Source organism: Terriglobales bacterium, from assembly GCA_035651655.1.
Lineage (GTDB): Bacteria > Acidobacteriota > Terriglobia > Terriglobales > Acidobacteriaceae > DASRFG01.
Genome location: DASRFG010000028.1, coordinates 57,672 through 115,342 on the forward strand (window position 1 = coordinate 57,672; position 57,671 = coordinate 115,342).

A 57,671-nucleotide genomic window follows, 5' to 3' on the forward strand; every position below is an offset into this window, starting at 1 on the left:
AATATAGCCGTCATAGATGTAGAGCGCGGCTTTGGTCTGGTTGACGCCACTGCCCCTGACTCGAGGAAAAATCCTCATCACCAACACCGCAACTACAAGCCCGGCGATGCCGGGGGCCAGTAACAAGCGAGTATTGTGGGGTTCTAAAGTAGGGCCCAGCAGCACGAAGCGAAGCCACTCAATGCAAACCCGAAAGCACACTACGGCCAGACCAGAGAGGACTCCAATGAAGATGGCGAGAACCAGGAAGAAATGGTCTTCCGACAATCCCAAACGGTAGAGCAAGCGACGCCGCTGTACATCGCCAGCAACATCTAGCACTGGGCTCACTTCGGTAGCACTCATCGTCATCGTTCTCTATTGTAAGGAATCGCTCAACGTTCAGGGTCTTCCCGGCGGCGGGAGAGCAGGAGAAGGGCAAGATCAGTTCCGGTGGGCGTGCCACAAAGTCTGCTGGTCTGGTCTTCAATTTGAAACACTAGATCCATGGCGGCATCAATGAACTCCGGCTGGCGCCGAAGCCTCGCCGAAGTTATGCCGGGACTCATCTGTTTCCATTGCATGTACAGCGCTTCCAAATCGGACGTCGAGTCCAGATTGCTCAAACTCTGACCTTTCGACTCGGCACACTGTTTGAGGCGATCGCCAGCCTGCGTAAAGGCCGACACGCTCCTGGTGGCTCGTTCGCGGAGGGTCAATCCCCGGCGGGAGGGGTTCACAACGCTCATCAGATTTACGGTTGAGAGCAACTGGTCAGAGCGGGAATCCTTCGGATCTTCCACCACTGCGTCACGCAAATAGTGGCCAGCGAGACCGTATTGCGCGAGTTGGAAAGCGGCTTCTCCTGCTCCGGCTGCTCCGTTCTGATTTCCCGGCGCCAGCTGCAGGACGGAACGATACAGCCCCAGCGCGCTGCGGTAGTCCGGAACCCTCGTGAACAAGCCAGCAACACGGAGGCGCAGGGGCACGTCGTTAGGCAGGTCGGCTGCGAGCGCCACCAGTTCGGATTGGGCCTGCGTATTCATTTTATTGCGGAGTAGAAAGTCAATGAGATCGAGCCTCGCCTGGCGGCGATTTATGCCTGGCTCGTCCGGCCAGAATCCGTAAATCGCGGCATGAAAAAATCGAATTGCATCTGGAACGTCGCCGTGCTGAGCAGCGAGGCGAGCCAATTGCAAGTTGACAACCCCGTTGCCGGGCTCTTCCTCAAAAAGACCCTCCAGGTAGGCCCGCGCCTCATTGGGATGGTTGGCGGCGGTTAGGGCCTGAGCCAGGCGCAGGCGGTAGCGCGGGTTCCCTCGTGAATACATGAGCGCAACTCGAAGGGCTGCGATGGCCGGTTCCGGCCGTCCACGCTGTAGTTCCGCGTCGCCTTTGGCAAAGAATTGTCTTCCGTAGGCGTCCTCCCGCGCGTGGTATGCCCGGGTGGCGAAATAATCCACTGTTCCAAGAGCGCCGAGCATGAGCAGGAGACCGAGAACCACCAGAGGTTCCCTCCGTCGGTAAGAGCGTGGCTGTGGTTGCGGGACGGGGGCGGAGGTGTTGTCCGGAGGAGCTGGTTTTCTACGAAAAAATGCCAACGCGCTCCTCCTGATTCAAACCGGGCAAATGGGGAGTGGCTTTCGTTGCAGAGTTTGGTAGCTGGTTGATTACTTCATGTTATCAGCAGCCGGACCTGTAAGCCGAATTCTGTCTGCCGGCCGAAGCCTGCAGGACGATCATTCCTCTGGGCCGCGCATCACTGCGCGGCTCTAGCGACCTACCCGGGAGTCTTGCGCGCCGAGCCAGCACGCTCCCGCCGGCCGAAGCCAGCGGATCTTCTCCCCTATTTGGTCTTGCTCCGTGTGGGGTTTGCCATGCCCGCCGCATTGCTGCGGCAGCGGTGCGCTCTTACCGCACCTTTTCACCCTTACCCCGCCGAAACGGGGCGGTATATTTTCTGTGGCACTGGCCGTCGGCTGGGCTTGAACCCGGCCTCCCGGATGTTATCCGGCACACTGCTCTGCGGAGTTCGGACTTTCCTCCCCCGGTGGCTCGTGAGAGCCCCCAGGAGCGACCGTCCGGTCCGGCTGCCAACTTATTGATTATAACCTGCTAATTAGATGATCTGGCGGGCTGGTTGAGGCCTCTGCTCCTTCTGTAGCCTCTGCTACACTCGTGACGTAAATTCCTGGTGCACTCCACAGAAACAGTCCGCATCGTTGGGCAATGCAAATCCAGCTAGCTCTCCAGATCTTTTGCGCAGTGATGGCGGTCTGTGGAATCGGCTTCTATGCGTTGTCCATCTGGAGTGCGCGGCAATACATACGAGAACGCCGTGCGGCAAGAGGCGCCCGTGGTGACGCATTTACCCCGCCGGTTTCGATACTCAAGCCGCTGCGCGGCACTGATCCGCACATGTACGAGAGCTTCCGTAGCCATTGCTTGCTGGATTATCCAGAATACGAGCTCATTTTCGGCGTCAGCGAGCCCGATGATCCGGTGATTCCACTGGTTGAGCGGCTGAAATTGGAATTTCCCCAACGCTCGATCCAGTTAGTCCACTGTTCTCGCGACCTCGGCCCCAACACCAAGGTCAGCAATCTGATTCAGATGCTGCCGCTGGCCAAGTACGAATATGTGCTGGTGAACGATAGCGATATTCACGTCCCGAGCGATTACCTCCGGCAAATCATGCAGCCATTTCAAAGTCCGGAGGCCGGCCTCGTTACTTGCTTGTACCGGGGCCATGCCGGAACGTCCATCGGCTCACGGCTGGAGGCGATCGGCATCAGCACGGAATTTATGCCGGGAGTGCTGACCGCCAGAAAGATTGAGCATGGCATGCACTTTGCTCTGGGCTCTACTCTGGCGATGCGTCGGGAAGCCCTGCAGGCAATCGGAGGCTTTGATCCGCTGTTGGATTATCTGGCCGACGATTTCGAACTCGGTTATCGGATTTCGCAGACTAGCTTTGAGGTTGCGCTTGCCGACGTAATCGTTGACACGTCAGTTCCGGATTACTCGCTGGGCGAGTTCTTTAATCATCAATTGCGTTGGGGAAGGAGCACTCGGGATTCCCGGCGCTATGGCTATCTGGGGTTGGCATTCACATTCGGACTGCCCTGGGCCATTCTCGCCGTGATTTTTTCACGAGGAGCGCCCTGGGCATGGGCTTTGTTGGGCACGGTGCTAATCACCCGATTGCTGATGGCGACGGTTGTCGGTCACGGGGTGTTGCACGACCGGCAAGTCTGGCGCGATCTTTGGCTAGTTCCGATGCGAGAACTGGTGGCAGCAATTATCTGGCTGGGGAGCTTCGTCGGCCACACCATCACTTGGCGCGGCCGCAAATTCTTACTTCGTGACAAGCGGTTGTATCCCGCCGCCTAGTGCGCCACAGCCTGATTCGTGTAGATGTATTTCCCCCCGCCGTGGGCCAATTCGTAGGAAGTCAGACCGGATAGCTGGGGAGGTTGCTCCTGGTCGCTCCAGAGAAACACGCGCGATGCGCCCTTCCACAGGCGTTCGAATGAATCCTGGGTCTCGAAGACCTGCGGCGCGTCAGGGAAGAATGATCCATACCAAAGATTCGCGCTGCGCGCGTGCAGGATGCGCACCGGGACTCCGGTGTAGAAGTTCAACGTAGAACCCTGTTCGTATTCGCCGGCGATCACAATCACGTCTCCCGGCCGGTATTCTTTCTGAATCGCCACCGCAAGCTGCTTGGAGGAGAGAATCGGCGAGAAGGTAACCAAAGCCGCATGCACGCAGGAGAGCAGGGCCACCATCATGGCTGCCAGCGCCAGATTGCCGTTCGCCGGCGCGCCGCGCCGGCGGAACAGCCAGTTCAATCCCGTGCCGAGCAGCAGCGCCAGGCTGACTCCCAGTAGAGGATCGCGAAACACTCCGAGCGCCTGCGGAGTTAAATCAAAGATGTGTCCGAAGGAGAGAGCGTAATCCTGCGGATTCTTCCTGAGCAGTTCCGCGAGGTCACTGCCGGGCGGAACGGCGCGCGACCATGACAACAGCAGCAATCCGACTGCGCAACCGAGAACGCCGATTGCGAACAAGATTCCGGACGAGATTCTCCCCGCCCGCCGATCCGGTGATTCCGGAGCCGCCACTGATTCTCGTGCCAGCCAGCCTCCAATCAGCAGTGCCAGTGCGGGCACCCCAGGGAGCGTGTAGTACTCCTGGCGAGTAGAGAAACTGAAGAAGAAGACAATCACCAACGCCCAGATGGCAAACAACAAATTGGCGCGTTGCTCGTGGTTCAGCCCTGAACGCAGGCTGCGCAGCCGCAATGGAATGCTACGTATGGCTTGCGGCAGAAATGCACTCCACGGCGCCAGCCACAGCAAGAGTAGTCCCCAGAAGACAAGCAACGGCACGGTATCGTAGTCGCGGGGCACTCGCTTGTTCAGATAACGCAGGAAGTGTTCGTTTACGAAATAAAACCAAAGAAACCCGCGCACGCTGCCCTGGGTGGGATTGCGAAGCGCCGCCAGGATGTGCCAGGGCGCGGCAATCGCCAAAAACACCGCGGCACTGGAGAGCAAGCGCATCCGCAGCAAGTGGCGCAGATTCCCGGTGAGCAGCAGGAAGGTGAATATGATTGCACCCGGGAAGACGAGCCCGATCAACCCTTTGGTGAGCACATTGAGGGCGACAGTCCCAGCTAATCCCCAACACGCCAACCGCGATGGCGGCTGCTCTTTGAGCGTGCGCAGGAAAAAATAAAAACCGAGCGCCAACCAGAGGGCAACCAAGACGTCGGGGATCTGAAAACGGGTGAAGAGGTAAATTCCCAGGCAGGTGGCGAGCACCAATGCAGAGTAGAATCCGCCCACTTCGCCATAGGCGCGTTTTCCCAGACCGTAGGTGGCGAGCAGCAGCGCCAAAACGCCGAGCGCCAGGGGCAGACGTGCGCTCCATTCGCTTACGCCGAACAGCTTGAAACTAGCGGCAATGCCCCAGTACATAAAAGGGGCTTTCTCCAAATAACGAATTCCATTGGCGTAGAGCGTCACCCAGTCATGGCGGACCAGCATTTCACGTGCAGCTTCGGCGTGGACTGAATCCGCGTCGTCGAGCAAGGGGGGCGTGAAAAGCCCCGGAATATAAATGACTGCCCAGAGAAGGACAATCATAAGAATGTGGAAATTCTTGCGCGTATGAGAGCAGCTCGTGGCGCCTTGAGATAAGGTCTGTTGATTTGGGATCGCGATGGATTGAGGCATGCGGTCGCGGAGCTGACTAGCTAAAACCTCGATTATAAGGGAGAGAGATTCTCGACCCGCCGTCGGCTAACAGGTGATTTCGCGAACCTCACAACCGGGTTGGCAGGGTCGGGTCCGGCTCACGGACCGGCGCAGGCGGCTCAGGCTGCGGCCCATCGGGAGGTTCCTCTACCGGCGAACGGGGTTCCTGGTCGGGTGGTATCGGCGGCGCGGGACGGTCTTTCTTCAGCTCGTTGTTTGCTCGCGGCCCGAGCAGGCCACCAGCTAAGCCGGAAAACCCCAAAGCTCGCGACGAACGGTGTAATTCGCTTTGCCCACTCTGGGCAACATCTTCCAATATCTCTTGAGCGGTGCGGCGGGAAGAACTCACGACGGTGCTTTCTTGTGTTGCCATGGTGATGCTTAGATGCATGCTTACCGACTGGTGGGTTTGGGTGTGTTTGAAGGTCAGGCAGGGATTACCAGAGTCGGTGCGCGCGGAAGGCTGCGCGACTCAGTTATTCAGTCACCGGTTCTACCTAACGAAGCGAATGGTGCCGAATCGCGTGGGAGTATGGAAGTTGGCTTTAGAAGCGGGCACAGAACTCCAACAGAGGAATTTGCGTGAAGCGTCATCACCCTGGCCATCAGCGCGGAAGAAGTTAATCCGCCACACCTCGCCCGTTTTCAATCTGGCCTTGAGTGCGCTCAGGGGGATGCGCATCTCACATATCCAAATGTTCCGCTGGGCATCAATGCGAGTCACGTGCTCGAAACCTGAATCCCAGGCAGCCGCGTTGAAGGGATGCTTGTCGAGATTGATTTCCAGGTCCACCCATTGATTATTGGGCGCAACCTCGAACTCATAATAGTGCTTCACTCGCGCGGGCTCCGGGTTTAGGAACACCTCCACCACATCGCGCTCCCACAGTCCCCAACGCTCTTTTCTAGAGTCTTCGCCTTCATAAACATTCAAGGTCGAATACTTACAGCGGAAGGCAAAGTAAACGAACTTTTCCGTCCACAGACTGGCAACTTCCGTAGCCAGTTCTGGAAAATTGCGCTTGCCCGTCCAGTCGGTGTCGAAACGAACATGCTGCGTTCGCCTCCAGACATCTTTTTCCAGGTTGCCATCGAGGACGAAGTCTTGCATGGCAAATGTCGAAGCGATATGGAGCTGGCTGGTGTACGGGCTGTCGGCGTCGGGTGCTAAAGCGGTCTTCACTGGCGACGCCTGCACAAGCGCGGTTGCCAGGATAAAAAATGACACCAGAAATTTGTGCATGCAGGTTCCATCAGCAGTGATACGCGTTCGGTTCTATTTACGAGATGGTCTTGGTCCCGCCGCCCGTATCTCATCAGAGACTTCGAACCTCTCAAAGTTCTTTACAAAGCGATCAGCCAATTCGGCTGCGGCGCGGTCATACGCGGTTTTGTCAGGCCACGCGTTGCGGGGATTTAGCAGCTCGCGAGGCACAGCGGGGACGGCCTTCGGAAGGCTCAATCCAAATGCGGGTTCGGTTTCGAATTCAGCGTTCGTGAGCAGGCCCTCAACTGCAGCTCGCACCATGGCGCGGGTGTAACTTAGGTCCATGCGCTTGCCAACGCCATATTTCCCGCCTTGCCACCCGGTATTCACCAGCCAGCATTGAGCGCTGTGCTCACGCATGCGGCGCCCAAGCATCTCGGCGTAGACCTTCGGCCGAAGGGGAATAAAAGGTGAGGCGAAGCAGGTAGAAAACGTAGCTTGCGGCTCGTTTCCCATGCCCGCTTCAGTACCTGCCACTTTGGCGGTGTATCCGGAAAGGAAGTGATACATAGCCTGTTCAGGGTTGAGCCGCGAGATGGGGGGGAGCACACCAAACGCGTCAGCGGTTAAAAAGACGATATGTTTGGGATGAGTGCCAATGCCAGGAATCTGCGCGTTATCAATGAACTCCACCGGGTAAGCCGCTCGCGTGTTCTCCGTAATGCTTTCGTCGTCGTAATTGGGAACGTGCGTCTCCGGCTGGAGCACAACATTCTCCAAGACAGCGCCAAAACGCAGTGCATTCCAGATCTGTGGCTCCCGCTGCTGTGAGAGCCGAATGCACTTGGCATAGCAGCCGCCTTCGAAATTGAACACCCCATTCTGACTCCAGCCGTGCTCGTCGTCACCGATGAGCCGGCGATCGGGATCGGCTGAGAGGGTGGTTTTACCCGTTCCCGAAAGGCCGAAGAAAAGAGCTGTAGTTCCATCCTTGCCGATGTTGGCAGAGCAATGCATGGGAAAAACGTCACGTGGCGGCAGGATGAAGTTCATCACACTGAAAACAGACTTCTTGATTTCGCCAGCGTAAGCCGTGCCCCCGATCAGCACAATCTTGCGGGCGAAGTTCAAAAGGATGAACGCTCCCGAATTGGTGCCATCCCGTAATGGATCGGCGTTGAAGTCGGGAGCACCAATCACCGTGAACTCGGGTTGATGATTCTGCAGGTCGCCACTACTGGGGCGAATAAACAACTGGCGGGCAAACAAACTGTGCCAGGCGAGCTCAGTCACGACCCGCACCGGGAGGCGGTACTCGGGGTCGGCGCCAGCGTACAGGTCTTGGACGAAGAGCTCGCGCCCGCGGAGATATTCCACCACCCGGTCATAGAGGGCATCGAATCTGGAGGGCTCAAATGGCTGATTGACGGCGCCCCAATGCACGTTTTCCGCAGTAAGCGCGTCTTTGACAATGAATTTGTCTTTGGGGGAACGACCGGTACGGCCGGTATACCCCACCAGAGAGCCGTTGCTCGCCAGACGTGCTTCGTGTCGCGCAATGGAATGTTCCACCAGGATGGCGGCTGAATCGTTGCGGTGCACCTTTTCCTGGCGCAGCAGTTCAGCTAAATCGGGTTGAGCGGCCGTTGACATAAGTGCGGCTCCTTACAATGCAGGAGACGGCATATTGTGCCCTAATCCCCAATAGGTTCCAAGTCTACGCTTCGGGGGTAACCTCAACCAGTAATGCCGATTACGGCAGCCGACAATTGTTAAGGATTCCCATTCCGGAGTGGCATCCGAAGCCGGAACTCTCATTCTCTGAGCTGAAGAATGGCAGTTTGGTTGGCTGCATCAGGCCGAGATGCCGGTGCGCGCTTCTTTTATGACCGCATCAAGGTGAAGAAGGGTTTCCTGGACGGTAAGGGAATAAAGCTCGCGCCCGCCGTCCTCGCCGGACTCGATTGCGCTTTTCAGATAGTGGCCGGCAACCTGCACGGCCAAAGGATCGGTGATTGGCTTGCCGGTGCGCTTCTTGTATTCCACCCACGCCGCCATCGGAAGAGCAATCCATGCCGAACGGCCCCCGGCCAAAAATTTTATGTCCACGGCATCCGCGTGGCGCGTGGAGATCGCCAGGATCAGAGACTGATACATGCAATGCAGTTCTTCCCCGGTCCAACGGTCCACCGCATGAAAGTCCTCGTACATAGAGTTAGAAATATACATGAGATTTCAGTTGGGCCGGCTTCGACCCAGCGAACCAATCAGACATACTCGAGCAGGTTAGAATCGGAATCGTGCCATCAGCAAAGACGCGGCCCTCGAAAAAATCCAGAACCCCAAAGTCGAAACTCCAGGTCCTGCAATCGGACATACTAAAGCTGCCCTGGCTGGTACATGGGTTTAGCACCCGTACCGGCGGATCATCAACCAATTACGGCGGCGGAGCTCTCAACCTGGGCTTCACCGAGCGCGATTCGCCGAAGACAGTGGAGCATGATCGAGAGGCCTTTCTACGCAAGCTTGGGGTGGAAGCGCCGGTGTTCAAGCTCATCACGCTGCGTCAAATCCATTCAGACATTATTCATGTCGTCGAAGATGCGTCGTCGGACGTCCTGACCGGAGATGGACTGGTTACCAATACCACAGGTCTGCTTCTTGGTATTCAGACCGCCGATTGTCTTCCAGTCCTGTTAGTGGACACCAAGCGACGAGTGGTAGGCGCTTTTCATGCCGGCTGGCGTGGCACCCTCGCCCGCATCGTTAAAAAAGGTGTAGGCGACATGCAGCGTCACTTCGGCACTTCCCCGCGTGACCTGAAAGCAGCCATCGGCCCCGGAATTCACGCCTGTTGTTATGAGGTCGGGCAAGAACTGCGGGAGAAATTTCATTCACAGTTTTCATACGCTGACGATCTGTTTCGCGAGTTGCGCGATTCTGATCCGGTGCGCGAAAAATATCCTCTGCTATTCATGAATGCTCGGGCGCCAGGCCACGGCCCGGACATCCCCAAGATATTTCTCGACCTGGTCGCCGCCAATACTCGACAACTACTCGACGCAGGTTTATTAGCGAAGAACATTCAAAGTTCACCGCTGTGCACCTCGTGCCGAACGGACCTTTTGTTCTCCTATCGAGCGGAAAAGGGAAGCACCGGCAGATTAATGGCAGTTATCGGACTGCGGCCGTAAACACCTACTCAGGCGTGTGCCTGTTAGAGGCCGGCTCTCGCCAATTCCACCGCCTTTAGCAGCGCTTGCGCCTTGTTGGAGGATTCCTCGAACTCGCTTTGCGGGTCGGAGTCCGCGACGATACCCGCGCCGGCTTGCAAGTAGGCGCGCTTGCCTTTCAATAACATCGTGCGGATAGCGATGCATGAATCGAGGTTTCCGGCGAAGTCAGCATAAAGCACTGATCCGCCGTATATTCCGCGACGCACGGGCTCCAGCTGCTCAATGATTTGCATGGCCCGCACCTTAGGCGCGCCGGTGAGGGTGCCGGCGGGAAAGCACGCGGCGAAGGCATCCAGAGCGTCCAGTTCTGGCCGGAGCCTGCCCTCAATCGCAGAGACCAGATGCATGACGTGCGAGTAACGCTCCACATACATCAGATCCCGCACCTGCACCGAGCCGTATTCACTGACCCGACCGACGTCGTTCCTGCCCAGGTCTACCAGCATGACGTGTTCGGCACGTTCCTTTTCGTCGGTCCGCATTTGTTGCTCCAGTCGCTGGTCTTCAGCTTCATCCCGGCCACGTGGGTGGGTGCCGGCAATGGGACGATACTCGAGCTTGCGGCCGCCCACTCGCACCAGCATCTCCGGTGAGGAACCGAGCACATGCAAAGGTTCTTTGCTGGCGCCGGATTTGGCGTCGAGATCGGCGAATCGCAGGAAGTACATATACGGCGAGGGATTCACCATGCGCAATGCGCGATAAAGATCAAAGGGAGGCGCTCCCGGATGGAACTCCAGGCGCTGCGATAGCACTGCCTGAAATATGTCGCCGGCAAAAATGTATTCCTTCATACGGCGGACGTTGCCCAGGAAAGTCTCGCGGCTGGTGTTTGATCGTACCTGCAGGTTGCCGGCTGACGGACGACGCTTCTGGGCGGCGCGAAATCCACCGGCCAGCTTTTTTTCAAGCATGGCGATATCACGGAGCGCTCGCTCGTAGGCACGCCGCGGACTTTCAGCGGTGACATCGGCCGCCGCTATGATCTGGATTTGGTGGCGCACGTGGTCGAACGCCAACAAGCGGTCGAAGAACATGAGCACACAATCGGGAATGTGCAGATCGTCCTTGGCATGTTCCCCAATGTTTTCCAGATGACGCACTACGTCGTAAGAAAAGTAACCCACCGCTCCTGCTGTGAAGGGAGGCAGCTCTGGCATAGTCGCCGGCCGATGCTGACGCAAAAGTTGCTGCACCGTCTCGAATATATTTCCGGTGCGCCGCTCGCGCTTACGGCCACGAACTATGGTGATCTCATTACCCCGGGCCTGCACCTGCATGTAGGGACGCGCGCCCAGAAAGGTGTAGCGGCCAATCTTCTCTCCGCCTTCAACCGACTCCAGCAGAAAGACGCCGGGCTCGTCGGCTGCGATGGCCGAGAACGCAGACACAGGCGTCAGTAAATCAGCTGTCACCGATTTGGCCACGGGTACTAGTGTGGAGTCCCGGGCCAGCCGAAGGAATTCCTGATAATTGGGACGCAGCATGAATTGGAAGCAGTATTCTCGCGAGCCGTAAAAGATGCCATAGCGGGCAAGAGGTGGCCATTATATGTGGGTTCCGCTTTGGAACTGTGCCGCGGGTCTCTGTGCTTACGATACCATCGATCAACCCTCGTATATTCAGCAACTTACAGTCATCCATTTCAGCGGCCACCCTTTGGCACGTGCACTCTCGGTAATTGACGAAGCCTTGAACACAGAGGAAGATGAGCAAACCTAACCACCCGTCCGCGCGGAGGCGCATGCTAGTTAGATTCTGGGGAGTACGGGGCTCTACCCCCACGCCCCAAACCGAGAATATGCGTTATGGGGGCAATACCTCCTGTGTCGAGGTGCGCCTGAACGACCATCTGTACGTTTTTGATTGCGGAACAGGTTTCCGTAATCTGGGCAAACACCTGAACGCCAACGGCGCGGGCGTCAACGCTCACATATTCATCTCCCATTTTCATTGGGACCACATCCAGGGTATTCCGTTCTTCCGTCCGCTTTATGAGGGAACTGACAACCGATTTATTTTTTACTCCTCGAAGCGCCGGCGCGGCTTGCAGCGGCTCCTCGAAGATCAGATGGAAGATCCATATTTTCCGGTGGACATGAGTCAAATGGCTGCCAGGCGCGACTTCCGCGATATCCCGGACGGCCCCATGTCAATGCCGCATTGCACCATCCATACCAAGTGGCTCAATCATCCCCAGGGCAGCCTCGGATTTCGTCTTGAGAGCAAGGATGGTGTTCTGGTTTATGCCACTGACAATGAGCCTGGGCATCCTGTCTTCGATAAAGAAGTCCGCAAACTGGCAGAAGGCGCTGACATTCTGATTTACGACGCACAATATCTTCCCGACGAATACGAAACTCAGCGCCGCGGTTGGGGCCATAGTCACTGGCGCGAGGCTGTCAACATCGTGTTGGAAAGCGGAGCCAAGGAGCTGGTGTTATTCCATCACGACCCCGACCATGACGACGCCTGCATCGACCGCATCGTCAACGAAGCCAGCAACTACTATCCGCGAGTGCGAGCAGCGGCCGAAGGCATGGAGATCAGAGTCGGGCGCTTAGGTTGAGAAGCGCTTACAGCTTGAAAGACCGGCCGTGCGCTGTCGTATCCCCATCGCCACGGGTTACTTTGTATATCCACAAACGTTATTCGTTACCGTCTCTAGCTTGCCTCTACCTCCGGCACCTTCGTATACTGCATCGTTTGCCTGAACGGACTACACTGGAGTTCTACCCAGCGTTATAGCTGCACTAATGGGAGATCATGATGAAGACTCTCGCCCTGGAACAGGAAATTAATCCCTGGGAAGCGCAGGCGGCGCGTTTTGATCTCGCCGCCATGAAGCTCAACCTCGACGAAGGTCTCTGGAAGGTCCTGCGCTATCCCAACCGCGAGATCATCGTCCACATTCCGGTAAGTATGGACAATGGGCGGCTGGAAGTTTTTACCGGGTTTCGCGTGCAACACTCCATCGCGCGCGGTCCGGCCAAAGGCGGAGTGCGCTATTCACCTGACGTAACCCTCGATGAGGTCCGAGCTCTGGCTAGCTGGATGACCTGGAAGTGCGCCGTAGTCAATATTCCTTTTGGCGGGGCCAAAGGGGGGATTATTTGCGACCCGCAAAAGATGTCCATGGGAGAATTGGAGCGGATGACCCGCCGTTATACCGCTGAGCTGGTGGAATTCATCGGCCCCGAGAAGGACGTTCCCGCGCCTGACATGAATACCAACGAACAGACAATGGCGTGGATGATGGACACTTACTCCATGCACATGCGGCAGACAGTGACCGCGGTTGTCACCGGCAAGCCGCTGAGCATGGGCGGATCGCAAGGGCGCCTGCAAGCCACCGGACGCGGCCTGATGGTGATCTGCGACGAGGCCCTGAAGAAGCTCAACATGGTGCGCGAGCAAACGCGAGTGGTCATTCAGGGATTCGGTAATGTGGGCTCCAATGCCGCGCGCCTGATGCACGAGCGCGGCTACAAAATCATCGGCATAGCCGAATGGGACGGCGGACTTTATAACCCGAACGGCATAGACATTGAAGCGCTTGTGGAATACAAAAAACGCAACCGCACCATCCACGGATTTCCCGGCGCGGAGCCGTATGATTCAGCCGCCCTGTTGGTCACAGACTGCGACATCCTCATTCCCGCCGCTACGGAGAACCAGATCTCCAGTCGCAATGCCGATAAGGTTAAAGCTCGCATCCTGGTCGAAGGGGCGAATGGACCCACAACCGCCGCGGCCGACGACATCCTCGGCGATAAGAGAGTATTTATCGTCCCGGACATTCTGGCCAACGCCGGCGGTGTGACCGCCTCCTATTTCGAGTGGGTACAAGATCGCCAGGGTTACTTCTGGAAAGAATCGGTGGTTAACGAGCAGCTTGATCACATCATGCGCTCCTCGTTCGATGACGTAGTGCAGTACGCTGAAGCCCATAACGTCAACAATCGTATTGCGGCATATATGCTGGCGATTGATCGCGTCGCTTCCACCATCAAAGTGCGGGGAATCTACGCCTAAGCGTTGGGACTAAAGTACGTTGATCGGGAGTATTGGTTCCAACCCTAAAACCCATTTCGCAGGCCCACTCGCCGACAGGTTTGTTCTTTCCCCGCTTAATTGCTTTCCCTCACTGGGGTGGAGGATAATTTACCAGCAGTTTGTGCTGTGAATCTGCCCAACTACATCACGTTGACCCGGATCTTCAGTGTTCCAGTACTGATCTGGCTTCTCTCCAGCAGCCGCTTCAATGGCAGCAATGGTGAAAGAGAACTGCTGGCCTCGGCGATGTTTATCGCGGCCTCGCTGACCGACATGATGGACGGCTTCCTCGCCCGCCGTCGGGGCCAGATTACAACCATGGGCATGTTGCTCGATCCGCTCGCCGATAAGCTGCTGGTGGCCGCGGCATTTGTCACTTTGGTGCAGTTCAACCCGCGCGTGGTTCCTGCCTGGATGGCGGTGGTGATCATTGGGCGCGAGTTCCTGGTCAGTGGATTGCGCTCGATTGCCGCCTCGGAGGGCTTCACCATTGAAGCCAGCGACCTTGGAAAATTCAAGATGGTGGTGCAAATCGTCGCCGTGGTGGCGGCGATTCTCGACCACCACTGGCCGATTTTGTACCTGCGCAACAACCTTGTGTTTCCGGTTGAGGTGATTGCTCACACCGCCATTTGGTTCATGGTGGTGCTATCGCTGGTTTCCGCCGGCGACTATTTTGCGGCTTTTTGGTCGAAGATTGATCGCCACGTGGTCAAGAGGAAGCGACGGGCTTTCATTTTGAGCCGCCGCCGCAAACGCGATGTCGCTGCCACCTGAAGACCGCTCTTATAAAGCAGGGCGTGTGGGTATAAGCCAGCTTGCCGTCCCAGCCATTGCCGATCCAGACCCGCAGTACTCCCCCGAAGAAAGACTCTCCCTGATACGCCTTGCGCGAGAAGCTATATTGTCTTCCCTGGAACAACGGGACGTGGTCCTTCCTGGGACAGCTGGCCGTCTCCAGGAACCGCGCGGCGCTTTCACGACCTTATATCTGGAAGGAGAGGTGCGCGGCTGCGTGGGATACGTTTATCCGGTTGCGCCGCTAGTGCAAACCATAGTTGAAACGGCGCGGGCAGCAGCCTTCCAGGATATGCGCTTTTTACCGGTGACGCCAGACGAAGCCACCCGGTTGAAGATCGAGATCTCCGTGCTTTCGCGTCTGGTTCAAGTCACGGCGGAGGAGATCGTTCTCGGCAAGCACGGGCTTCTCCTGTCGTTTGGCACCAGCCGAGGCCTGCTGTTGCCACAGGTGCCTATTGAGCATGGCTGGGACCGCGTCACATTTCTGCAGCAGGTCTGCCGTAAAGCCGGTCTGGGAAGCGATGCCTGGCAGCATGGCGCGATCCTGGAGGCCTTTACCGCGGAAGTATTCGGCGAGCACGAATAGCCGAGCTAAAGCGGCTGCCTAAACACAACAGCGGACCAGCGCCGAATAGGCTTCGACTGTCTCTGGTCCGCGTTACAGCAAGTCAGATCAATGTCACTTTTGGACTGGAGTTTCGTCCGAGACTGATGCTGTCGCCGGCGGAGTGTCTTCCAGTTCGACGCCATCGCCTACGTGGATGTCCTCCAGAGCAAAGGTGATCATTCCAGTCGCGCTGGTGGGAGTGGTGCTTAGGATGATCATCTCTCCCATGGCGCGGCGCGGCATATCTTTTACATGAACCACAGGGCCCTTGCTTCTCTTCCACCAGGCCGATTCCACTGAGGGCGGATGCATCTGTGTGTCTTCAGCGTAGGAAGCCTTGAAAGAAAGAGAGTCGACGGGATCCTCGAGGTCCTCGATATAGTCGCGGGTGATGCGGAAATAATCGCCGACTTTAACGCCTTTATCGGCGCCCACCGTCAAGTACGCTTTCCTGCCAGTGCCGAGGAAATTGTCGAAGTCTTTGCCCAGAACGATCTGACCGCTAGTCTTGCCGCTAGGCGGAGAAAAACGGTCAAAGCGAAGCGGGTTGCGGTACGAGACCTGCTGCCTCTCTGCAAGAGCAATCACCTGGTCTCCGACCACGATCGGCTCGCAACTAAAATCGAGTAATGCGATCGCCATATTGTGCCGGGTATCTATGACGCGAGCGTGCCCGAGCTCAGCATACGGTTGGCCGGTAGCGCTCAATAGCTTGAACTGGCCGGGAAACATTTCATACCGGTTGGGATCCACCAGCTCACGTATGATCGCTACCCGGTCGCCCTCTTTAAATTTGCTGCCGCTCAGGTAGATGACTTCATTCTTCACGAACTTGGTGGCGTGTGGAGAGTGCAATCCGCCGGCGACAAATGTGTCGTGCGGAACATCTTGTTTAGTGATGAATCCCGCGCAGTACAGATCTTCATAGGTTGGGGTTTGGACACGTTCCACGGGATGGGTATTCGCTGAGGTTGAGACTCCCGCTAGTTGGTCCTGAGAAGTCGTGACATCCGGAGTTGGGCCGGATTCCTGCCCCAGCGAGACTCCCACCAGCAGAAGTACCCAGAAAACTGTCTTCGTCATGTATCCTCCCCTTCGCACAGCCCCTCGTGAGCCCTGTCCGACAAGAACCATTTAGCTCCAAAACCAAGAAATGGCGTGTCTTACACGGACGTTAGCAAGGCAGTACGGGTGGGTCAAGGTTACGCAGGTGATAGGAAAGGTACATGGGCGCTCGGAAACCCAGCTTGCAATGTTATTGCATCTGTCTTGTGGCACCTGTAATATCGCGCCCGACCTTAGAGCCGACGCCATCAGCCAATGAGTGCCGCCCAATCCAGTTACGTTCCTCGGATGCTACCCAACCACATGCCACGGCTTTGCGTCGCGCTGGCAGACGCGGATGTGGAAGGGCTATTTGACAAAGCGGAACTCTTGGTGCGCGATAACCCTTTTATTGAGTTGAGGTTAGATTACCTACCCCGACCGGCAACCGCGCTCCCCAAACTCAGACGTTTTCTTGATGCACACCCCGGGGCCCTGGTGGTCGCCACCTGTCGGCGGGCCATCAATGGTGGCAAGTTTCGCGGTTCGGTAGCCAGCCAGCTGGATCTGCTTTACAAAGCCGTCGCTAACGGCTGCCAACTGGTGGATGTGGAGTTGCAGAGTGCTGCGGCGGTCAAGCCTCGGGAGCTGCAACGCCTCCGCAGCCGAGGCGCACTCATCCTCTCGTTCCACGACTTTCGTGCTACCCGAAAATTGGCCGAAACCTTCCAGAAGATGACGAGCTTCGGCGCTGATTTCTACAAACTTGTTACTACCGCTACGACGCTTTATGACAACGTCGTGATGATGAAGTTTTTGGAGCAGAACGGTTCCCAGTATTCGGTAGTTGGCTTGTGCATGGGAGAGCAGGGGATCATCAGCCGCGTCCTGGGATTGAGAGCTGGCAGTGTTTTCACCTTTGCGTCGGCCGCTCCCGGTGAGGAGACCGCTCCCGGCCAGGTGTCAGCTCAGACCCTGCGCGATGTTTATCGCATTGAGCAAGTGGATGCGGCTACCAAGGTTTACGGTGTTGCTGGGGATCCCATAGGCCACTCCTTATCACCGCTGGTCATGAATACCGCCTTTCGGCGGGAGAATGTGAATGCCGTTTACCTGGCATTGCACGCCAAGAGCCTTGAGGACCTGCTGGCTTGCACCCGCGACATTCCCATCCAGGGTCTGAGCATAACCATGCCGTACAAAGAAGCCATTCTGAAGCACCTGGACAACTACGACGCGCACACCAAGAAGATCGGCGCGTGCAACACCGTGGTTCGTGGTGCGGATGGGAAGCTCTATGGTTTCAACACCGATGTTGCCGGCGTGCTGCGTCCCTTGGAGCTGCGCCTGCCCTTGCCCGGCGCTAAGGTGTTGGTAATCGGCGCTGGTGGCGCGGCTCGAGCTGCAGTTTTTGGCCTGAAGGAACGAGGCGTGGAAGTTTACATCTTGAACCGTACCCCGGCGGCTGCCCAGAAACTTGCTCGCCAGGCGCATGTTCGCTTCATTCGGCGCGCCGACCTCAAGAAGCTCAGCTTCGACGTCATTATCAATGCGACCCCGGTGGGAATGGGGAATTCCAAGGAGTCGCCACTGGGAGAAAAGGAGATCAACACCAAGTATCTCCTGGACATGGTGTACTCCCCTCCAGAGACCCAGCTTACGAGGCTCGCCCTTTCGAAGGGCGTTCAGGTGATACCCGGGATGGAAATGTTTGTCCATCAAGCGGCCCGTCAATTTGAGATATGGACGGGGAAACCCGCTCCCGCAGATGAAATGCAAAGGGTGGTTGCCCGAGCCGTTCTCGAGCCGAATATTCCAAATGGCATAGGGAAAAAAGGCGTCCGGGCGGTAATTCCTGTCTTTGAGAACACAAGATAGTTGCTATTTAGCTGCAATACGTTCTAAGATGCACCTTGGACGTGGCACTGTCCATCTCGTAGTATCTAGCCGCTTTCCCAGATTCGACCGTCGTCCTAGGATGTTAATTGCCGAAACGGTAGGTTTCGCTTCGGTCCTGAGCGGAGATAGAGTTATGGCGTGGTACGCATACTGCATCACCGAACAGCAGCTTCACAATGGCGCCCGCTCACGGCGCCCTTCTATTTTAGAAAGCATAACCGGAGTGGATGGCGCTCCCGTCCTCAGCTATCCCAGCGGTGAATTCGCGGTAATTGTCAGCGAGTACACGCGCAACGGGGAATTGGACAAAAAAGCCATCTTGGACCACGCCCGCGTGGTGAGCGCATGTTTCCGCACCATGACGGTGCTTCCTTTCCGCTTCGGTACGATTTTTGACTGCGACGACGCCCTTCGTCAGGCTGTACGCTCGAATCGCAAAGTCTTCTTCCAAAGTGTCCAACGGCTCCGCGGAAAGGCGGAAATGCACCTGAAACTTGTGGTGCATGACGGTTCTCTGCGCGAGGCCATGACGGAAGTCCAGCTCCCGGCAACGGTTGGGGGAGAATATCTGGTGAAGCTGCGGGAGAAGGCTGCGCATGAACGCGAGCGCCAAACCAAGGCACGAGCGTTATCGGTGCAGGTTCATCGCATGTTCAATCCCCTCGAAGAAGACGTTACCTGCAAGAAGGTGGATGCCGATGGAATGATGATTGACATCGCCCACCTCATTGATAACAAATCTGTACTTAAGTACCAAAACCGTTTCACTTCTGCCGCGAAGCAATTAAAGAACTGTGAATTAGTGATCAGCGGCCCGTGGCCTCCCTATCGTTTCCTGCCCGGGAAGTTGCGCACCGTTGCAGGCAGCAGCTAAATTAGACGTTAATGGTCGAAGCTGCATCATAGTCATGGGTACAGGTTTCGATCCTGCCAGGTCAGTTAAACCGTGATAGCTTCTTCCAAGGCAAGAATCCTAGTTGTGGATGATGATGCGGCAGTCCTTCTAACCACCAAAGCCATTTTGCAACTCGAAAATTATGAGGTCGAAGGCATCGGCGACGGTGCTGCGGCGCTGGACGTCATTCGGCAGCGCCACTTCGACCTGGTGCTGACCGACCTGAAGATGCCCGAAGTGGATGGGTTGGCGGTGTTGGCCGAAGTGCGCAAGTGCTCCCCAATGACTGTAACCGTAATGATGACCGGCTATGGTTCGGTAGATTCGGCCCTGGAAGCGGTCCGATTGGGCGCTTATGAGTATTTATTGAAGCCCATCGAGGTTGACGAACTGAAGCAGGCAGTGCGCCGCTCCCTGGAACGAAAGCGTCTATCGGAAATCGACACTCTCTATCGCGTCAGCGGGACGGTGACCCAGTCCCATGATGTTCGCGTGATTGCAAGCGAGGTCTCAGCCGCCGCGCGCGGTGTCCTGGGAGTGAGGCAGGTTTCGTTGCTGACCAGAAGCTACGGAAAGTGGCAGGAAGGTTCCGAGTCGCTGTGCCAAGCTCTAGAGGAGCCCGCCCTGCTGCATGTTCTGGAGCGTGGGTCGGTGATCACCGAACGCGATGAAGTAGCTCCACTTGCCCATTGGGCCGAGCATGCGGGTGCGCGTTCGTACGCGTTAGTGCCGGGAGTCGTCAACGAGCGGCTCGTGTGCGTGCTCTGCGCCGACAATGCGGGTGAGGCGTACGACTTTCATGCTTCTGCACAGCGCTTTTTGCAAGCCTTGGCTTGCCAGGCTGCTATGGCAGTGGAGAACGCCACCCTGATTGCTGAACTGCAGCGCAACAACGAAGAGCTGGGTGCAGCCAATGAGAAGTTGCGTCAATTAGATAAATTGAAGTCCAACTTCCTGAGCATAGCCACGCACGAGCTTCGCACTCCGCTTAGCGTGATTCTCGGCTATAACGCGATGCTGGCTGAAAGCCTGGAAGATCGCCTCGACGCCGCCGAAAAAGAGACCATGGTGGAGTCAATCGCCGCCTGCAAACGTCTGATACGACTGGTGAATTCAATGTTAGATATAAGCCAGATCGAATCCGGCAAGATGAAAATGAATTTTGCGGCTACCGATTTGCGCCAGCTGGTGAACGGCGTGGCTGCCCTGTTCCATCAGGCGGCCCGCGCTCAGCAGATCAGGTTAGGGGTGGAACTTCCATCTCGCATCCCCCGGGTTGAGGTGGATTCCGAACGCATCGAGCAAGTGTTAATCAATCTTGTAGGTAATGCCCTTAAATTCACTCCCGCGGGGGGAAATGTAACGATCCGCCTGCGTCATCACGTGGAGTCGCGGACGGTTGAAATCGGCGTACAAGACACGGGCATAGGTATCGCTCCGCAAGATCAAGTTCGGATCTTCGACGAATTTGCCCAGGTTCGTAATGATGAAGTCCACCCCATTTTGAGCAAGTCTGCCGATGCTCCGACCTCGCACAGAAGCGACGGTTCGGGCCTCGGTCTTGCCATTGCCAAACGGATAGTAGAGGCCCACCGGGGACAGCTACACCTGGCAAGTAGTCCCGGCGACGGTAGTACCTTCTCTTTTACCCTCCCCATAAGGTCCCGTGACGTGGGTTTTGGTAGCGCAGCTTCGGCCTGAATAGCTCCCGAGGAGCAGAACCTTAGAAATAGGCAACCTGATTCCAACTTGTGGAATCCAGTTACAATGAAAGCGGCCCTAGCACCCAAGAGTGGGTCGTCCAGCCCTAGCACCCAAAAGTGTGGTCGCCGGACTCCCTTGGATGCATATGGGGTCAAACGCCGGAATGGTTCAACAAAACCGCATTCTCAACGGCTACGGGGTTAAAACCGGCGTCGCGGCTCAGGGGGGTCCCTAATTGACTGATCAAAAAACGCGCGTGCTGATCGTTGACGACGATGGCACCATGTCCCGCTATCTTTCCTCTTATCTGACCCGACGCAACTTTGAGGTAAACACCGCGGCCAGTGGCGAGGAAGCGATCCGAATGTTTCGTTCCTTCGATCCTACGCTCGCGTTGCTGGACGTCAGCATGAGCGGCATGAGCGGCATTGAGACCTTGGAACGTATAAAGCAAATCAAGCCCGACGTGTCGGTGATCATGCTCTCCGGGCAAAACAATCCGGAATTGATCTTTCAGGCCTCAAAAATGGGGGCGGACGATTACATCAGCAAGCCCTTTGAGCCGAAGGAGCTCGATATACGCATCGCCAAGGTCCTCGATAAGCAGCGGCTTGTAACCGAGGTGACCCAGCTGCGCGAGCAGGTGCGAAGGCAGAGCGACTTTTCCATGCTTTACGGCAGCAGCGCAAAGATGGAAGAGGTGAAAATGACCATCGAGCAAGTGGCCGATACGACTGCCACGGTGCTCATCCGGGGTGAAAGCGGAACCGGAAAAGAAGTGGTTGCCCGCATGGTGCATTCGCTGTCGTCCCGGCACGATCGGCAATTTGTGAAAGTGAACTGTGCGGCTATCCCCAACGAATTGCTGGAAAGCGAACTGTTCGGCTATGAGCCAGGAGCCTTCACCGGCGCCAACCGGCAGAAACCTGGGAAGTTTGACCAGGCCAATACCGGGACGTTGTTTTTAGATGAGATCAGTGAAATGCATCCCGCCTTACAAGCCAAGCTGTTGCATGTTCTGCAGGATGGCGAGTTTTCCCGCCTGGGCGGCAAGCGCGACATTTCGGTAGACGTCAGAGTTCTGGCGGCCACTAACAAGGCCTTGGAACGCGCGGTACAGGAAGGTAGCTTCCGCGAAGATCTATTCTACCGGCTGAATGTCGTAAGCATTCACATCCCTCCGCTGCGGGAGCGCCGGGAAGAGATACCGATATTTCTGGAATTCTTTCAGCGCAAATACAGCGAACACTACGGCAAACAACCGCCGCCGTTCAGTGATAACGCAATCGGCCGCATGATGGAGTACACCTGGCCGGGTAACATCCGCGAACTGGAGAACCTGGTCAAGCGCTATGTGATCGTCGGCAATGAAGCCCAAATTTTGCGTGAGCTTTCCACTCATAAGCCGATCGTCTCTTCCTACGCGCAGACCGAACCGGCGATCCACCCGTCGTCAGCAGGCGAAGCCGTCTCTGGCAAGAATGGCTCCAATGGGGCCAGCGCAGAAGGCTTGTCGCTGCTGGAGATTGGCCGAAGAGCGGCCATGAAGGCCGAACAGGAAGCCATCGAAAAGGTGCTGCTGCAGACGCGCTGGAATCGGAGACAAGCGGCTAAAATCCTGAAGATCAGCTACAAGGCCTTGCTCAATAAGCTGAAATTAATGGAAGAGCAGAATCGGCCTTCAAGTGAGCAAACCCCTGCTTAGGTGTGGAACCGCTTTGCAACATGTTGTCATGCAACAGCCTGCTTGAGAGTTGCCCATTTACCCAAAACCCACCTAACTTTAATCTCAGCAATGACTTTGTTGGTCTGCGCTCCCCGTCAATGAGCTCCCGGTTTGGCGTCGTAAGTGCAACATACGGAAGCAATAAAAGAGGCCGTTCAACCGGAAATGACTTCAACTCTCTTCGTACTTTTTCAACAACTCCATGAAGGTTCTGCTTGGCAGAACCATAAGCATTGCCTTCCCTGACTTTCCCTCCCTCCCTTGCCTCTTTAAGGGCGGCCCTAGAAATAGGGCCGCTTTTTTTTCCCCCTGGAAAGAGTGCTAATAATCTCAAAACAGCGTCACCTCTGCCTTTGCCAAAAGAGAGACGCCATTTCACCCAAACCCTCGAAATAAGAAGCGTCACGTGATTTAGAACTGCGCATGGGTGGACATCAATTTGTGCGTGTCGTGGACGGCAGGAACGAACTGGTGGCACGATGCGGACGAAGTTCGTCCTCATCGATCAGCGCGTGATTTGACGCATGTCCCGACCGGCGAATATGATAATTCCTTAATCTCCAGTGGATAACTTCTTCTGAGAGGCGGCCTTTGGGCCGCCATTACAACGTATGGACAAGAAAAAGCTGGAAGCTTTCAAAAAACGGCTGGAAGAGCGACAGCAACAGCTGAAGCGCAATGTATCGCGCACCGAGCAGGACGGTCGAGCTGCCGACGAGGACTCGGCACAGGACATTGCCGACCGTGCGGCCAGCTCCTACAACAAGGAATTTCTGTTCCATCAGAGCAATAATGAGCGCCAGCTCCTGCAGATGGTGGAAGGGGCATTAAGCCGGATCCGGGAAGGCAGCTTCGGCGAGTGCATTTCCTGCGGCAAAGAAATCAATTCCAAGCGCCTGGAAGCTGTACCTTGGACGCGGCATTGTATCGAGTGCCAGGAAAAGCTGGAGCAGGGCCGGTTGGAAGAAGCTTCCCGCTAGTCATCTACTCTCCAAAAACCCAACAGTTCGGCTCGCTCACCGCGCCTTAGAGTTGTGGTCTTGACGGGCATCATCCTTTACGGTATTTTTGCCGCCGCTGATCGGCGGACAACGGCAGTCCCATACCCAATAGTCCTCGCAAAGAATTCACCGGAGGAACTCTATGAACAAGAACGTGTGCCTAGCTCTGATATGCGTGTCTACAGCGGTGCTGGCGGTTGGCCAAGAAGCTAAACAGCCAACACCGGCGGAGGGGTACACCGTGCACGTTACGGCACCCCACGTGGTCAATGGTCAAGTGATGGGTCCCTTTCATCACTATTGCAAGGTGCATTCCCCTGATCCAGTGATCGTGTGCTTGATCTATGACAGCGCTGAACCCAATGCCAGGCTAAGCCAGGTGGAATACATCATTGCCAAAAAAATCACTCGGGCCAATGTTTCGTTAAAAGAATGGAACCGCAATTGGCACGACCACCGGCTGGAGATCGCCACCGGTCGAGTACAGGTCCATGATCTCCCGGAGAACAAGGCGAAAGAAGTTGCGGACCTGGTGGCGACGACAGACGGCCTGATCTTCTCACTGTGGCCTGCTGGAGCAACCGTGCCTCCTGGAAAGGCCGTCAACGCGCAGTCGGTGGGCCATAAGCCGATAACGGCCGCAGAATTTAAATCCGGCGCAAAAGATGTAGCCGAAGGAAGTAAATAAGGATCGATAGACCGGGCGTTAGCAGCGCCCGGTCCTCGCTCAGGAATTCCTGAAGCTCAAGAAGCTTGCAGGCCATAGGGATTCCTCGCGGCCAAAGCCCTCTCGGAACGAGGAATTATTTTTGCGGCGGCGGCGGTTGTTGCTGCTTCTTTTTTCCGCCGAATACCTGGTTCAGCACGTTGTTAACAGCGTCTGCGTTAGGGTCCTGCTGCTGATTTTGTTGCGGCTGATTCTGCTGGGTTTGCGGGGTGGCCTGTTGCCCCCCTTGATTGCCCAGAATGTTGCCCAACACTCCGGAGACCATGCCGCCTGGATTTTTGCTGCTGGGCAGCAGGTGCTTCAGCTTCATCTGCGCCACCTGTTCAATGTCGGGCGCAAATTGTGGGTGCTGAAAGGTTCCGGTAACAATCACCGGAATCACCAGTTCGCCTTGATCGTTCTGTAGCGCAGTGTTCATGAATCCGCCTACAGAATTGCCGCCAACTTTCTGGGTAAACCATTTTGAGAGCACGACACTAAGGTGCAGGTTGATGCTTTGGTCAGCCAGGCCAACGGCACCGACTGCCCCCAGGCTGCCACCATCAATTGTGGCTTGCAGATCGTTGGTCTGTGCCACACCGTTCTTGATGTTGAAATGCCCGGCAAGTTTCATGATGTCGGTATATGGCTTCGCCTGCTGTTGGCCGTTGAGGAATTTCCCAATATTTCCGACCTCGCGCAGCAGGTCCATGCCCATGATCCGGCCTTTGCTAAGGTCGATTGCCGTCGCGCCATTCAGAGTGCGCGCGATTTCGGTGGAGGAAGCGGCGCTGAATCCCAACTGACCTTTGGTACTCAAGATGCCATAGAGTGTCTGCTTCAGCGATGAGACTGAGGACACCAGTTTGTTGGCATCGACATTTGAAAGCGTGGTATTGACGTTTACCGCCGGCGGGGTCTGGCGGGTATCAAGTATGACCGCGCCATTCTCCGTTCCTCCATAGAGCTGCGCGGTCAATGGCGCCATACGGATGAGACCGCGGTCCAGCGCGACATTTGAACGGACATTATTCAATATGAGCTGGTCGTTCATGATGGTGGCGACGTTGATGGTTCCGTTGCCGGTGATTTTCTGGAGAATGCCGGGCTGTGGCGCAGGCGCTGCATAGGCACTAGGCAGGATGCTCCAACCATGGTTCGAAGCGCGTTTGGCTGCCGGCGGATTTGCCGGAGAGGTTATCTGCTGCAGCTCCTGCACATTGATGCGATTTGCAGAAATATTGAATTGCACTTGCGGCGCGCTAAAGTTGCGGACGGTCAGATTGCCACTTGCGTCTGACTGGCCAAGAGCCGCAGTCAGGTTCTGCAGAATTGCCGAGTTTTGTGTGAACTGCAGGTCGGCGTTCCGCAGGTTCAATGGCTGCGTGAGTGACGGCGTTTTCAAGGTGGCGTTCCGCACATTGCCATTTCCGCTGAAGTTCATTGCAGAAGCATTCTTCAGGGGCCCGGTCGCATGGACGTTCAAGGTTAGAACTCCGCTGCCGCTCGCTCCAGCCAGCGCAGAGACCCCATAAGCCTTAGCGATGTTCAGCAGCTCGTTGATTTGAGCGTTGGCAGTACGCAAGGTGGCATCCACCGCCGGAGAAGGGCTGGTGTACTGCGCCAAGGTGACTTGCAGGGCTACATTGGTGCTGCCTGCCACTGCTGAGAATGGATTGGAGCGGACCTGGGTGGGAGTCAAGGTTAGATCCAAAGCATTGACGCTCACTGGTTGCGGCACATCCTTGCCGCTGATCTGCACATTCCGGGCTGAAAGTGTCCCGTTTAGAGCAGGCTGGCTGGTTGGGCCCTGTGCGTGAACGTCGGCAGTAAGTCTTCCGTTTATGGTGGTGCCCGGGTTGAATGCCACTCCGAAAGCTGAAGCCAGCCGGGCAATTTCAGAAATGGAAATATCTCCTGCCTTGAGCTGTAGGTTGACTTGCGCCGGGGTGGGCTTGGTGTCCATGGTGCCAGTGAGAGAAAGCGGAGCAGACCCCAAGCGCAACGAGCCTTTGGCTATGTTCAAGACGTCAGTGTTTAAGTTGTCGGTCACCTCATAATCGGCGCTAATGGGATAACCAACGTCCACGCCGCGGATGCGTGCCTTCTCCAGCTTGATTGAACCGTCAGAGGCCAGTTGGCCGGTCTGATTGTTTACGTGCATCGTGCCGGAAATCACTGCGTCCGTACCGGCGAGCGCGGGGGCATTCAGAAATTTTTGCGCCGCGTCCAAGGGGACCTGCTCCAGCTTCAGCGTGCCTTGGAATGGCGTGTTGATCATGTTGTCGCTATTGAGTGGGCCGCCGTGCCAATCCAGGTTGACGACTTGCTTGCCTGTGCCCGGCAAGTGCGCGGTCGCTGAAATCGAAAACGGCTCGTCCACAGCGAAGTTCTTAAGTTGAAGATCAATGTGGTCGTAGACTGCGCGCGACTGGTGTTTCTGGAAGTCTGTTAAGGCGATCTGGCCATCGGTCAGCCGCAGATTGTCCAGCGCAAACGCCTGTTGCGGCTGCTTCTGCGGTGGGTGAGCTGATGTGGTGGTGGCGGCAGGCTGGGATGGAGGCGCCTGCTTCGCATTACGCTGCGTCGGCGGCCGGGATGCATTGGGCTGGGTTGGGTTTTCGGCAGGAGCGGTGTGCTGGCTTGTACTCTGGTTTGCGGGTGCACTCTTGCCCAGAGTGGCGAAGTTCCACGCACCTTGCGCATTGCGAATCAGCTCCACATGCGGCCGAACCAGTTCCAGCGAGCTTATGGCGACTTCCTTATGAAGCAGCGGCAGCAGCTTGATCGCAACATCTAATTCCTGAGCTTGCGCAAACGGACGCGAAGCGGAGAACCGGGGATCGTCGCCGATGGTCACATCATCCACCCTGAACTTTGGGGGCAACAACCTGAGGTGCATGGTGCCCAAACTGACGGAACGGCCCAGCCTCTGCTGCAACTCCGCCTGGATCTTGTCATGATAAGTATTGACGTTTATGAAAGCAGGTGCGATCAGCAACACCAGGATGATGAGACCGATGAAAACGGCAATTCCGACTCCGAGTTTGCGCATAAAACCTTTCACACGGCTGCAACTTTGCCGTGTCCTTAGGAGTATAGGCTTTGAGGACGACTCCTCATTAGTTCGAGGGCTCAGGAAAAGGGCTGGTTGTCTGAGGAGCAGGCCGGCAGCAAGAGCCAGCTACTTTGTTTCCACTGAAATCAGGTTTTCACCGTTGAGTGAACCTTACGCAATGCCTCAATGATTTCTTCGTTTTCCGGGGTTTCATCCAACGGATAAGCCTTGCTGAAAGCAATCTTCCCCTCTTTGGACACAATGAACACGGCGCGTTCATTGATTCCGGGAATCGGCGGACCTTCGCGAAAAATGCCATATCGTCTTGCGACCTGCCCGTGAGGAAAGAAGTCACTGCACAGAGGAAAGTCAGTGAGGCCGATACTTTTTTTTTGCCACGCGATGTGACAAGGTACAGGGTCACAACTTATGCCCAGAACCTGGGCATCGAGTGCGGCGAACCTGATGAGATCAGCATTGAACGCCGGCACTTGCGCGGATCAAGTCGGGGTCCAGTCCAAAGGATGAAATGCCAGCACCACGTTCTTTCGGCCACGATAGTCGCGGAGCCGCACCGGAGAGATTTGTTCCCCGGTGCAGGCCAGCAATTCAAAGTCAGGCGCCACCTCTCCTACCGCCAGGGCGGGCATAGATCCTCACTCGCAGTGAAACAGGTAGTCAAAGGGACAGTTTAACAAACCATCAATGCGAGCTATGAGGTGCTCTGAGATAAAGAGGGAAAACAAAAGCTGTCCTATTCGGCATCGTATATGGAAAGACCGGAACTCGACGGGAAGCCGGCCACAGTTCTCATTTTCAGCTGACGGAGCCTTTCATGTTTGGATCCAAATACAACTATGATCGCTTCACGCGCAACGTGCTGCTGAAGGACGTTGCTACGCACAGATTTGGCGGCCCACAGGCGGGGGACAAGGCGCCAGATTTCAAAGTAAAGAGTTTGGATGGTGAGACTATCCAACTCAGTGATTTTCGTGGCAGCCAGAATGTGGTGCTCACTTTTGGATCGGCAACCTGCCCAGCGACCGCCGGCTCAATCCGCGGCCTGAACCAGCTTTACGATGAATATTCCGACGATGACGTGCAGTTTCTCTTCGCCTATGTACGCGAGGCGCATCCCGGCGATAAGCTGCCGGCGCACCGGTCAGACGGCGACAAAAAGGAAGCCGCGGAACTGCTGCGGGAAGAAGAAAACATTGAGATGCCGATTTTGGTGGACGATGTTGATGGCAGGCTCCACCGCAAATACGGCAGCATGCCAAACTCGACTTACATAATTGACAAGTCTGGCCGGGTGGCGTTCCGCTCACAGTGGACCCGCCCCAGTCGGATCCAAGCGGCCTTGGATGAACTGCTGGACCGACAGGAGGAAACTGGCGACGAGCATGTGATCGTGCGCGGCGGCGCGGACAATTCTGTTCCCATGCGCTACGGGCTCATGTATTCGCATCGGGCTTTAGGACGCGCCGGCGACTCTGCCGTGCAAGATTTTAAAGAAGCGATGGGGCGAAGCGGACGAGTGGCACTCGCTACCAGCCGAGTTGCGGAGCCGCTGGTCTTGAATCCGGGAAAGGCGTTCGCCGGCGCCGCGATTGCGGGAGGTGTGATTGTTGCGGCATTGCTAGCGGGCATCAGCCTGCGGCAACGACGCATGGCGATGCGCTCGCCCTACGACGTTCCGCGTCCTAAAAGGCGTGAACGCAGCACGGGTGAATACGAGGCAGTCGGAATCTAGCTTTAAAGACTAAAGAAAAAGGGCGACCCTGAAGTCGCCCTTCTTTTTCCTGTTTCAGATTACACAGGCTTTACGTTCTCTGCCTGCCAGCCCTTGGGTCCCTTTACGACGTCGAACTGGACTTGTTGACCCTCCTGCAAGCTGCGGAAGCCGCTTGCCTGGATCGCCGAGAAATGCACGAAAACGTCTTCGCCATTCTGACGGCTGATAAAGCCATAGCCCTTCGCGTCATTGAACCACTTCACTGTTCCTGTTTCCATGGTGTTGCTAGTTCCTTTTCTTGTTGAGTTTGCGAGATCAAGCGCAGGGTGGTGCAGGCAGGTGCTAAAAAAAGCAGTTACTGCTTGACTTACCGCTGTCGATCAAACGCGCCATCATCTTACATCACACGTACGATATTAGCCAATTACAAACACTTGGGGTCTGATTACAGCCCCGGAAGATGTGCGCCAAGCCACACGTAACGAAGGGGTTAGGCTGTGGATTACGGAAGTTCGGGGAAGCTGCCGCACTTGAACTTCGTTCCAAATGGCGATGGCGAGGAAGCTTGCGACTGAACTGCGAGGCCATGTGACCGCCGAGGATAAGTTCCGAGTTGCCGACAATCCGGGAGTTAAACGGAATCCTTCGGGTATATGGGCGCCATTGGAGCAGGCACGCGTCCAAATTGCAAAACCGGAGCGGACAGACATTCGGCCTCGGGAGCTTGTGAGACAATTGCGCCAATTCAGCCGTGCCTAACTTGCGGCACGCAGTGGGGTGAACAATGGCAACCGATCCGAAACTGTGGCAGGAGAATTCTCAACAAAACCAGCACCCGCACCTCGAGGCCGCACGCCCCGCCGCCGCCGATGCGGTCATGCAGGTGGTCCAGCTCGCAACCGGCTACTGGTTTTCGCGATGCTTGCAAGCGGTGGCGGAAATCGGAGTTGCCGACGCGCTGTCCGACGCCCCGCGCTCGGCAGCAGATCTGGCGCAGGCCGTCGGCGCCGCCCCCGATTCACTCAACCGCGTCCTGCGTTTGCTGAGCTCGCAGGGCGTGTTCGCTTTCGGAGACAGCGGATACTCCCACACGCCGCTTTCGCGCGCGCTACGCAGCGATCATCCGCATTCCCTTCGCTCCTACGTGCGCTTCGTCGGGAGTCCGCTCTTCTGGGACAGCTACGCCGAGATGGAACACGTCATCCGCACCGGACAAACTGGTGTAAGCAAAATTGAGCCGCGTGGCGTGTTCGCTTACTTTAATGATCATCCCGCCATCCTTGAACTCTTCAACGACGCGATGCGGGGAAAAGCGGAAAGCGCCATCGGTCCGGTACTCGCGGCCTACGATTTCTCCGGCTTCGGGACCGTCGCCGACATCGGCGGAGGCCTCGGTCACATGTTGAAAGCCATCCTCCAAACCGCGCCGCAGACGCGCGGTATTTTGTTCGACCAGCCGCACGTCGTCGCGCAAGTCGCTCCCGCTGACCGCCTTGAGCTTCAGGGCGGCGATTTCTTCCGCGGCCCCTTGCCGCCATCCGACTGCTACGTCCTGATGGAAGTTCTCCACGACTGGACCGATGAGCAGTGCGTTGCCATCTTGCGACAGATCCGCGCCGTGGCGCCGGCTCATGCCAAGTTGCTGATCGTAGAAACCGTGCTGCCACCGGACAATCGCCCGCATTTCGCCCATCATCTCGACATCAACATGATGGTCCTCACCGGCGGCCGCGAGCGCACGCCCGACGAGTTCGCCCGGCTTTTTGCCGAGAGTGGCTTTCTGCTGCTGCGCCGCATCCCCACCCGCGGCGTGTACGCGATCATCGAGGCCGGCCCAGCTTAAGACATCGCTCTGCTCGCGTTTACATCGTGAAGCCGCATAGCGGCAGTAGTTCATAGCCCGGCGTGAGTGCCGTGACTGTCGCCTGCTCCGCACCGAGTTGACATCGGATCGGGTGAATCGATCGCAGAAACACCTGCATAACGGGCTATCCGGAAGCTATGGGAAAAGGAAGCCCAGTTTCCGAGTTGCCGACCATCCACTCGGAACTAGTAGTCTGGGGCTCCAGAACGTTGTGTCTAGCGCAGGAGGAGCCTATAATCCGCGAACTCGGAAATTTCGGTTCCACCGTCTAAATTGTCTTTGCTTTGGCAGGACCGTCGCAGTGGTTTCGCGGCCGAAGAGGAGGAAAAAGCGTGGCCATCTACTCCGCAAGAACATTGACGAAGTGTGTTTTTGGAGTTGCGTTGGTGGCGAGCCTGTCGGTTCTGAGCGCAGCAGCGCAGTTTCAGAATCCAATTCAGGCGGCGAAGGACGCATACAAGAGAGCGATGAAACAACAGCAAAATCCGAAGTCGCAGCAGCCTGCTCCGCAGGGCCAGGCCACAAAGCCGGCCAATTCTCCGGTTCAGTCAAGCGCGGCGGAGCCCGATTCGTCAACCGCAAACGGCGATTGCTGCAGCCGGGAGGCTCTGAAGAAAATCGCCGCTTCCGTCGGATTTGTGGACATCGTGGGCATCAAGCTGGGCATGACTCCCGCACAGGCCTTGGCCGCCATCAAGGCTTACAAGTCCACGTTCAAAATTGAGGTCCTCCACACAAGATTATTTCATCCTGGGGTTGAAACCTTTACCCGCGTGCCGCGTTACATTTCCGCTCAGGAGCCGAACAATGGCAAGGGCTACGAATACATCAACGTGGAATTCACCCAACCGCCCAGCCCGCCGCTGGTTTCTAAGATTGAGCGCTATATAGCAATGCCAGCCGGTCAGCCGATAATGGCGTCGACCCTGTTGGAATCTTTGCGCAAAAAGTATGGGCAGTACAACTTCTCCCAGAACGGACCCTTGGCCTGGATTTATGACCTCAGTGGGAAGTTGCCGGTCCGCTTGCCTAATAGCGCGGCGTATTGTGCTTACCCTGAGGAACTGCCCCGAGGGAATGGCGAGCCGCAGAGCGACTACGGACAGATTAGCTTGGACACTACGTCGCCGAACTCTATTAAGGGAAATACTATAGATACACCGGGCTGCGTGCCCTATGTAGTTTTTGTCGCTCGCGGCGTCGCCGAAGAAACCCCGCCGAACGCGCAACTCAGTCAGCTAACGACGACCCTTGAAAGCGGCGCTCTCGTTTACAACTCTGGGCGGGCTAGTTACAACTGGCTGAAGGCGGAAGCCGATGCCAAGGCCAAAAAACAAGAGGATGACGCGAAATCGCGTACAGGGCCCCCGTTGTAGGCTGAATCTGGATTTCGGTGTCGAAGGAGGATACTTTCTATGTCTCGCAAGCGGATTCTTTTCTCGGCAGGTGTTCTTCTGTTCGCCTTTGTCGCCGGCGTTTGGGAGACCTCGGCGCAGAATCTTCCTCCAACTCCACGCACTCCAGACCTGATGGGCATCTATCCGGGCATGCCTGCGTCGGCCGCGCGCGCTCAGCTTCAAAAGCGCTCGTCAACGGTGAACGTGAGAAGTGCTTGGCCGGCGGATTCGGGGTTCGGGCTCAACATTAGTGATCCCACGGGTCGAGAAGGTACCAATGTGAACCTGACCCTAGCGCCCAATGATCCGATGGTGTGGTGGATCACGCGATCTCAGGCTTACCAGAATCCAGGGCCCCCTCTGATGCTGAACACCGTGCTTACAGCTTTGCGTGAAAAATATGGAAAAGAGACCATGACCCACGACCAAGGTGGCGGCGGCCTTTACGTGTTCTGGATATTCGATCAGAGCGGCAAGCTGCTGGCAACCGCCGACCCAACGCTGCAAGGCTGCAACAGCGGTCAGTTCAGTCTGTATATGCGAAACGGGTTGCCACCGGCACCGACCCAAGTCGAACAAACCTGTTTCAAATCCTATTTCGCCGTCAAAGCAAGTTTTAATAGCGCCTCTGCAGACGGTATGCTCAACTCCTACACCGTCGAGCTGGTCAACTTGCCCTACGCCTATAGAGCGGCGATGAACACGGCCAACGAGAAAAAAGCAGCCGATCAGAAGGCCCAGCAGGAACTGAAAAAGCGGGGTGAACAGAACAAGCCCAGCTTCTGACGAACATTCCTGGGTCGCAAGCGCTTGCGTCTGGCCGGAAAGCGTTTTGCACTCACTCCAGGCATGGGGATGGATAATCAGCAACCGGAGCTTTGTAGAGCACACAGACGAACTACGTGATGCTGCTGCCCGACTTTACGTCTGCCACCGTCTTCATGCCCGGACTCACCACTTCCGGCTTAGGCTTGCCCGCGAGCAACTGGCGAAGTACGTACTGCAAGATGCCGCCATGTTGGTAATAGAGGGCCTCTTGTGGAGTATCGATGCGTACTTGGGCTTGAAAATTCACGGTCTTTCCGTCAGCTGAGCGTGCGTTTACCTGCACCACTCGCTCCGGTGGGAACTTTTCCACGATCGGCGGTAGACCTTTGATCTCGTACACTTCTTCGCCGGTGAGCCCTAAAGTGTCGGGATCCTGACCGGCCAGGAATTGCAGCGGAAGCACCCCCATGCCGACTAGATTTGAGCGGTGAATGCGTTCGTAACTTTCGGCGATCACCGCTCGGACTCCCAGTAAGAGCGGTCCTTTGGCGGCCCAATCGCGTGAAGAACCTGAGCCGTATTCTTTGCCGGCGAGGATGATCAGCTGCACTCCCTCCTGCTGATATTTTTCTGAAGCCTCGAAAATGGTCATTTCTTTGCCATCCGGCAAATGACGGGTAAAGCCCCCTTCAAGGCTGGGCACCAGCTTATTGCGCAGGCGCACATTGGCAAACGTGCCGCGCACCATCGCCTCATGGTTGCCGCGCCGCGAACCGTAGGAGTTAAAGTCCTTGGCCTGTACCCCATGCGCCATCAGATATTTTCCGGCGGGACTGTCCACCTTGATTGATCCTGCCGGTGAGATGTGGTCGGTGGTAACGCTGTGGCCCAACTTCGCCAGCACGCGCGCGCCGCGAATGTCCTCCACCGGCTGCGGTTGTTTAGGCATTCGATCAAAATAGGGAGCCTGCTTAATGTATGTAGAGGCGGCATCCCAGGCATAAGTCTCGCCCTTGGGCACCGGCAAAGATCGCCAGCGCTCGTCGCCCGCATACACGTCCGAGTAGCTCTTATGAAACATCTTGGCCTCGATCGCGGCCGCAATGGCTTCGTTGACCTCTTTTTGCGACGGCCAGATCTCTGATAGAAAAACCGGCTTGCCTGTGCGGTCGCGCCCCAGTGGCTCGTTACGCAGGTCGATGTCAATTCTGCCGGCGAGAGCGAAAGCCACCACCAAGGGCGGAGACATCAGATAGTTAGCGCGAACCTCGGAGTTGATTCGGCCTTCGAAATTGCGGTTTCCGGAAAGTACCGAGGCGACCACCAGATCCCCTTCTTCAATGGCTTCCGAAATCTCGGCCGGCAGCGGGCCGGAGTTTCCGATGCAAGTCGTGCAGCCGTAACCCACCACGTTGAAGCGAAGCTTGTCGAGATAGGGCTGCAGACCAGCCCGCTCTAGATAATCCCGCACAACTTTTGACCCTGGCGCCAGGGAACTCTTCACCCATCCTGGTACCGAGAGTCCGCGCTCGGTCGCCTTCTTGGCCACCAGCCCGGCCGCAATCATCACTGAAGGGTTGGAAGTATTGGTACAGCTGGTAATCGCGGCGATGACAACGCTGCCGTTGTGCAGGTTACGCTTCAAGTCTGCTGAGATGGGTGTGCCTGCAGCCGGCATTTCCTGGTCTTCGACCCCAACCGCTGTAGGGTTGCCGCCCTCGCCTTCCCATCTTCCGACCTGTCTCGCCACCGGGTGCTTTGCCGCGAGTGCAGCGGTTGCTCCTCCCCCCTTGGCTGGACGGGTCAGGCTGGGAAGCGCCTCGTGGAACGATCTAGCGGCCTGCGAGAGGGGCACTCGGTCCTGGGGCCGCTTGGGGCCAGCCAGGCTGGGTTCCACAGTGCTCAAGTCCAGCGTCAGCAGCTCCGAGTACTGCGCGTCGGGCATCTTTGCGGTGTGGAAGAGGCCTTGCTCCTTGCAATAGGCTTCGACCAACGCGATCTGCTCGTCGCTGCGTCCCGTCAGTTGCAGGTAACGCAAGGTTTCCTGGTCAACCGGAAAGATGCCGCAAGTTGCACCGTATTCGGGCGCCATGTTTGCGATGGTCGCTCGATCAGCCAGCGAGAGCGCGGGCAAACCCGGGCCGTAAAATTCGACGAACTTCCCAACCACACCGTGCTTGCGCAGCATCTCGGTGATGGTCAGTACCAGATCGGTTGCGGTGGATCCTTCCCGCAGTTGGCCGGTAAGGCGTACGCCTACTACCTGCGGAATCAGCATAGAAACCGGCTGGCCGAGCATGGCCGCTTCGGCCTCGATGCCCCCTACTCCCCAGCCCAAGACGCCGAGGCCGTTGATCATCGTGGTGTGGGAATCGGTCCCCACCAGCGTGTCAGGATAGGCGGAGCGCTTTCCGTCGGCTTCGTGCACAAACACAACTCGCGCCAAGAACTCCAGGTTTATCTGGTGAACGATTCCCGTGTCCGGGGGAACGATGGCGAAATTCCGAAATGCCGACTGGCCCCATCGAAGGAAAGCATAGCGCTCACGGTTGCGCTGGAACTCCAGGGCCGCGTTAATATCGAACGCGCCCACGCTGCCGAACTCATCCACCTGCACCGAGTGGTCAATTACCAGCTCTGCCGGCTGGATAGGATTGATCAAGCTGGGGTCGCCGCCCAATCGAGCCATGGCGTCGCGCATGGCCGCCAAATCCACCACCGCCGGCACGCCGGTGAAATCCTGCATCAGTACCCGGCTGGGGGTAAATGAAATCTCGTGTTCCGCGTGGACAGCATTTCTCCATGCAGCCAGCGATCTGATGTCGTCGGCCTTTACCGCGCGCCCGTCTTCGGTGCGCAGTAGGTTCTCCAACAAAATGCGCAGCGAATACGGCAAATGTTTTGTCGAGATACCCTGCTTATCAAGCGCATCAAGGCGGTGGATTTCGTATTCGCGGGATCCTACTCGCAGGGACGCACGGCTTCCGAAGCTATTCATATGAGTTTGAGTTCCTAGTACTCATTCCTATTGCACAATCGGCAGTTGCGAGCACTCAGTTCACACCTGGCGAAACCGAGAACTCAGACCGAATCTATAGTTTAGAACTTTCCGCCGAAAGTTTGGTAGAGCAGCAGTCCGTTAAGCCCAAGAACGACAAAAGCGATGAGATAGGCGAAAACGTTGGTCGAGCGACTGTTGGTGAGGTCGCCCATCAACTCCGGGCGGCGGGTGAACATGATCAGCGGGATCAGCGCGAAGGGCAAAGCAAAACTGAGGAAGACCTGCGAGAGAACCAAGATGCGCAGCGGATCCAGTCCCATACCGATCACCGCAATGGCGGGCACCATGGTGATGAACCGCCGCAGAAAGATCGGGAACTTGATGTCGAGAAAGCCTTCGATGATCACCTGTCCGGCCATGGTGCCGACCGTCGAGGAAGCCAGCCCAGAGAGCAAGAGCGCAATCGCGAAAGCCGCAGCGGAGAGTGGCCCAAGCAGGGGGCGCAACGTCTCATGTGCCTGCTCGATGGAGGCAACCGTGCGCCCGGAGTGCGCAAATACAGCCGCGGCCATGATAACCATGGCCGAGTTCACCAGCCAGGCGCCGTTCATCGCCGCCAGCACGTCCAGCAACTCGTAGCGGGCATGCTTCAGGCGAGTCAGCCATTGTCCGGTGGGGCAGTTGTACCCGTCCCCGGTCATACGATGTTGCACCAATGCCGAATGAAGATAGACCACATGGGGCATGACCGTCGCCCCCAACATTCCTACTGCGATATAGACGCTGCCGCTGGTGAGTTTGGGGACCACAATGTGCCGGGCGACAGCGCTCCAATTTGGGTGTGCCAGGAAAATTTCGATGGCATAGCAAGCAGCGATGCCAAACACAAACAGCATGATTACCTGTTCCAGACGGCGGAACCCATACAATTCCGAGGCCAGGATGAGGAAAACGCATACCCCGGTAAGCAGCGCCGCCACCAGCATGTTGATGTGGAAGAGGAGGTAAAAACCCAGCGCGGCGCCGAGAAACTCGGCAAGATCGGTGGCCAGAGCGGCCAGTTCGGCCGCTACCCAGAGTCCTAGATTCGCGGCCTTGGAAAAGTGGGCTCGGCAATTCTGCGGCAAGGTCCGTCCCGTCGCGATTCCCAACTTGGCAGACAGGAACTGGATCAGAATGGCCATGGCATTCGACCACAGCAACACCCACAGCAAGTCGTATCCGTACTCCGTGCCCCCCTGAATATTGGTGGCAAAGTTGCCGGGATCTATATAGGCGATGCTGGCGACAAACGCTGGTCCAAAATAGGACCACACCTCGGCCCGGCGAAAGGCGGGAAACCACTTTCGCTTCCACACATCTTTCTCAGCAGCAGTTTGAGGAGAGGCTTCCACCAGGGCAACAGTTTACACGCCGTGCTGCTGGGGTTTGACATCAACCGCAATGCCTCCTAGTCTGTGGTTTCCTCTAGGCCGAGACATGAAAGTTCTGGTGATCGGAAGCGGCGGACGCGAACACGCGCTGGTGTGGAAATTACGCCAGTCTCCGCGCGTTTCGCGGGTCTATAGCACGCCTGGTAATGGCGGCATCTGCGAGGAAGCCGAATGTCTTCAGGCGGACATCAAAAGCCTGGACTCGCTGATCGCGGTTGCCAATGGAATCCAGCCGGATTTAACGGTGGTGGGCCCTGAACTACCCCTCAGTCTGGGAATTGTTGATGAGTTCAGGCGACGGGGCTGGCGAATTTTCGGCCCTACGCAAGCAGCAGCACGGCTTGAATCCAGCAAGAGTTTTGCCAAGGAATTTCTTCAGCGGCACCGCATTCCGACCGCTCACTACGCCATCTGCTTATCTCCGGATGATGTGAAGGATGCCTTGGCCCATCTCCATGCCCCTGTGGTGGTGAAGGCAGACGGACTGGCGGCGGGAAAGGGCGTGGTGATCGCGCAGACCAAGGAGGAAGCCGCAACCGTTGCCTCCGAGATGCTAAGCGGAAAGATGCTTGGGGAAGCCGGGCTGCGGGTGGTCCTGGAAGAATGCTTGCAAGGTGAAGAGCTCTCGTTTCTCGTGATCAGCGACGGCGAACGAGTGGCGCCTCTGGTTGCGGCGCAGGATTACAAGCGAGTTGGCGACGGCGATAGCGGGCCGAACACTGGCGGAATGGGTGCATTTTCCACCGATGCCATGCTCGATCCCAAAATGCGGGATTGGCTGGTGGCGCATGTCGCCCGCCCGGTGGTTGCCGGCATGAAGGCGGAGGGCGCGGAGTACCGCGGAGTTCTTTACTGCGGTCTGATGATGACCGCCAAAGGGCCCATGGTGTTGGAATTCAATTGCCGCTTCGGTGATCCCGAAACCCAGCCCATTCTCATGCGCCTGGAGAGCGACTTGGTGGACGCCATGGAGGCGTCCATTGAGGGTCGCGTGAGTGACGGCGATTTTAAATGGTCGCCCGATGCAGCGGCATGTGTGGTCATGGCTTCGGGTGGATACCCGGGAACATTCGAGGCGGGGAAAAAAATTGTAGGATTGGAGCAGGCGGCACAGAAGCCCGGAGTGAAGGTGTTTCACGCGGGTACCAGCCGAAGAGACAACACGTACTATACAACTGGCGGCCGCGTACTGGGAGTTACCGCCCGCGCCCCCAGCTTAAAAGAGGCAATCACGCGAGCTTATGACGCCGTAGCTGGGATCGGGTTTGAGAACATGCATTACAGGAAAGACATTGGCGCCCGAGCGATTAACCTCCGCGCTTAAGAAGTGAGGGACCATTTTATTCGCAGTTTAGAAAGCCATCATGACAAACAAACCACTAGTCTCAATCGTAATGGGAAGCGACTCCGATCTGGAGATCATGCGCGAAGCCGCCAGAATTCTGGATGAATTTGGCATTTCCTACGAAATGGATGTGACTTCTGCCCACCGTTCTCCGGCGCGCACCAGCGAATATGCCAGTCAAGCTGCGGGCCGTGGCGTTCGAGTGATTATTGCGGGAGCAGGCGGCGCCGCGCACCTGGCAGGAGTGATCGCGGCGCACACAATACTGCCGGTGATCGGAGTTCCCATACCGTCCACTACGTTGCAAGGCCTGGACTCGTTGCTGGCAATCGTGCAGATGCCGGCCGGTATTCCAGTCGCGACCGTCGCCATCGGTAAACCGGGCGCCACCAATGCCGGAATTTTGGCGGCACAAGTGCTTGCCATTGGAGATAGTGGCTTGGCGACAAAACTTTCGAGCTATAAAGAGAAGCTCGCGCGGGGAGTGGAAGAGAAATCGCGCAAGTTAAAAGCGGCGGAAAAATAGATGTTCAGAGCTTGAGCTGTTTCAGGTAATCGCGGAACTCCCGGCCAAGGTCGCGCCGCTTAAGCGCAAATTCAACCGTAGCCTTCAGGAAGCCTAACTTGTCACCAGTGTCGTGGCGCGTGCCTTCGAATACATAGCCGTACATTTTCTCCTGCCGCAAAAGCATCTTCATTCCATCAGTAAGCTGCAGTTCGCCCCCCGAACCCAGAGGAGTGCGCGCAAGCGTCTCAAAGACCTTGGGAGTAAGAATGTAGCGGCCAACAATTGCGAGATTGGAAGGCGCCTCCTCCCGCTTGGGTTTCTCGACTAGATTTGAGATTTCGTATAACCGGCCCGCGAATCGGCCGGGCGCAGGCTTAGCATCGAGAACACCATATGCCGAGATGTTCGCCGAATCGATTTCCTGAATGGCAAGCACCGAAGACTGGGTCTCCTCGAAGACGTCCATCATTTGCTTAAGGCAAGGAACTGAACCATCAATGATGTCGTCGGCGAGCAGCACCGCAAAGGGTTCGTTGCCCACCAACTCGCGCGCCATGAGAACGGCGTGACCAAGCCCCAGTGCTTCTTTTTGCCGCACGTAGGCCACGTGAATCATGTCTGAGATCTGCCGAACCACGGTGAGCAATTCGGTCTTGTTGCGCTCCTCCAGCATCTTCTCGAGCTCGTAGCTGACATCGAAATGGTCCTCGATGGCGGTTTTGCCCCGGCCAGTGATCAGGATGATCTGGTCGCAGCCCGCCGCCAGTGCCTCTTCCACCCCGTACTGAATGATGGGCTTGTCTACGAGCGGCAACATCTCTTTGGGCAGGGCCTTGGTGGCAGGCAGAAAACGCGTGCCCAGACCAGCGACAGGAAAAACGGCTTTGCGGACTCGTTGCTTCATCGCTCTATGTAATTAAGGCCCAGTTAGAGGACAGGGGAATCATTTCCTAGCATTTGTTTACGTATGATCTTGATGGGAACCGAACCCTGCTTCATGAACTCATCGTGGAATTGCTGCAGCGTGTAGGCATTGCCCTTTGCCTGCTTGTAATCTTCGCGCAGCTTCAAAATTTGGAGTTTGCCCAGGGTGTATACCAGGTATGTGGGATCAGATGTCCCGCGTTTGGTCTCACGTTCGGCGACGGCATGCGTCTGAAGCCCTTCTTTCTGGAAGAACTCGACTCCTTGATCGAAAGTCATCTTGCCGGTATGCATCTGGATTCCAACTATGTAGCGCGCATCGCGCAGCAGCGCGTCCTGGATTTGGCCAAGGCGGAGCTTGAGATCTCCGTTGCCGTATCCCTCATCCAGCATCATCTGTTCGCAATAGTGCGCCCATCCCTCGGCATTGGAGCCGACGGCGATGATCTTGCGCGTCTTTGAAGGGGCTTCTTGCACCCACAAGAACTGCGTGTAGTGTCCGGGATAAACTTCATGAACTGCGGTGCTGATGATAGTTCCGCGGTTGAAGCTGGCCATGTGCTCTTCCACTTCTTTTCGCGGCCAGTTGGGCTCCGGCAGGGTCACGTTAAAGTAGGCCTCTTTGGCTTTGGTCTCATAAGCGCCCGGAGTATCCATGGAGGCGAAAGTGAGGGCGCGGGCAAACGGGGGCGTCTCCTCCACGATAGGCGGTACTGGGGAAGGGACAGTGACGATGTGGTGCGCCTCAATCCAGTCCTTCAAACCACCCAGAACACTGCGGAATGTTTTCAGTAGCTGATCAGGAGCAGGATGGTCCTTCTCGAGTTCGTGAAGAATGTCCTGGGGGTCGCGTTTAGGATCGATTTTGGCGGCGGTGTCTTTGAATGCCTGTTGATTGTGGCGCAGGTCGGCCATTCCGATCTCGACCAGCCGGTCCAGGGGAATGTCTACCATCTCTTCATCCAGCAGTTTCTTGCGATAGTTCTCCGCTCCGATGCGGAAATCACCTTGGGAGACGGGCAACAAATCATGCCGCAGAAAATTCTCGTAATTGCGGAGCGCTCCGATTACCTGCTGGTTTGCTGCACCGAACTCCGACAGCAATTTCTGGTCCTTCACAGCCGCGAACGCTTGAGGAACATCCTTCTGAAAGAAACCGATAATGCCGGGCACTTGCTGTAAGGCGACTTCGGTGTAGATGCGCGGAGGATCCTTCAGATTGTGGCGTGCCGCCGCCAGGGCTTGCGGCATCTGCCGCTCTCGGTCAATCACGGCGCGCAGCCTCACCTCTGGCGGGGCGTAACTACGGCTCATGATGACGAAAACACTCGCTGTGATACCGGCGGAGTAGCGGTCCGGGTCCTTCTCCCACATGCGGATCGTTTCCAACTCAAGCAGGCGGCCATCAATGGTGCTGCGTAGTAGTTCAAGGTCGGCCGCGGCGGGAATGGCCGGGGTCCCTATGGCTGCGAACTTGCGCTGGTACTCTCTGACGGAAGCGATCTCCCTATCAATGCCCGCTCGCGAGTAGTCTTCCAGCTTCGAGTCGTATTGGTGAAAGCCCGTGGCCGTCGCGTCGCTAGGATGAAACTGAAAATAATCATCAAAGTACTGGTCAACCAGCTCGTCAAATTGCGCGTTGGCGGTGGCGCCCGGTGTTCCTGCGGTCTGTTGGGGAAAACTCTTGGGCAAAGCGTTACCTGTTAGGACAAAGGAAACTATCAATAAACAGAGCACCTTGATTTGGATGCTGCAGGCGGACATTCTCATGAACAATCTCGAACCGGCAAAGCTGTAAAGCCTATCACACGCAGAAGTTCCACGGCGGGACTCTGCGTTGCCAATGCGCTACGGCGGAGATTCCTCTATGTGTTCCGTGGTTGTGGGCCAGATCACATCACCTGCACGCCGGCGGAGGGTGGAGTCCCTCCCGGGGCCGGCTCTCCTGCCAGTTGCTCCAGCACGCCGCGAACCCGGCTGAGCACTTCTTCCGGCTGAGTTGCCTTCAGGAAAAATTTCAGCGTCCCCCCAGGACTGAACTGCGCCCCCGCCTGTGAAGAGACAAAGCGTGCCAGCTTGTCCGGGTCAATGGCAGCTCGCTCAGTGAAGCGGATACTCAAAAGATCGCGCTTGCGCTCAACCGCGGCTACGCCTAGGCGCTGGCAGATGAGCTTCAACGCCGCATAATCAAGCAGGTTACGTACCGGAGCTGGAGGTTCACCGTAGCGGTCTTGCAACTCGCTCCGCACGTCGGCGAGCTGATTTTCGTTCTCCACTCCCGCCGCGCGCTTGTACATCCGCAGACGCTGGTTTTCCTCACCTATGTAATCGGCAGGAATGCGAATGTTCAGGCCGAGATTGAGTTGGGTCTCTACCTCTTCCGGCGCCTGCTCGCCCTTGATTTCGCGGACGGTGCGCTCCAGCATGGTGGTATAGAGTTCGAAGCCGACGGCATTGATTTCGCCACTTTGTTCCGCGCCCAGCAGATTTCCTGCACCGCGTAGCTCCAGGTCCAACGCGGCGATCTTGAAGCCGGCGCCGAGGTCTGAAAATTCCTTGAGCGCGGCCAGGCGGCGACGAGCCAGTGGGGTCAATTCAGCTTCGGCGGGGATCAAGAGATACGCATAGGCGCGGCGATTCGAACGTCCAACCCGGCCGCGCAACTGATACAGCTCGGAGAGCCCGTAGCGATCGGCCCGATTGATGATAATGGTGTTGCACAGCGGGATATCGAGGCCGTTCTCAATGATCGTGGTCGCGACCAGCACGTCCGATTTGTGATGCATGAAGTTGAGCATCACCTTTTCGAGCTCTCCTTCCGACATCTGCCCGTGCCCCACGATCACGCGCGCGCCAGGTACCAGTTCCTGAATTTTGGCAGCGATTTCATAAATACTTTCCACTCGGTTGTGCACGAAATAAACCTGCCCGCCGCGCTCCAGTTCTTGCTGGATGGAAGACTGAATAAGCTTTTCATCCCATGCCGCGACCACCGTCTGGATCGCCATGCGGTCTTTGGGAGGAGTCTCAATCACACTCATGTCGCGAAGGCCGACCAGCGACATATGCAAGGTGCGCGGGATGGGGGTTGCCGACATGGTCAGGACGTCTACTTCTTTCTTGATCTGCTTGAGTCGTTCCTTATGGCGGACGCCAAAACGCTGTTCCTCATCCACGACGAGGAGGCCAAGATCGGCAAACTTGACATCTTTGGAAAGCAGGCGATGCGTGCCAATGAGGATGTCAACTTTTCCCGCCTCAACCTTCTGCAAAATCTCTTTCTGCTGGCGGGCGCTGCGGAAGCGGCTGATCATCTCGACCGTAATCGGAAAAGCGGCAAAGCGGTTTTTGAATGTCTCAAAATGCTGAAACGCGAGCACCGTGGTAGGAGCCAGCACCGCAACCTGGCGGTTATCGCCGACCGCCTTGAAAGCCGCGCGCATGGCGACCTCGGTCTTGCCGTAACCCACATCACCACACAACAGTCGGTCCATCGGCTGTTGCGATTCCATGTCCCGCTTCACGTCCGCAATTGCGAGTTCCTGGTCTTCGGTTTCGCTGTACTCGAAGGCATCTTCAAACTCACGCTGCCACTCGGTATCCGCAGGAAAGCCATGTCCTTGCGCCAGCCGGCGTTGGGCATACAACTTCAGGAGTTCGTCCGCCATGTCCTGCATGGCTTTTTTGACACGCGCCTTCGTCTTGGCCCAGGCGGCGGTCCCTAAACGGCTCAGGACGGGTTTGCCCCCGTCGGCAGAACGATATTTTTGAATCAGATCGAGGCGGGTGAGGGGCACATAGAGCTTGGCGCCTTCGGCGTACTCGAGCAGCATGAACTCCGCCGTGCCGTCGCCCTGAGGAATCTCCCGCAAGCCCTGATAAATGCCAATGCCGTGCTCCACATGGACCACGTAATCGCCGACGGCGAGGTCGCGGAAATCCGAGAGAAACGCGGAAACTTTCGACTTCGGCCGCGTAGGACGGCTGATCACCGCCTCCGATTCATCGAAAAGATCGCGCGAGCCAAGAATCACCAGACCTGCGTCAGGCAGAATGGCGCCATCAGACACGTACGCCTTCACAACCGTTGTGGTGTAAACCTCTCCCGAAAAATAGGCGGTCTCATCCACATAACTCTCACCGCCGGGACGGAGCTGCGACCCCAAACGGAAGGGCACGTTATACTCAGTGAAGATGTCCGCTAGACGTTCAACCTCACCGGTGCTGCCAGCGGCAAACAAGACTTGTTTTCCCTCGGCCGTAAGACGCTGCAGCTCTTCCACCATGGCCGGCACCGACCCGTGAAAACGAGGAGTGGGCTGCGAGGCGAGCGTCAGGGCTTCAGCTTCGTCCGCTCGCGCGATTCCGAGGTGCTCGAGCTCAAGGACCGGCAAACTCTCAATGTGCTGTAGCCACTCTGCCGCCGGGAAATAAAGCTCGTCGGGACGTACCAGGTTGCCAATTCCGCTGCGCTCGTGCAGTTCGGTCAGCTTCTCCCAAAAGCTTGCTAACTCGGTCTCCAGGAGAGCAGGCTCGTCGAACACCACCGCGGCGCGTGGCAAAAGATCAAAAATGGAGTGGGTAGCGCCGGCCACAGGAGCATAGAACTCCCACCCGGGAAAAACAGTTACGCCACTCTCGCGGATCGCCTCTTCAACTACTGCTTCGGAACCGGCAATCCGCCTGCCCGAAAGCCGCGCATGCACCGCGCCTAGAAGTTCTTCCTGGACCGGAGTTTCCGTCAACGGCAGCAGCACCGCCTCATCCACCGCGGCAGCAGATCGTTGCGTACCGGGATCGAACTTGCGGATGGATTCAACCTCATCGCCGAACAACTCAATGCGGACCGGCCGATCGGCTTCCGGCGAGTACACGTCAAGGATGCCGCCACGCAAGGCGTACTCTCCCGGCATCTCCACCACGTCGGTGGCGGCATAGCCGACCGAGTTCAGATGCTGCTGCAGGGCGTCTATTTCAACCGTCTCGGAACGGCGAATTACTCGCGCCAGGTCGGCATAGTATTCGGCTGAACGCAGTCGTACCGCGGTGGCTGCGACCGGGGCGACTACGATGGAAGCTGCCCCAGTAGCCATTTTCCATAGCGCGGTGGCGCGTTCTTCCTGGATCTCCGGATGGGGCGAGAGATTTTGGAAGGGAAGCACATCGCGCGCCGGAAACGAGATCACCGATTCAGGCTCGGCGGCGCCCGTCACTTCCGCCAGCGAACGCAGCACTGGAACCAGTTCCTCGGCAGCACGATTGTTCTGGACAACCACAATAAGGGGTCGGTCGGCGGCGCGACGGAGCAAAACTGTTAAAAGCGATTTCGCGGTCGGGATCAGTCCAGAGACACGTATCCGCCCGGTGCCCTCTTTCAGATGGGAGGCGACACGCGAGAAGGTGGGCAACTTTTCCACGCCCGCGAAGAGTTCGCGGACGAAGGGAAGAACCATCGCTCTTTGATTCTAACAGGCCAAGGCGGGCAGGATGCCGGCGCTACTCAGCCGCGCAGAATTGGCCGCGTCAGGCAGGTGGGACCGCCCCCGCCATTAATCCCGATCTCGTCGCCGGGAAAAGTACGGACGTCGAAGCCCGCCTCTAACAAACGTTGATTGCTGCGTTGGTTCTGCTCTATGGCAAGCAAACGCCGATTTCCCAATGCCAGCACATTGCAGGCCAGCGAATCGCGTTCCGAGGCGTCAATGGAGATGAAGTCGAAGCCGCCTTCTCGCAATAACTCCACGGTCTCTACTGCCAGCAGAGGAAGGTCAACCAACATCGTGTGCTCGTCGAGCACGCTCATCAGCGACATCAAGTGAAGACAACAGGCCGGGCCGGCAGCATAGGGCAATGGCGCGGAAAGGACTGTAATCCCATGGGGGGCAAGCAAGTTGTGCAATTGCTCGATGCCGTCGGCATTAGTGCGAAAGCTGTGCCCCGCGAGCACGGTCCTGTCATCCAGCCATACCAGGTCGCCGGACTCAACCGTACCTGGCGCTCTGATTTCTCCCAAAACCGCGATGCCGAGACTCTGGTAGAACTCCCGGTGACTCGATGGTTCAGCACGACGTCCGGTTTTACCCATAGCCAGCAAAACAGCTCCAAAGCTGGTGATGAAGGACGCATCATGCACATACACTGCGTCCAGGGACAACCCATCGCGCTTTGGCAGGGAGAGAACCTCCGCGCCTACCGCTTCCAGTTCCTGGCGCAAGGCCGCGTGCTGAGCCTGGGCGCGGGCAAAATCGGGAGCGTGGCCATAGCCGAGTTCACTCCAGTTCTGGCCGTTCTCCCACCCGACGCTTTCCGGTGCACAGATCAACACCCGCTTCAGTGGCGCCACCATACTGTGGCCGCCGTAAGCTTTTGTCGAAATTGCCAGTACTTGCTTCAGAAGTCCTCAGTGTTTCCGTGACAGGCGCTTGGCCTTTGTCGGCGGCATGATCTGTGTGGGAGTGTAATGCCGTCTGAGCCAGCGCGCCAGTCCGTCGAGTCCGGGGAATAGCACGCGCTCGGTGATGTTGGCCTGGTCGAGCTTGTCGCGGATCTCCCATTTCAATTTCGCGGGAATAATGATGCGGCGTACCAGGTCAGAGTGGCGGCGGGCCAGATATTCGTCAAGGCGGGCCGCGGGACTCGACATCATGGAGAACAGCGCGTACTGGTTGACGATCCGCGAATCCAGTGACGGCGGCTCAAAAAACAATGCGAACTCCGTCCGCGCCAGCTTTTCAAGGTCGCGAATGGTGTGCGTGGCCTGGGTCAGCATTTCCACTGTAAAACCGTTCGACCGCTCGCGATTGAGTATCTCCCGCAATTTTCGCGGGAGCAGCTTGTGCAATGCCACATAGTTCACGCACCAAACCATGGCATCACGATCGTACAGCTCGAGATTTTCGGTGGCAAAGTGCAAAGCGACATAAGGTGAATAGGTCCAATCGAGGAGGCGGGTCGGCAAACCATGGTGTTGCGCCACGGCCAGCCAATTCCATTCAGAGGTATCGGCAACCGCTCCCTGGTAAGCGTACTTTCTGAAATTGCGGAGGAGGTGGCGTTCCATCTCGCGGTAGTTGCCGCCCAGTCGCATCAGCGTGGTGGTAAGGTCTTCGGCGGCATCGGGCATGCCGCGATAGGCGTAGTCGGATCGAAATCGCTGAAGCGAGTCACTCCAGCTCTTCTCGTAAAGCTGGACGTTGAGCTCTACCCAGTTGTTTACCCGCACGTCTTCCATGGCGCTACTGTCGCACAACTTGGATGCAAGTTACAGATGCTGCTTGGGAGCCGGTGCAGTCGCGCCCCGCGAATTAGAGGCGCGCGGTCGTGGTTCCAAGCTGTATCTGACTGGTATAGTAAGCGACGGATCTATGGCCCGCAGGTTCGAAAAATCGCGACGGCTGCAAAAGCGCGCGGAGGCCGTGATTCCCGGCGGCGTGAATTCGCCGGTGCGCGCCTTTCAAGCGGTTGGCGGCGATCCGCCTTTCATTGTGCGTGGTGAGGGTGCTCGAATCTGGGACGCCGATGGCAACGAATACATTGATTACGTCGGCTCTTGGGGGCCGCTGATCCTTGGGCACGCTGCGCCTGAAGTCACTGAGGCAGTGGTGCGGGCAGCGCGTAATGGCACGAGTTTCGGGGCTTCCACGCCAAGCGAAGCCGAATTGGCGGAACTTGTGATCTCCGCGTTTCCGCGAATGGAAAAAGTGCGTTTCGTCAGTTCGGGGACGGAAGCCACCATGTCCGCCATCCGCCTGGCGCGTGCCTATACGCGTCGCAAATACATCGTGAAATTCGAGGGTTGCTACCACGGACACGCCGATGCCCTTCTGGTGAAAGCTGGATCAGGGGTGGCGACGCTGGGCATTCCCGGATCGGCGGGGGTACCGGAGGAATTTGCCCAGTTCACGCTGGCGTTACCCTTCAACAACCCCGACGCGGTGGATCAGGCCTTCAAGAAATTCCGCGGACAGATTGCTGGTGTGATCGTAGAACCCGTGGTCGGGAACATGGGTTGCGTGCCGCCGGCATCCGGCTTCCTCGACGCGCTGCGTTACATTACCTCGCGCGATGATTCTCTCCTGATCTTCGACGAGGTCATGACCGGCTTCCGGCTTGCATTTGGCGGCGCCCAAGAGTTGTACGGAACCGCGCCCGACCTCACTACCTTGGGCAAAATTATTGGCGGCGGTCTGCCTGTGGCCGCTTATGGCGGCCAGGTTGAGTTTATGGACATGGTGGCGCCGCTGGGCCCCGTGTATCAGGCGGGCACGCTCTCCGGAAATCCTCTGGCCATGGCGGCTGGCTTGGCCACGCTTTGCCACCTGCGCGACAATCGCGAAGTTTACGGACAGATGGAACGTCGCACCGCCATGCTGGTCACCATGGTTGCGGAGGCTGCGCGCGAGGCGGGCATTCCCATCACCCACAACCGCGTGGGTTCGATGTTTACCTGGTTTTTCTCTGACGCACCGGTCACCGACTGGGCCTCAGCAGCGCGCTCTGATACTAAGGCCTTTGGGCGTTTTCACCGTGCCATGTTGGAAGCCGGGATTTACTTGCCGCCATCGCAATTCGAAGCGGCATTCCTCAGTGCCACTCACACCGATGAGGACATTCGGCAAACCGTGGCCGCCGCTCGCGAAGCCTTCTCGCTGGTGCAAGCCTGATCCCGCGTTTTGCCTAGGAATAATCTCGCCCAAACTGCAAGCCCAAAAGCGCACAGCACGCTGAAACGGGAATGGTCCCACTCTCGTGCAGGTACTCTGGCACCGCTTCCCAGTCCAGCCCACTTATAACGTAAACAAATACTTTGGTTGGAGGTAGCCCATGGCCACTTCGAAAGCTCTGGCGCTTAAGAACGAATCTGCGACCGCACCATCGAAGCAAACTATGGCGTCAGACTGGTGGGAAAACCTTGATAAAAAATTTGCCTCTGCTGCTCCAGTGCATCTTCCCCCGCCTCCCCTCGCAATAGGGGAGAAGCGCATATCCACTCGGGCAAATGTAAACCTACCGGTCAGCATTAATTTTGACGACATTCACCAAGCTCGGGCCCAGGCAGAAGACTTGAGCGCACATGGCATCTTTCTGGTAGTGGCGCAGCGGCTCCTCTACGGTTGTAGCTTTGAGTTGGTCTTCCGCTTGCCACGGAAGGTGATTGGCGCTCGTCGGGTATGGCTGCGTTGCCAAGCCGAGATTGTGCGCATCGAAAACCGTCCCAATGGCAGATTCGGCGTGGCCGCTGCCTTTCGAAGCTGCGAAGTGTTCCACCCTTAGATCTGCTGCTGTTGCCCGGTTTCGCCCGGGTATGCCGGGGATTTTGATTCCATCATTGTCGGCACGGTTACGAACTGCAGCCCTCGTTGCCGGCATTCCATAATGATCCGCTCCAACGCGGCCACCGTGTGGGACCGATCCACGCCCAGGTGCCGGTGCCCGCCATCATGCAGGAGGATTACGTCCCCACCCTGCAGACCGTCCAGAATCTTGTCTTCAATTTGCGCATGCGATTTGGCCTTCCAGTCATTGCCGCTGACGCTCCACATGATCGGCTCCAAACCGCAACGCCGCGCGGTACGCAGCACCTCCGGGGTGCGCCCGCCGTAAGGCGGACGGAAGAGCTTCGAGTGCTTGCCTACAGTGTCGAGGAGCACACGCTGGCAGCGCTTGATTTGGCGTTCTACCTCCGGAGCAGAAGTAAAGATCAGGTTGGGATGGGTGAAGGTGTGGTTGCCGATGACGTGGCCGGCGGCTGCAATCTGCTCAGCGATTTCCGGGCGTTCGACCACAAAACGCCCAATCAGGAAAAATGTGGCCGGAACATTATGTCGAGCCAAGACCTCCAGCAAACGCGGCGTCCAAGGGTCATTGGGTCCGTCATCAAAAGTAAGAGCTACCCGCTTGGAGCCTTTGTCCGCGGCCGCAAACGTCCTGCCGTACAGCTGTGAGCGTGCCGCCATGGCGTTGTACCCCGCAGCGGCCATGGCCGCCAAGCCTATGCCACCTAACCATCCAAGCATGTTGAATGGATTGTACCGTTAGCCCCAGGGTGCAGCATGGGAGGAAGGACCAGGGCCGCACTGCTCAACGCGTAACCGACTGCCCCAATCTCCACAGCCAGGTTACTTATCCTGCAATTGCTTCCCGAACCCGCCCGGGATATGCTGCCAATCAGAAAATCTTTCCGCAACTCATGGCTAAACTTTTCGAACTCCCTCGATATATTGCAATTGATGGACCGATCCGAGTCGGCAAGACTACGCTGGCTCGCATCCTTGCAGAACGGTTGAACGCCCAGCGTGTCGCCGAACCTGATGAGAACCCGTTTCTGCAGGCGTTTTATGACGGCGAGACCGGGGCTGCATTCCAGGCACAGCTGACATTCCTGGTGCGACGCTTCGAACAGCTCAGCGCGTTGGATGTGGGGCCACGTTCGCAAAAAACCGTGATTGCCGATTACATTTTCGAAAAAGACAAGCTGTTCGCTTATCTCAATTTGAACGATGTCGAACTCGACACCTACAACCGCTATTACAACCACTTCCGCGCCCTGGTGCCCACGCCCGATCTGGTGATTTATCTGCAAGCCACGCCCGAAGTGCTGAAAAAACGCCTGAAGAAGAAGAATGCACCCGGAGAAAAGGCAGTAAATCTGGACTACCTCGAAGAAGTGGTTAAAGCGTACGAGCACTTCTTTTTTCACTACACCGCGTCTGACTTGCTGATCGTGAACACCAGCGACATTGATTTTGTGGACCGCAATGAAGATCTGCAGGAACTGCTGCGCAAGGTTTCCGCGCCCATCAAGGGGACGCAATACTTCCTTGCCCTGGGCTCGGAAGAGGCCGCAGCCAGCGCCTAGCGTCTCACTCCCAGTCTCGGTTCCGCTCATGAATACAACTTCGTCAGAGGGGCAGCTTGCCACCTCTCGCCTGCAGCGAATAATCTCTCCAGCACGGAGAGATCGCATGGAACCCGCCACCGTGGCAGCCCGCAGTATTGATCGTGCTCGTTTGACTACGCTCATGCTTCGCGAAGAAGAGCGTTTCCGTAAGGAACACCCGCGTTCGCAGGAACTCTTTCAGCGCGCACGGCATTCTCTGCTCAGCGGCGTCCCCATGAACTGGATGGCCAAGTGGGCGAGCCCGTTCCCGGTGTTTGTGAAGGAAGCGCGTGGCGCCCATTTCACTGACGTGGACGGACGCGAATACGTTGATCTCTGCCTGGGCGACACCGGCGCCATGACCGGTCATTCGCCACAAGCAGCGGTGAACGCCATCCGCGAGCAGGCGCAGCACGGCATAACCTTCATGCTGCCCACGGAAGATTCCATCTGGGTGGGAGAAGAGTTGACCCGCCGCTTCGGTCTGCCGTATTGGCAGTTTTGCCTGACGGCCACCGATGCCAATCGCTTTTCGATCCGCCTGGCGCGCGAGATTACACAGCGCAAGCTGGTGCTGGTTTTCAATTATTGCTATCACGGCACGGTTGACGAAACTTTCATCACGCTGAAAGACGGTGTCGCAGGTCCCCGTCGCGGCAACATTGGTCCACCCGTGAATCCCACGGTGACGACCCGGGTGATCGAATTCAACGACGTGGATGCGCTGGAGAAGGCCCTCGCGACTCGCGAGATTGCCTGCGTGCTCGCCGAGCCAGCCCTGACCAATGTAGGCATCGTCCACCCCGATCCCGGCTACCACCAGGCGCTGCGCGAACTCACCCGAAAATATGGGACTTTGCTGATCATTGACGAGACCCACACCATCTGTACCGGCCCGGGCGGCTACATCCGTGCTCACGGCCTTGAGCCAGATTTCTTCGTTTTGGGTAAGCCCATCGCGAGCGGGGTCCCAGCTGCGACCTACGGCTTCACCGCCGAGGTAGGTGATCGCATTTTGGCGCGCATGCGATTAGAGGACTGCGACACCGGTGGCATTGGCGGCACCCTCGCCGGCAATGCTCTCTCTCTCGCTGCAATGCGTGCTACCTTGGAGCACGTGCTCACTCCGGCGGCTTTTGAGCACATGGTCCCTATGGCGGAACACTTTACTCACGGCGTGGAAGATGCGATTGCCGGCTCAGACCTGCCCTGGCACGTAACCCGACTGGGCTGCCGGGCGGAATATTTGTTCCAGAAAAAGCGTCCGCGAAATGGATCAGAAGCCGCGGCGGCGATGGATTTCGAACTCGAGCGTTTCATGCATCTTTACGCGCTGAACCGTGGAATATTGCTGACGCCGTTTCATAACATGGCACTGATGTCGCCTGCGACGGTCGAAGCAGATGTGGACCAGCACACTCGTGCCTTTCGCGAAGCCATAACCGAGCTGGTGAGTTAAAGACACCCATGTGGGCACAGGCGCCTCGCCAGTGCTGGCGAGCAAAGCTCGCCCGGGCAGCCGAGGGCGGCTGCCCCTACGTGAGTCGACTTCTAAACTGCTGAAAACTCTAGACATTTCAGCTTGCTGCTTTTCGTGCAACTAGGCTGTAAATGGGCGTATCCTATGTGAGTACAGGCGCTATCTGCCTAGAGCAGAAGTGCACTGGAGGCACCCGTGAGTTTCGCTCCGATTGGCCAGCCTGGCCAGAAAGTTACAGTCTCCTCCCTCCAACAAAAAAAGCTTCAGCACGAGCCAATCACTTGTTTGACCGCGTACGACTATCCGACTGCGCGAATTGTTGACCAAGCCGGAATCGACGTCATTCTGGTCGGCGATTCGCTTGCCAATGCCGTGTTGGGTTACGAGAACACACTGCCGGTCACGGTGGACGAAATGCTTCACCACACCAAGGCGGTGCGGCGTGGCGTTAAGCGAGCATTGCTGATTGCTGATCTGCCTTATGGCAGCTATCACGTGAACGAAAACGAGGCGCTCAGCAACGCCGCGCGATTCATGAAGGAGGCTGGAGCCGAGGCGGTGAAGGTTGAAGGCGGCGAAAAACGCGCAGACCTCATCCGGCGCATCATTGATGCAGAAATTCCGGTGGCCGGTCACATCGGCCTTACGCCGCAGTCGGTGAATGTGATGAGTGGCTACAAGGTGCAAGGCAAGACGTTGTCAGCAATCGAGCAACTGATGCGAGATGCGGTGGCGCTGGATCGCGCAGGCGTGGCCTGTCTTTATTTGGAAGGGATTCCGCGCGAGGTCGCGGCAATGATCACCGCCGAAGTACATACCCCGACGATTGGCATTGGAGCCGGCCCAGAGTGCGACGGCCAGGTTTTAGTTTTGCACGATTTGTTGGGACTCACTTTCGGCCCCCCGCCAAAATTTGTGCGCCGCTACGCCGATGTTGGCGCGGTGATTTCGAATGCGGTGAATGCCTTCCGCACCGACGTGACCTCGGGGAATTACCCCTCAGATGAGGAGTCTTATCATCTGCCGAGTGAAACGCGAGCCGCACTGGAGACGGTGCTCGCACGCAAGCGGGAACTGCGAAAGTAGTATCAGCCAACTCAATATTCTTCCTGTAGCTCTCTAGCGTGGAGTCGAGCAACTGCATGCGCATAATTGCCGGGATTGACGACATGCGGGCCGCCTGCCGGCAGGTGAGGGCGGAGGGCAAGCGGCTGGGCCTGGTGCCGACTATGGGCGCGCTCCATGACGGGCACTTGTCGCTGGTGCGCGCCGCACGCTCAACCTGCGATCTTGTAGCTGTATCCATTTTCGTTAATCCCCTTCAATTTGGGCCGAACGAAGACTTCGCGAAGTATCCCCGCGATCTTGAACACGATCGCAAACTGCTGGGACAAGAAAACGTTGATTTGCTGGTCACCCCCAGCGCCGAGGAGATGTATCCCGCGGGCAATTCGACTTATGTGACTGTTGAAGGACTAAGCGACAGACTATGCGGGCGTTCGCGCCCCGGCCACTTTCGCGGTGTAACCACTGTGGTCTCGAAGTTATTTCACATTATTGGGCCGGACGCTTCTTTCTTCGGGCAAAAAGACGCGGCCCAGGCGGCCATCATCCGGCGCATGGTTCGTGACCTGCATTTTGACGTTCAGATTGTGGTCTGTCCCACGGTTCGCGAGCGCGACGGCCTGGCCATGAGCTCTCGCAATCGCTATCTCGACCCATCGCAACGAAAATCCGGTGGCGTGCTGTATCGCGCTCTGACTCGGATCCAGACCCTGGCGGATAGGGGTGAGCGCCGGGGGGAGGCGCTTATTACCGCCGGCAAAGGCGTGATCGGCGAAGAGCTGGGTGTCCGGCTGGATTATTTGGAAGTCGTTGATCCTGACACGCTAGAGCCGTTACAGGATGTGAGCAGGGGCGCGCTGGTGGCGGTTGCTGCCTTCGTTGACGGCGTCCGTTTAATTGACAATATCCAGCTTACCTCCAGCGGGAAATCGGTAGCCCCATTGTTGATTGGATAACGGTTCTAGCTTCTCGGTTCTAGCTTCTCCTCGCTGATTTCTGAGGCGATACTCTCTTCGTCCTCGGTTGGCGAGAGACGAACTCGTTCTCCGCGATCAAATAACGCAATGGCATCTCGGTCGCTTTGCTGATTCCAATGCGAGGTGTTACATCCAGTTGTTTGGGCTTGAAGCCGTCATCAGCAATCCATAGATCAGACGCATCCGTGGTGAGGTCCTTTCCGTTGTCACGCGTTCGCGTAATACCCATCGCTTCCGCAAGCCGTCCTGGTCCGCTGGTCAGCAGCCGCTGAATCTTGCGCGACGGCATAATGGGTTTCGTTTTTCCGGCCAGTAATCCACGTTGCCGCAGCATGGCATCGAGTCCGGTCAGTGGCTCCAGAGCTCGAATCAAGATGCTGCCCGCTTGGCCTTCCGGCATGCATGAGACATTCAAGCAATAATAATTGCCGTAAATGAAATAAATGTAGGCGTGCCCGGGCGGTCCGAACAACACCCGATTGCGTTCTGTGGAACCGGCAAAAGCATGCGCCGCGGGGTCGTCCTCCCCGAGGTACGCCTCCAATTCAACGATTCTTCCAGACAGCAGTTCTTGGCCGTCCCGCCGGACCAACACTTTGCCCAGCAGTTCGCCCGCGACCTCGCGTGGATCACGGTTAAAGAATCGGCGTGAAACCGGCCTCAGCCGACGGGATTTAAGGGATTTCCTAGCGGGTGGGTTTCCCATCTATCTGCCAATCTCGCGCGTCGCATAGGGCAACGCAAGCTGCCCGGAGCCGTTTTTTTGCATCGAAGAACAAAGCATAAATCAAAACTTTGAGGCCTGAATAATGCGGAAAACCGCCCTGGTATTCGTGTGCCTGCTCTTCGCAATTTTGGCTCAAGCCCAGAAAAACGAGATTTCATTCACCGCGGGCGAGTATGTCTCGGCGGGGGCCTCCCTGGATTGGGGCACTGCCACCGCTTTTGAGGGGTCCTTTGCTCACCGCATTGCGCATGTACCGCTGCTCGCGCTTTCACTGGAATTGCCAGTCGCTGCAACTACCGGTTCATCTATACCGATCTCGAGCCTTATAAGCAGTTCGCTGCCCAGCTTTACCTCTCTGTTCATCACCCCGGGGGTGCGCGTAAAGCTGGCGCCTTCGTTCCCGCTTTCACCCTATGTGGCGGTTGGCGTGGGGCTTGCCCGTTTCAATGTACAGCGGAACAGTTCGGCAGTAGTTTCACGACTCATCGGCAGTGGCGTTAACAACACGTGGGCGGTGGATTTCGCGGGGGGACTCGACCTCAAGATTCTTCCACATGTTGCGCTCCGCGGTGAGTTGCGAGATTTTTATTCCGGTGCCATAGGGTTACCGGCACTGATACCCGCTCCTTTGCGTTCCCTCTTGCCCGTCTCCAATCAACACAACTTAATGGGTACAGGAGGAGTAGTCGTCACTTTCTGAGTTCCATTGGCTGCACTTTAACTGGTGCAAAAACCCGCCGGCGGCGCGTGATTCAGTGCAGCACCCTTTCCACCTCCCGGCATCTAACGAACTAATTGCGCGTTCTTAAAAATCGGCACATCGGCACATTTGTTGCTTGCTAGGTCGCACGTCCTGATTTATCGTTCGCGTTAGTAATGCTAAGCTCCTCGGCTTAGGAAGTGATCTCGTGCGAAAGCGCTCCTCAAAACCGACGCGCAAGAACGGCGCTGCCAAACGGCATGGGAACCACGGCAATCTAGTGCATCGCATTCCTTCCTCTACGCCGGAAGCCCGGGATGAAGGGCCCCGGCTAATTCCCTGGAAGGGGGATGAGGACCGCGCCTCGAGCCATGTTGACTACCTGGTGGACTTGGCGGATATCGCCTTGGGACGCAAGAAAAAAAGCTGATTTGCCCGTTAGTATTGAACTACTGCCTACTTGCAATCCGGTTCGCACTGCGCTACTAATAGCACTCCCCCAACCATATTTTCGGCACCGAGGTGGCGTTTAACCTCCCTTACTGCGGGTCAGGAGTGGAATCTTGGCGCTTTCTGTGCTGGTAGTTGACGACGAACCTGCGGTCCTGGAAACCATGGCCGCAATCCTCCGCAGCCGCAAGTATCGGGTAATGACGGCGGTTGACGGCCTCGACGCGCTGCAAGTGCTGGAAAATACTCTGCCCGACCTGATCCTCACCGACCTGACAATGCCCCGGATGTCCGGATCCGAGTTGGTGTCCAGGGTTCGAGAGCGGTTTCCGGAGATGCCGATCGTCGTCTTCAGCGGTCAATATATCGAGCTCCCCCCGGAAATCCCGGCGGACGCATTCCTGCAAAAAGGGGGGTACTTAATGCGCGATCTTTTTAAGACCTTGGAAGGCCTGATGGCGAAACGCGGCAATGGATTCAAACCGCAGACAGGAGCCTCTGCGGCCGCGAATACCGACTGACGCTCTCAATTCCTGGGGAGAACTTTATGCGGATCCCAGGTGGTGTTGGCGGCAAATAAAGAATCCGGTAAACCCTGATTGTAGGAAACTGCATTGATAAAGCGCTGGGCGGTCATCTCGCCATTGAAGGTGCGGGTCACGCTCAGCGGCGTAGCGATACCCTGCACTATCTTGTAATTGTCGTAGATCTCGGCCTCTACGTTTTTCTGCCGGTCAGCGGGATCGCGCCACGCGAAGGTCCTCTGGACCGGCAAATGGCTGATGGAATCAATGTAAATCGTGACCGACTCGTTGGCAGCGTTGATAATTGTCACCTGCTCAGTTTGTTTCTGGGCTGCGATCGCAGGCCCCTCATATAGCAGGGCCACACCAGGCTCCTTAAGCCACTTCCGCAGCACCCATTCGAGGGAATAGTTGCGCCGCCGCAAATAGTCGATGAGCGTCTTTGGATCGGCAGGCGATGTACCGCGAAACGTAATCTCGTAACCTTTGTCACCGTTGTACAGGATGATCCAGTCACGCCGCTTGGTCAGCTCCAGGCGATCTTTGTCGGGGAACTTCCAGAAGCGCCAGTAGAGAGCTCCGCCGCCGCTGGGGTCCCCGTGGTGCATTGTGTAGGTGCGTCCTTCCTGCTTCATGTCCTGGACGTTGAGATACTGCGGGCCGCCCAAGGCCTGGATCATTTGATCCAGCAGGGCTTTGGCTTTTCGGGCA

49 protein-coding genes and 1 other RNA gene (2 of these 50 cut by a window edge) are annotated in these 57,671 nt (G+C 57.0%); 27 read left to right on the forward strand and 23 right to left on the reverse strand.

Annotated elements, in window-relative coordinates:
* The 3 genes from VFA76_13970 to rnpB form a co-directional block, all read right to left on the reverse strand.
* Nucleotides 1-345 carry the 5' end (the start) of a chloride channel protein gene (locus VFA76_13970; GenBank protein ID HZR32948.1) on the reverse strand. 1,407 nt of this gene lie to the left of the window's left edge, so 345 of the gene's 1,752 nt are visible here — the first part of the coding sequence; its start codon is at nucleotides 343-345; its stop codon lies beyond the left edge, outside the window.
* A 29-nt stretch (nucleotides 346-374) separates the two neighbouring features.
* The gene (locus tag VFA76_13975; protein ID HZR32949.1) at nucleotides 375-1,484 is read right to left on the reverse strand and encodes a tetratricopeptide repeat protein; all 1,110 of its coding nucleotides are present in this window, start codon (nucleotides 1,482-1,484) and stop codon (nucleotides 375-377) included.
* Nucleotides 1,485-1,662: 178 nt separating this feature from the next.
* Nucleotides 1,663-2,072, reverse strand: an RNA gene (rnpB, locus tag VFA76_13980) — RNase P RNA component class A.
* 136 nt (nucleotides 2,073-2,208) lie between these two features.
* Here rnpB and hpnI point away from each other — a divergent pair.
* A complete protein-coding gene (gene hpnI, locus VFA76_13985; GenBank protein HZR32950.1) occupies nucleotides 2,209-3,372 on the forward strand; it encodes a bacteriohopanetetrol glucosamine biosynthesis glycosyltransferase HpnI in 1,164 nt (387 codons plus the stop codon).
* On the opposite strand, the gene VFA76_13990 is transcribed toward hpnI, so the two are convergent.
* The 5 genes from VFA76_13990 to VFA76_14010 all read right to left on the reverse strand — a co-directional run bounded on the left by VFA76_13990 (nucleotide 3,369) and on the right by VFA76_14010 (nucleotide 8,679).
* Nucleotides 3,369-5,132: a glycosyltransferase family 39 protein gene (locus tag VFA76_13990; GenBank protein ID HZR32951.1), complete on the reverse strand. Its 1,764-nt coding sequence runs from the start codon at nucleotides 5,130-5,132 to the stop codon at nucleotides 3,369-3,371. The genes hpnI and VFA76_13990 overlap by 4 nt on opposite strands.
* Before the next feature lie 178 nt (nucleotides 5,133-5,310).
* The gene (locus tag VFA76_13995) at nucleotides 5,311-5,616 is read right to left on the reverse strand and encodes a hypothetical protein (protein HZR32952.1); all 306 of its coding nucleotides are present in this window, start codon (nucleotides 5,614-5,616) and stop codon (nucleotides 5,311-5,313) included.
* A gap of 120 nt (nucleotides 5,617-5,736) precedes the next feature.
* Nucleotides 5,737-6,486, reverse strand: a complete 750-nt coding sequence (locus VFA76_14000) for a carbohydrate-binding family 9-like protein (GenBank protein ID HZR32953.1) — start codon at nucleotides 6,484-6,486, stop codon at nucleotides 5,737-5,739.
* A 33-nt stretch (nucleotides 6,487-6,519) separates the two neighbouring features.
* The gene (gene pckA / locus VFA76_14005; GenBank protein HZR32954.1) at nucleotides 6,520-8,103 is read right to left on the reverse strand and encodes a phosphoenolpyruvate carboxykinase (ATP); all 1,584 of its coding nucleotides are present in this window, start codon (nucleotides 8,101-8,103) and stop codon (nucleotides 6,520-6,522) included.
* A gap of 201 nt (nucleotides 8,104-8,304) precedes the next feature.
* Complete coding sequence (locus tag VFA76_14010) at nucleotides 8,305-8,679, reverse strand: hypothetical protein (GenBank protein HZR32955.1); 375 nt, start codon at nucleotides 8,677-8,679, stop codon at nucleotides 8,305-8,307.
* 71 nt (nucleotides 8,680-8,750) lie between these two features.
* Between VFA76_14010 and pgeF the strand changes: the two genes are divergently transcribed.
* Entirely contained in the window at nucleotides 8,751-9,644 is an 894-nt protein-coding gene (pgeF, locus tag VFA76_14015; GenBank protein HZR32956.1) for a peptidoglycan editing factor PgeF, read from the forward strand.
* Between the two features lie 23 nt (nucleotides 9,645-9,667).
* On the opposite strand, the gene trpE is transcribed toward pgeF, so the two are convergent.
* Nucleotides 9,668-11,173, reverse strand: a complete 1,506-nt coding sequence (gene trpE / locus VFA76_14020) for an anthranilate synthase component I (GenBank protein HZR32957.1) — start codon at nucleotides 11,171-11,173, stop codon at nucleotides 9,668-9,670.
* A gap of 257 nt (nucleotides 11,174-11,430) precedes the next feature.
* Here trpE and VFA76_14025 point away from each other — a divergent pair, with 257 nt between their 5' ends.
* The 4 genes from VFA76_14025 (at nucleotide 11,431) to amrA (ending at nucleotide 15,129) form a co-directional block, all read left to right on the forward strand.
* Nucleotides 11,431-12,255 carry an MBL fold metallo-hydrolase gene (locus VFA76_14025; GenBank protein HZR32958.1) on the forward strand — a complete coding sequence of 275 codons (825 nt, stop codon included), beginning with the start codon at nucleotides 11,431-11,433 and terminating at the stop codon, nucleotides 12,253-12,255.
* A gap of 200 nt (nucleotides 12,256-12,455) precedes the next feature.
* A complete protein-coding gene (locus VFA76_14030; GenBank protein ID HZR32959.1) occupies nucleotides 12,456-13,721 on the forward strand; it encodes a Glu/Leu/Phe/Val dehydrogenase in 1,266 nt (421 codons plus the stop codon).
* Nucleotides 13,722-13,868: 147 nt separating this feature from the next.
* On the forward strand, nucleotides 13,869-14,519 hold the full coding sequence (gene pgsA, locus VFA76_14035) for a CDP-diacylglycerol--glycerol-3-phosphate 3-phosphatidyltransferase (protein HZR32960.1): 651 nt from the start codon (nucleotides 13,869-13,871) through the stop codon (nucleotides 14,517-14,519).
* The gene (gene amrA, locus VFA76_14040; GenBank protein HZR32961.1) at nucleotides 14,503-15,129 is read left to right on the forward strand and encodes an AmmeMemoRadiSam system protein A; all 627 of its coding nucleotides are present in this window, start codon (nucleotides 14,503-14,505) and stop codon (nucleotides 15,127-15,129) included. The genes pgsA and amrA overlap by 17 nt, the downstream gene beginning before the upstream one ends.
* 93 nt (nucleotides 15,130-15,222) lie before the next feature.
* Here the strand turns inward: amrA and VFA76_14045 are convergent, their stop codons facing one another.
* Complete coding sequence (locus VFA76_14045; GenBank protein ID HZR32962.1) at nucleotides 15,223-16,233, reverse strand: hypothetical protein; 1,011 nt, start codon at nucleotides 16,231-16,233, stop codon at nucleotides 15,223-15,225.
* A gap of 285 nt (nucleotides 16,234-16,518) precedes the next feature.
* On the opposite strand from VFA76_14045, the gene aroE reads away from it, so the two are divergent.
* The 6 genes from aroE (at nucleotide 16,519) to VFA76_14075 (ending at nucleotide 24,107) form a co-directional block, all read left to right on the forward strand.
* Nucleotides 16,519-18,072: a shikimate dehydrogenase gene (gene aroE, locus VFA76_14050; GenBank protein HZR32963.1), complete on the forward strand. Its 1,554-nt coding sequence runs from the start codon at nucleotides 16,519-16,521 to the stop codon at nucleotides 18,070-18,072.
* Nucleotides 18,073-18,226: 154 nt separating this feature from the next.
* On the forward strand, nucleotides 18,227-18,967 hold the full coding sequence (locus VFA76_14055) for a GvpL/GvpF family gas vesicle protein (GenBank protein ID HZR32964.1): 741 nt from the start codon (nucleotides 18,227-18,229) through the stop codon (nucleotides 18,965-18,967).
* Nucleotides 18,968-19,039: 72 nt separating this feature from the next.
* Nucleotides 19,040-20,689, forward strand: coding sequence for an ATP-binding protein (locus VFA76_14060; protein HZR32965.1), 1,650 nt, complete (start codon nucleotides 19,040-19,042; stop codon nucleotides 20,687-20,689).
* Between the two features lie 238 nt (nucleotides 20,690-20,927).
* A complete protein-coding gene (locus tag VFA76_14065) occupies nucleotides 20,928-22,397 on the forward strand; it encodes a sigma-54 dependent transcriptional regulator (GenBank protein HZR32966.1) in 1,470 nt (489 codons plus the stop codon).
* A 632-nt stretch (nucleotides 22,398-23,029) separates the two neighbouring features.
* Complete coding sequence (locus VFA76_14070; GenBank protein HZR32967.1) at nucleotides 23,030-23,398, forward strand: TraR/DksA family transcriptional regulator; 369 nt, start codon at nucleotides 23,030-23,032, stop codon at nucleotides 23,396-23,398.
* 163 nt (nucleotides 23,399-23,561) lie between these two features.
* A complete protein-coding gene (locus tag VFA76_14075) occupies nucleotides 23,562-24,107 on the forward strand; it encodes a DUF1264 domain-containing protein (protein ID HZR32968.1) in 546 nt (181 codons plus the stop codon).
* A 115-nt stretch (nucleotides 24,108-24,222) separates the two neighbouring features.
* Here the strand turns inward: VFA76_14075 and VFA76_14080 are convergent, their stop codons facing one another.
* Together VFA76_14080 and VFA76_14085 are read right to left on the reverse strand one after the other, a co-directional pair.
* Complete coding sequence (locus VFA76_14080) at nucleotides 24,223-27,180, reverse strand: AsmA family protein (protein HZR32969.1); 2,958 nt, start codon at nucleotides 27,178-27,180, stop codon at nucleotides 24,223-24,225.
* 149 nt (nucleotides 27,181-27,329) lie between these two features.
* A complete protein-coding gene (locus tag VFA76_14085) occupies nucleotides 27,330-27,833 on the reverse strand; it encodes a redoxin domain-containing protein (protein ID HZR32970.1) in 504 nt (167 codons plus the stop codon).
* 185 nt (nucleotides 27,834-28,018) lie between these two features.
* Here VFA76_14085 and VFA76_14090 point away from each other — a divergent pair, with 185 nt between their 5' ends.
* Nucleotides 28,019-28,936: a redoxin domain-containing protein gene (locus VFA76_14090; protein ID HZR32971.1), complete on the forward strand. Its 918-nt coding sequence runs from the start codon at nucleotides 28,019-28,021 to the stop codon at nucleotides 28,934-28,936.
* Nucleotides 28,937-28,995: 59 nt separating this feature from the next.
* Here VFA76_14090 and VFA76_14095 read toward each other — a convergent pair whose 3' ends face one another.
* Entirely contained in the window at nucleotides 28,996-29,196 is a 201-nt protein-coding gene (locus VFA76_14095; protein HZR32972.1) for a cold-shock protein, read from the reverse strand.
* Nucleotides 29,197-29,702: 506 nt separating this feature from the next.
* Between VFA76_14095 and VFA76_14100 the strand changes: the two genes are divergently transcribed.
* From VFA76_14100 to VFA76_14110, 3 genes are all read left to right on the forward strand, one after another.
* A complete protein-coding gene (locus VFA76_14100; protein HZR32973.1) occupies nucleotides 29,703-30,761 on the forward strand; it encodes a methyltransferase in 1,059 nt (352 codons plus the stop codon).
* A 353-nt stretch (nucleotides 30,762-31,114) separates the two neighbouring features.
* The gene (locus tag VFA76_14105; GenBank protein ID HZR32974.1) at nucleotides 31,115-32,158 is read left to right on the forward strand and encodes a hypothetical protein; all 1,044 of its coding nucleotides are present in this window, start codon (nucleotides 31,115-31,117) and stop codon (nucleotides 32,156-32,158) included.
* Between the two features lie 39 nt (nucleotides 32,159-32,197).
* Complete coding sequence (locus tag VFA76_14110; protein ID HZR32975.1) at nucleotides 32,198-32,965, forward strand: hypothetical protein; 768 nt, start codon at nucleotides 32,198-32,200, stop codon at nucleotides 32,963-32,965.
* A 112-nt stretch (nucleotides 32,966-33,077) separates the two neighbouring features.
* On the opposite strand, the gene acnA is transcribed toward VFA76_14110, so the two are convergent.
* Together acnA and VFA76_14120 are read right to left on the reverse strand one after the other, a co-directional pair.
* Entirely contained in the window at nucleotides 33,078-35,945 is a 2,868-nt protein-coding gene (gene acnA, locus VFA76_14115; protein HZR32976.1) for an aconitate hydratase AcnA, read from the reverse strand.
* A 101-nt stretch (nucleotides 35,946-36,046) separates the two neighbouring features.
* Entirely contained in the window at nucleotides 36,047-37,306 is a 1,260-nt protein-coding gene (locus VFA76_14120) for an Nramp family divalent metal transporter (protein HZR32977.1), read from the reverse strand.
* A 121-nt stretch (nucleotides 37,307-37,427) separates the two neighbouring features.
* Between VFA76_14120 and purD the strand changes: the two genes are divergently transcribed.
* Together purD and purE are read left to right on the forward strand one after the other, a co-directional pair.
* Nucleotides 37,428-38,705 (forward strand): phosphoribosylamine--glycine ligase, encoded by a 1,278-nt coding sequence (gene purD / locus VFA76_14125; GenBank protein HZR32978.1) that lies wholly within the window; start codon nucleotides 37,428-37,430, stop codon nucleotides 38,703-38,705.
* A gap of 40 nt (nucleotides 38,706-38,745) precedes the next feature.
* Entirely contained in the window at nucleotides 38,746-39,252 is a 507-nt protein-coding gene (gene purE / locus VFA76_14130; protein HZR32979.1) for a 5-(carboxyamino)imidazole ribonucleotide mutase, read from the forward strand.
* A gap of 4 nt (nucleotides 39,253-39,256) precedes the next feature.
* Here the strand turns inward: purE and galU are convergent, their stop codons facing one another.
* The 5 genes from galU to VFA76_14155 all read right to left on the reverse strand — a co-directional run bounded on the left by galU (nucleotide 39,257) and on the right by VFA76_14155 (nucleotide 47,389).
* Nucleotides 39,257-40,138: a UTP--glucose-1-phosphate uridylyltransferase GalU gene (gene galU / locus VFA76_14135; protein HZR32980.1), complete on the reverse strand. Its 882-nt coding sequence runs from the start codon at nucleotides 40,136-40,138 to the stop codon at nucleotides 39,257-39,259.
* Between the two features lie 23 nt (nucleotides 40,139-40,161).
* Nucleotides 40,162-41,928 carry a DUF885 domain-containing protein gene (locus VFA76_14140; protein HZR32981.1) on the reverse strand — a complete coding sequence of 589 codons (1,767 nt, stop codon included), beginning with the start codon at nucleotides 41,926-41,928 and terminating at the stop codon, nucleotides 40,162-40,164.
* Nucleotides 41,929-42,050: 122 nt separating this feature from the next.
* On the reverse strand, nucleotides 42,051-45,611 hold the full coding sequence (gene mfd / locus VFA76_14145) for a transcription-repair coupling factor (GenBank protein ID HZR32982.1): 3,561 nt from the start codon (nucleotides 45,609-45,611) through the stop codon (nucleotides 42,051-42,053).
* Between the two features lie 47 nt (nucleotides 45,612-45,658).
* On the reverse strand, nucleotides 45,659-46,504 hold the full coding sequence (locus VFA76_14150; protein ID HZR32983.1) for an arginine deiminase family protein: 846 nt from the start codon (nucleotides 46,502-46,504) through the stop codon (nucleotides 45,659-45,661).
* A gap of 54 nt (nucleotides 46,505-46,558) precedes the next feature.
* Nucleotides 46,559-47,389 (reverse strand): FRG domain-containing protein, encoded by an 831-nt coding sequence (locus VFA76_14155; protein ID HZR32984.1) that lies wholly within the window; start codon nucleotides 47,387-47,389, stop codon nucleotides 46,559-46,561.
* Nucleotides 47,390-47,522: 133 nt separating this feature from the next.
* Between VFA76_14155 and hemL the strand changes: the two genes are divergently transcribed.
* Both hemL and VFA76_14165 read left to right on the forward strand, forming a co-directional pair.
* Complete coding sequence (gene hemL, locus VFA76_14160) at nucleotides 47,523-48,821, forward strand: glutamate-1-semialdehyde 2,1-aminomutase (GenBank protein HZR32985.1); 1,299 nt, start codon at nucleotides 47,523-47,525, stop codon at nucleotides 48,819-48,821.
* A 160-nt stretch (nucleotides 48,822-48,981) separates the two neighbouring features.
* Nucleotides 48,982-49,431: a PilZ domain-containing protein gene (locus VFA76_14165; protein HZR32986.1), complete on the forward strand. Its 450-nt coding sequence runs from the start codon at nucleotides 48,982-48,984 to the stop codon at nucleotides 49,429-49,431.
* Here VFA76_14165 and VFA76_14170 read toward each other — a convergent pair.
* Nucleotides 49,428-50,174, reverse strand: coding sequence for a polysaccharide deacetylase family protein (locus VFA76_14170; protein HZR32987.1), 747 nt, complete (start codon nucleotides 50,172-50,174; stop codon nucleotides 49,428-49,430). The two genes, VFA76_14165 and VFA76_14170, sit on opposite strands and share 4 nt — an antisense overlap.
* Nucleotides 50,175-50,347: 173 nt before the next feature.
* On the opposite strand from VFA76_14170, the gene VFA76_14175 reads away from it, so the two are divergent.
* The 4 genes from VFA76_14175 to panC all read left to right on the forward strand — a co-directional run bounded on the left by VFA76_14175 (nucleotide 50,348) and on the right by panC (nucleotide 54,538).
* Nucleotides 50,348-51,016, forward strand: a complete 669-nt coding sequence (locus tag VFA76_14175) for a deoxynucleoside kinase (protein HZR32988.1) — start codon at nucleotides 50,348-50,350, stop codon at nucleotides 51,014-51,016.
* Nucleotides 51,017-51,122: 106 nt separating this feature from the next.
* A complete protein-coding gene (locus VFA76_14180; GenBank protein ID HZR32989.1) occupies nucleotides 51,123-52,496 on the forward strand; it encodes an aspartate aminotransferase family protein in 1,374 nt (457 codons plus the stop codon).
* Between the two features lie 216 nt (nucleotides 52,497-52,712).
* The gene (gene panB / locus VFA76_14185) at nucleotides 52,713-53,603 is read left to right on the forward strand and encodes a 3-methyl-2-oxobutanoate hydroxymethyltransferase (protein ID HZR32990.1); all 891 of its coding nucleotides are present in this window, start codon (nucleotides 52,713-52,715) and stop codon (nucleotides 53,601-53,603) included.
* A gap of 56 nt (nucleotides 53,604-53,659) precedes the next feature.
* On the forward strand, nucleotides 53,660-54,538 hold the full coding sequence (panC, locus tag VFA76_14190) for a pantoate--beta-alanine ligase (protein ID HZR32991.1): 879 nt from the start codon (nucleotides 53,660-53,662) through the stop codon (nucleotides 54,536-54,538).
* 19 nt (nucleotides 54,539-54,557) lie between these two features.
* Here the strand turns inward: panC and VFA76_14195 are convergent, their stop codons facing one another.
* Nucleotides 54,558-55,265, reverse strand: coding sequence for a DNA-3-methyladenine glycosylase (locus VFA76_14195; GenBank protein ID HZR32992.1), 708 nt, complete (start codon nucleotides 55,263-55,265; stop codon nucleotides 54,558-54,560).
* A gap of 103 nt (nucleotides 55,266-55,368) precedes the next feature.
* Between VFA76_14195 and VFA76_14200 the strand changes: the two genes are divergently transcribed.
* The 3 genes from VFA76_14200 (at nucleotide 55,369) to VFA76_14210 (ending at nucleotide 56,957) form a co-directional block, all read left to right on the forward strand.
* Nucleotides 55,369-55,986, forward strand: a complete 618-nt coding sequence (locus VFA76_14200; GenBank protein ID HZR32993.1) for a hypothetical protein — start codon at nucleotides 55,369-55,371, stop codon at nucleotides 55,984-55,986.
* Between the two features lie 208 nt (nucleotides 55,987-56,194).
* The gene (locus VFA76_14205; protein ID HZR32994.1) at nucleotides 56,195-56,416 is read left to right on the forward strand and encodes a hypothetical protein; all 222 of its coding nucleotides are present in this window, start codon (nucleotides 56,195-56,197) and stop codon (nucleotides 56,414-56,416) included.
* Nucleotides 56,417-56,549: 133 nt separating this feature from the next.
* A complete protein-coding gene (locus VFA76_14210) occupies nucleotides 56,550-56,957 on the forward strand; it encodes a response regulator (protein HZR32995.1) in 408 nt (135 codons plus the stop codon).
* Between the two features lie 5 nt (nucleotides 56,958-56,962).
* Here VFA76_14210 and VFA76_14215 read toward each other — a convergent pair whose 3' ends face one another.
* On the reverse strand, nucleotides 56,963-57,671 hold the 3' portion of the coding sequence (locus VFA76_14215) for a hypothetical protein (protein ID HZR32996.1). 137 nt of this gene lie beyond the right edge of the window; 709 of the gene's 846 nt are visible here — the last part of the coding sequence; its start codon lies off the right edge, out of view — the gene reads right to left on this strand; it ends in the stop codon at nucleotides 56,963-56,965.

Excerpts from the sequence above, each read along its gene's own strand:
- VFA76_14070 (HZR32967.1), top strand. The coding sequence starts at position 23,030 with ATGGACAAGAAAAAGCTGGAAGCTTTCAAAAAACGGCTGGAAGAGCGA.
- panC (HZR32991.1), top strand. The coding sequence starts at position 53,660 with ATGCGCATAATTGCCGGGATTGACGACATGCGGGCCGCCTGCCGGCAG.
- galU (HZR32980.1), bottom strand. The coding sequence starts at position 40,138 with ATGAAGCAACGAGTCCGCAAAGCCGTTTTTCCTGTCGCTGGTCTGGGC.
- VFA76_14045 (HZR32962.1), bottom strand. The coding sequence starts at position 16,233 with ATGACGAAGACAGTTTTCTGGGTACTTCTGCTGGTGGGAGTCTCGCTG.
- VFA76_14195 (HZR32992.1), bottom strand. The coding sequence starts at position 55,265 with ATGGGAAACCCACCCGCTAGGAAATCCCTTAAATCCCGTCGGCTGAGG.
- VFA76_14155 (HZR32984.1), bottom strand. The coding sequence starts at position 47,389 with ATGGAAGACGTGCGGGTAAACAACTGGGTAGAGCTCAACGTCCAGCTT.
- trpE (HZR32957.1), bottom strand. The coding sequence starts at position 11,173 with ATGCTGCGTCCCAATTATCAGGAATTCCTTCGGCTGGCCCGGGACTCC.
- purE (HZR32979.1), top strand. The coding sequence starts at position 38,746 with ATGACAAACAAACCACTAGTCTCAATCGTAATGGGAAGCGACTCCGAT.
- acnA (HZR32976.1), bottom strand. The coding sequence starts at position 35,945 with ATGAATAGCTTCGGAAGCCGTGCGTCCCTGCGAGTAGGATCCCGCGAA.
- mfd (HZR32982.1), bottom strand. The coding sequence starts at position 45,611 with ATGGTTCTTCCCTTCGTCCGCGAACTCTTCGCGGGCGTGGAAAAGTTG.
- VFA76_14095 (HZR32972.1), bottom strand. The coding sequence starts at position 29,196 with ATGGAAACAGGAACAGTGAAGTGGTTCAATGACGCGAAGGGCTATGGC.
- VFA76_14025 (HZR32958.1), top strand. The coding sequence starts at position 11,431 with ATGCTAGTTAGATTCTGGGGAGTACGGGGCTCTACCCCCACGCCCCAA.
- VFA76_14080 (HZR32969.1), bottom strand. The coding sequence starts at position 27,180 with ATGCGCAAACTCGGAGTCGGAATTGCCGTTTTCATCGGTCTCATCATC.
- hpnI (HZR32950.1), top strand. The coding sequence starts at position 2,209 with ATGCAAATCCAGCTAGCTCTCCAGATCTTTTGCGCAGTGATGGCGGTC.
- VFA76_13990 (HZR32951.1), bottom strand. The coding sequence starts at position 5,132 with ATGATTGTCCTTCTCTGGGCAGTCATTTATATTCCGGGGCTTTTCACG.
- pckA (HZR32954.1), bottom strand. The coding sequence starts at position 8,103 with ATGTCAACGGCCGCTCAACCCGATTTAGCTGAACTGCTGCGCCAGGAA.
- VFA76_14000 (HZR32953.1), bottom strand. The coding sequence starts at position 6,486 with ATGCACAAATTTCTGGTGTCATTTTTTATCCTGGCAACCGCGCTTGTG.
- VFA76_14180 (HZR32989.1), top strand. The coding sequence starts at position 51,123 with ATGGAACCCGCCACCGTGGCAGCCCGCAGTATTGATCGTGCTCGTTTG.
- VFA76_14075 (HZR32968.1), top strand. The coding sequence starts at position 23,562 with ATGAACAAGAACGTGTGCCTAGCTCTGATATGCGTGTCTACAGCGGTG.
- amrA (HZR32961.1), top strand. The coding sequence starts at position 14,503 with ATGTCGCTGCCACCTGAAGACCGCTCTTATAAAGCAGGGCGTGTGGGT.
- hemL (HZR32985.1), top strand. The coding sequence starts at position 47,523 with ATGGCCCGCAGGTTCGAAAAATCGCGACGGCTGCAAAAGCGCGCGGAG.
- aroE (HZR32963.1), top strand. The coding sequence starts at position 16,519 with ATGCCACGGCTTTGCGTCGCGCTGGCAGACGCGGATGTGGAAGGGCTA.
- VFA76_14150 (HZR32983.1), bottom strand. The coding sequence starts at position 46,504 with ATGGTGGCGCCACTGAAGCGGGTGTTGATCTGTGCACCGGAAAGCGTC.
- VFA76_14165 (HZR32986.1), top strand. The coding sequence starts at position 48,982 with ATGGCCACTTCGAAAGCTCTGGCGCTTAAGAACGAATCTGCGACCGCA.
- VFA76_14030 (HZR32959.1), top strand. The coding sequence starts at position 12,456 with ATGAAGACTCTCGCCCTGGAACAGGAAATTAATCCCTGGGAAGCGCAG.
- purD (HZR32978.1), top strand. The coding sequence starts at position 37,428 with ATGAAAGTTCTGGTGATCGGAAGCGGCGGACGCGAACACGCGCTGGTG.
- VFA76_14090 (HZR32971.1), top strand. The coding sequence starts at position 28,019 with ATGTTTGGATCCAAATACAACTATGATCGCTTCACGCGCAACGTGCTG.
- VFA76_14200 (HZR32993.1), top strand. The coding sequence starts at position 55,369 with ATGCGGAAAACCGCCCTGGTATTCGTGTGCCTGCTCTTCGCAATTTTG.
- VFA76_14110 (HZR32975.1), top strand. The coding sequence starts at position 32,198 with ATGTCTCGCAAGCGGATTCTTTTCTCGGCAGGTGTTCTTCTGTTCGCC.
- VFA76_14170 (HZR32987.1), bottom strand. The coding sequence starts at position 50,174 with ATGCTTGGATGGTTAGGTGGCATAGGCTTGGCGGCCATGGCCGCTGCG.
- VFA76_14055 (HZR32964.1), top strand. The coding sequence starts at position 18,227 with ATGGCGTGGTACGCATACTGCATCACCGAACAGCAGCTTCACAATGGC.
- VFA76_14100 (HZR32973.1), top strand. The coding sequence starts at position 29,703 with ATGGCAACCGATCCGAAACTGTGGCAGGAGAATTCTCAACAAAACCAG.
- VFA76_14010 (HZR32955.1), bottom strand. The coding sequence starts at position 8,679 with ATGTATATTTCTAACTCTATGTACGAGGACTTTCATGCGGTGGACCGT.
- VFA76_14140 (HZR32981.1), bottom strand. The coding sequence starts at position 41,928 with ATGAGAATGTCCGCCTGCAGCATCCAAATCAAGGTGCTCTGTTTATTG.
- VFA76_14175 (HZR32988.1), top strand. The coding sequence starts at position 50,348 with ATGGCTAAACTTTTCGAACTCCCTCGATATATTGCAATTGATGGACCG.
- VFA76_13995 (HZR32952.1), bottom strand. The coding sequence starts at position 5,616 with ATGGCAACACAAGAAAGCACCGTCGTGAGTTCTTCCCGCCGCACCGCT.